This is a genomic window from Neorhizobium phenanthreniclasticum (genome assembly GCF_040066075.1).
GTDB lineage: Bacteria > Pseudomonadota > Alphaproteobacteria > Rhizobiales > Rhizobiaceae > Neorhizobium > Neorhizobium petrolearium.
The window spans coordinates 56,220-111,579 of sequence record NZ_JBEAAL010000014.1; the positions used below are offsets into that span (position 1 = coordinate 56,220).

General features: G+C 61.7%; 57 protein-coding genes and 1 pseudogene (2 of these 58 only partly in view). 22 read left to right on the forward strand and 36 right to left on the reverse strand.

Translation table 11 applies throughout. From position 1 onward, the window contains the following. Positions 1-168, forward strand: partial view of a Bug family tripartite tricarboxylate transporter substrate binding protein gene (locus ABK249_RS18050; protein ID WP_227705680.1) — the end only. It extends 813 nt beyond the left edge of the window; the window shows 168 of its 981 coding nt (coding positions 814-981); the start codon falls outside the window, past its left edge; the stop codon is at positions 166-168. Between the two features lie 83 nt (positions 169-251). Then, positions 252-1,235 (forward strand): Bug family tripartite tricarboxylate transporter substrate binding protein, encoded by a 984-nt coding sequence (locus ABK249_RS18055; RefSeq protein WP_227705679.1) that lies wholly within the window; start codon positions 252-254, stop codon positions 1,233-1,235. A 162-nt stretch (positions 1,236-1,397) separates the two neighbouring features. Here the strand turns inward: ABK249_RS18055 and ABK249_RS18060 are convergent, their stop codons facing one another. The 4 genes from ABK249_RS18060 to ABK249_RS18075 are packed head-to-tail and all read right to left on the reverse strand — an operon-like array spanning position 1,398 to position 4,979. After that, positions 1,398-2,996 carry a thiamine pyrophosphate-dependent enzyme gene (locus tag ABK249_RS18060; RefSeq protein WP_348863559.1) on the reverse strand — a complete coding sequence of 533 codons (1,599 nt, stop codon included), beginning with the start codon at positions 2,994-2,996 and terminating at the stop codon, positions 1,398-1,400. A gap of 29 nt (positions 2,997-3,025) precedes the next feature. Continuing rightward, the gene (locus tag ABK249_RS18065; RefSeq protein WP_210054843.1) at positions 3,026-4,255 is read right to left on the reverse strand and encodes an amidohydrolase family protein; all 1,230 of its coding nucleotides are present in this window, start codon (positions 4,253-4,255) and stop codon (positions 3,026-3,028) included. A 39-nt stretch (positions 4,256-4,294) separates the two neighbouring features. After that, positions 4,295-4,630, reverse strand: coding sequence for a hypothetical protein (locus tag ABK249_RS18070; RefSeq protein ID WP_037145209.1), 336 nt, complete (start codon positions 4,628-4,630; stop codon positions 4,295-4,297). Then, positions 4,617-4,979, reverse strand: coding sequence for a Rieske (2Fe-2S) protein (locus ABK249_RS18075; RefSeq protein ID WP_037145206.1), 363 nt, complete (start codon positions 4,977-4,979; stop codon positions 4,617-4,619). Before ABK249_RS18075 ends, ABK249_RS18070 begins: the two co-directional genes overlap by 14 nt. A 95-nt stretch (positions 4,980-5,074) precedes the next feature. On the opposite strand from ABK249_RS18075, the gene ABK249_RS18080 reads away from it, so the two are divergent. Both ABK249_RS18080 and ABK249_RS18085 read left to right on the forward strand, forming a co-directional pair. Then, positions 5,075-5,866, forward strand: coding sequence for an IclR family transcriptional regulator (locus ABK249_RS18080; protein ID WP_227705677.1), 792 nt, complete (start codon positions 5,075-5,077; stop codon positions 5,864-5,866). Between the two features lie 89 nt (positions 5,867-5,955). Beyond that, a complete protein-coding gene (locus ABK249_RS18085; protein WP_227705676.1) occupies positions 5,956-6,447 on the forward strand; it encodes a MarR family winged helix-turn-helix transcriptional regulator in 492 nt (163 codons plus the stop codon). A gap of 224 nt (positions 6,448-6,671) precedes the next feature. Here ABK249_RS18085 and ABK249_RS18090 read toward each other — a convergent pair whose 3' ends face one another. Continuing rightward, positions 6,672-7,187, reverse strand: a complete 516-nt coding sequence (locus ABK249_RS18090; RefSeq protein WP_348863560.1) for an RES family NAD+ phosphorylase — start codon at positions 7,185-7,187, stop codon at positions 6,672-6,674. Further along, the gene (locus ABK249_RS18095) at positions 7,180-7,551 is read right to left on the reverse strand and encodes an antitoxin Xre/MbcA/ParS toxin-binding domain-containing protein (protein ID WP_037145195.1); all 372 of its coding nucleotides are present in this window, start codon (positions 7,549-7,551) and stop codon (positions 7,180-7,182) included. The genes ABK249_RS18090 and ABK249_RS18095 overlap by 8 nt, the downstream gene beginning before the upstream one ends. 183 nt (positions 7,552-7,734) lie before the next feature. On the opposite strand from ABK249_RS18095, the gene ABK249_RS18100 reads away from it, so the two are divergent. Together ABK249_RS18100 and ABK249_RS18105 are read left to right on the forward strand one after the other, a co-directional pair. After that, positions 7,735-9,264, forward strand: a complete 1,530-nt coding sequence (locus ABK249_RS18100; RefSeq protein WP_348863561.1) for a S10 family peptidase — start codon at positions 7,735-7,737, stop codon at positions 9,262-9,264. 95 nt (positions 9,265-9,359) lie between these two features. Continuing rightward, positions 9,360-9,743, forward strand: coding sequence for a VOC family protein (locus ABK249_RS18105; protein ID WP_227705674.1), 384 nt, complete (start codon positions 9,360-9,362; stop codon positions 9,741-9,743). A gap of 145 nt (positions 9,744-9,888) precedes the next feature. Here the strand turns inward: ABK249_RS18105 and ABK249_RS18110 are convergent, their stop codons facing one another. The 13 genes from ABK249_RS18110 to ABK249_RS18170 form a co-directional block, all read right to left on the reverse strand. Next, positions 9,889-10,803, reverse strand: a complete 915-nt coding sequence (locus ABK249_RS18110) for a DUF6282 family protein (protein ID WP_037145189.1) — start codon at positions 10,801-10,803, stop codon at positions 9,889-9,891. Between the two features lie 25 nt (positions 10,804-10,828). After that, the gene (locus ABK249_RS18115) at positions 10,829-11,743 is read right to left on the reverse strand and encodes a cupin domain-containing protein (RefSeq protein WP_037145959.1); all 915 of its coding nucleotides are present in this window, start codon (positions 11,741-11,743) and stop codon (positions 10,829-10,831) included. Between the two features lie 20 nt (positions 11,744-11,763). Beyond that, positions 11,764-12,531, reverse strand: a complete 768-nt coding sequence (locus ABK249_RS18120) for an HpcH/HpaI aldolase family protein (RefSeq protein WP_348863562.1) — start codon at positions 12,529-12,531, stop codon at positions 11,764-11,766. A gap of 115 nt (positions 12,532-12,646) precedes the next feature. After that, on the reverse strand, positions 12,647-13,111 hold the full coding sequence (locus ABK249_RS18125) for a PaaI family thioesterase (RefSeq protein WP_348863563.1): 465 nt from the start codon (positions 13,109-13,111) through the stop codon (positions 12,647-12,649). Then, positions 13,111-13,992 carry a beta-keto acid cleavage family enzyme gene (locus tag ABK249_RS18130; RefSeq protein ID WP_037145184.1) on the reverse strand — a complete coding sequence of 294 codons (882 nt, stop codon included), beginning with the start codon at positions 13,990-13,992 and terminating at the stop codon, positions 13,111-13,113. Before ABK249_RS18130 ends, ABK249_RS18125 begins: the two co-directional genes overlap by 1 nt. An 87-nt stretch (positions 13,993-14,079) precedes the next feature. Then, positions 14,080-14,964 carry a helix-turn-helix domain-containing protein gene (locus ABK249_RS18135; RefSeq protein ID WP_052182559.1) on the reverse strand — a complete coding sequence of 295 codons (885 nt, stop codon included), beginning with the start codon at positions 14,962-14,964 and terminating at the stop codon, positions 14,080-14,082. A 124-nt stretch (positions 14,965-15,088) separates the two neighbouring features. Next, positions 15,089-16,312 carry an MFS transporter gene (locus ABK249_RS18140; protein WP_152600997.1) on the reverse strand — a complete coding sequence of 408 codons (1,224 nt, stop codon included), beginning with the start codon at positions 16,310-16,312 and terminating at the stop codon, positions 15,089-15,091. Between the two features lie 210 nt (positions 16,313-16,522). After that, positions 16,523-18,034 (reverse strand): tripartite tricarboxylate transporter permease, encoded by a 1,512-nt coding sequence (locus ABK249_RS18145; RefSeq protein ID WP_037145179.1) that lies wholly within the window; start codon positions 18,032-18,034, stop codon positions 16,523-16,525. A gap of 7 nt (positions 18,035-18,041) precedes the next feature. Beyond that, entirely contained in the window at positions 18,042-18,527 is a 486-nt protein-coding gene (locus ABK249_RS18150; protein ID WP_037145176.1) for a tripartite tricarboxylate transporter TctB family protein, read from the reverse strand. A 43-nt stretch (positions 18,528-18,570) separates the two neighbouring features. Next, complete coding sequence (locus tag ABK249_RS18155; protein WP_348863564.1) at positions 18,571-19,065, reverse strand: nuclear transport factor 2 family protein; 495 nt, start codon at positions 19,063-19,065, stop codon at positions 18,571-18,573. 15 nt (positions 19,066-19,080) lie between these two features. Then, positions 19,081-19,893 (reverse strand): amidohydrolase family protein, encoded by an 813-nt coding sequence (locus ABK249_RS18160; protein WP_348863565.1) that lies wholly within the window; start codon positions 19,891-19,893, stop codon positions 19,081-19,083. Further along, positions 19,886-20,812, reverse strand: coding sequence for a DUF6282 family protein (locus tag ABK249_RS18165; protein WP_052182558.1), 927 nt, complete (start codon positions 20,810-20,812; stop codon positions 19,886-19,888). Before ABK249_RS18165 ends, ABK249_RS18160 begins: the two co-directional genes overlap by 8 nt. Before the next feature lie 68 nt (positions 20,813-20,880). Then, positions 20,881-21,861: a Bug family tripartite tricarboxylate transporter substrate binding protein gene (locus tag ABK249_RS18170; RefSeq protein WP_348863566.1), complete on the reverse strand. Its 981-nt coding sequence runs from the start codon at positions 21,859-21,861 to the stop codon at positions 20,881-20,883. Between the two features lie 202 nt (positions 21,862-22,063). Between ABK249_RS18170 and ABK249_RS18175 the strand changes: the two genes are divergently transcribed. Then, positions 22,064-22,963, forward strand: a complete 900-nt coding sequence (locus tag ABK249_RS18175) for a DUF6282 family protein (protein WP_348863567.1) — start codon at positions 22,064-22,066, stop codon at positions 22,961-22,963. 81 nt (positions 22,964-23,044) lie between these two features. On the opposite strand, the gene ABK249_RS18180 is transcribed toward ABK249_RS18175, so the two are convergent. Then, positions 23,045-24,268: an MFS transporter gene (locus ABK249_RS18180; protein WP_348863568.1), complete on the reverse strand. Its 1,224-nt coding sequence runs from the start codon at positions 24,266-24,268 to the stop codon at positions 23,045-23,047. A 537-nt stretch (positions 24,269-24,805) separates the two neighbouring features. Between ABK249_RS18180 and ABK249_RS18185 the strand changes: the two genes are divergently transcribed. Continuing rightward, positions 24,806-25,747: a LysR family transcriptional regulator gene (locus ABK249_RS18185; RefSeq protein ID WP_037145142.1), complete on the forward strand. Its 942-nt coding sequence runs from the start codon at positions 24,806-24,808 to the stop codon at positions 25,745-25,747. A 6-nt stretch (positions 25,748-25,753) separates the two neighbouring features. Here ABK249_RS18185 and ABK249_RS18190 read toward each other — a convergent pair whose 3' ends face one another. The 6 genes from ABK249_RS18190 to ABK249_RS18215 form a co-directional block, all read right to left on the reverse strand. Beyond that, the gene (locus tag ABK249_RS18190; protein ID WP_348863569.1) at positions 25,754-25,999 is read right to left on the reverse strand and encodes a M24 family metallopeptidase; all 246 of its coding nucleotides are present in this window, start codon (positions 25,997-25,999) and stop codon (positions 25,754-25,756) included. After that, a complete protein-coding gene (locus tag ABK249_RS18195) occupies positions 25,888-26,571 on the reverse strand; it encodes an aminopeptidase P family N-terminal domain-containing protein (RefSeq protein ID WP_348863570.1) in 684 nt (227 codons plus the stop codon). The genes ABK249_RS18190 and ABK249_RS18195 overlap by 112 nt, the downstream gene beginning before the upstream one ends. A 70-nt stretch (positions 26,572-26,641) precedes the next feature. Further along, entirely contained in the window at positions 26,642-28,249 is a 1,608-nt protein-coding gene (locus ABK249_RS18200) for an ABC transporter substrate-binding protein (protein ID WP_348863571.1), read from the reverse strand. 69 nt (positions 28,250-28,318) lie between these two features. Beyond that, positions 28,319-29,992, reverse strand: a complete 1,674-nt coding sequence (locus tag ABK249_RS18205) for a hydantoinase B/oxoprolinase family protein (protein WP_348863572.1) — start codon at positions 29,990-29,992, stop codon at positions 28,319-28,321. Positions 29,993-30,059: 67 nt separating this feature from the next. Beyond that, on the reverse strand, positions 30,060-31,718 hold the full coding sequence (locus ABK249_RS18210) for a hydantoinase B/oxoprolinase family protein (RefSeq protein WP_348863573.1): 1,659 nt from the start codon (positions 31,716-31,718) through the stop codon (positions 30,060-30,062). Then, positions 31,715-33,781, reverse strand: a complete 2,067-nt coding sequence (locus tag ABK249_RS18215; protein ID WP_348863599.1) for a hydantoinase/oxoprolinase family protein — start codon at positions 33,779-33,781, stop codon at positions 31,715-31,717. Before ABK249_RS18215 ends, ABK249_RS18210 begins: the two co-directional genes overlap by 4 nt. A 363-nt stretch (positions 33,782-34,144) precedes the next feature. Between ABK249_RS18215 and ABK249_RS18220 the strand changes: the two genes are divergently transcribed. The 7 genes and pseudogenes from ABK249_RS18220 to ABK249_RS18250 all read left to right on the forward strand — a co-directional run. Beyond that, the gene (locus ABK249_RS18220; RefSeq protein WP_348863574.1) at positions 34,145-34,747 is read left to right on the forward strand and encodes a 2-hydroxychromene-2-carboxylate isomerase; all 603 of its coding nucleotides are present in this window, start codon (positions 34,145-34,147) and stop codon (positions 34,745-34,747) included. Positions 34,748-34,750: 3 nt separating this feature from the next. After that, on the forward strand, positions 34,751-35,719 hold the full coding sequence (locus ABK249_RS18225) for an ABC transporter permease (protein WP_348863575.1): 969 nt from the start codon (positions 34,751-34,753) through the stop codon (positions 35,717-35,719). Between the two features lie 17 nt (positions 35,720-35,736). Next, on the forward strand, positions 35,737-36,642 hold the full coding sequence (locus ABK249_RS18230; protein ID WP_348863576.1) for an ABC transporter permease: 906 nt from the start codon (positions 35,737-35,739) through the stop codon (positions 36,640-36,642). Then, positions 36,639-37,628, forward strand: coding sequence for an ABC transporter ATP-binding protein (locus ABK249_RS18235; protein ID WP_037145127.1), 990 nt, complete (start codon positions 36,639-36,641; stop codon positions 37,626-37,628). Before ABK249_RS18230 ends, ABK249_RS18235 begins: the two co-directional genes overlap by 4 nt. A 22-nt stretch (positions 37,629-37,650) precedes the next feature. Further along, the gene (locus ABK249_RS18240) at positions 37,651-38,583 is read left to right on the forward strand and encodes an ABC transporter ATP-binding protein (protein ID WP_348863577.1); all 933 of its coding nucleotides are present in this window, start codon (positions 37,651-37,653) and stop codon (positions 38,581-38,583) included. Between the two features lie 70 nt (positions 38,584-38,653). Next, positions 38,654-39,862, forward strand: a complete 1,209-nt coding sequence (locus ABK249_RS18245) for a MalY/PatB family protein (protein ID WP_348863578.1) — start codon at positions 38,654-38,656, stop codon at positions 39,860-39,862. Between the two features lie 62 nt (positions 39,863-39,924). Next, a pseudogene (locus ABK249_RS18250) lies at positions 39,925-40,050 on the forward strand (TniB family NTP-binding protein); the annotation flags it as partial. A gap of 149 nt (positions 40,051-40,199) precedes the next feature. Here the strand turns inward: ABK249_RS18250 and ABK249_RS18255 are convergent. The 4 genes from ABK249_RS18255 to ABK249_RS18270 all read right to left on the reverse strand — a co-directional run bounded on the left by ABK249_RS18255 (position 40,200) and on the right by ABK249_RS18270 (position 43,864). Continuing rightward, the gene (locus ABK249_RS18255; RefSeq protein WP_037145119.1) at positions 40,200-40,571 is read right to left on the reverse strand and encodes a hypothetical protein; all 372 of its coding nucleotides are present in this window, start codon (positions 40,569-40,571) and stop codon (positions 40,200-40,202) included. Beyond that, positions 40,568-41,428, reverse strand: a complete 861-nt coding sequence (locus ABK249_RS18260; protein WP_348863579.1) for a DODA-type extradiol aromatic ring-opening family dioxygenase — start codon at positions 41,426-41,428, stop codon at positions 40,568-40,570. The genes ABK249_RS18255 and ABK249_RS18260 overlap by 4 nt, the downstream gene beginning before the upstream one ends. A 200-nt stretch (positions 41,429-41,628) precedes the next feature. Then, positions 41,629-43,014, reverse strand: a complete 1,386-nt coding sequence (locus ABK249_RS18265) for an amidohydrolase family protein (RefSeq protein ID WP_348863580.1) — start codon at positions 43,012-43,014, stop codon at positions 41,629-41,631. Positions 43,015-43,054: 40 nt separating this feature from the next. Beyond that, positions 43,055-43,864, reverse strand: a complete 810-nt coding sequence (locus ABK249_RS18270; RefSeq protein WP_037145112.1) for an IclR family transcriptional regulator domain-containing protein — start codon at positions 43,862-43,864, stop codon at positions 43,055-43,057. Positions 43,865-44,142: 278 nt separating this feature from the next. Here ABK249_RS18270 and ABK249_RS18275 point away from each other — a divergent pair, with 278 nt between their 5' ends. From ABK249_RS18275 to ABK249_RS18305, 7 genes are read left to right on the forward strand one after another with little or no spacing between them, the layout of a single operon-like run. Further along, complete coding sequence (locus ABK249_RS18275; protein WP_037145109.1) at positions 44,143-44,958, forward strand: citryl-CoA lyase; 816 nt, start codon at positions 44,143-44,145, stop codon at positions 44,956-44,958. An 11-nt stretch (positions 44,959-44,969) separates the two neighbouring features. Further along, positions 44,970-46,115 carry a CaiB/BaiF CoA transferase family protein gene (locus tag ABK249_RS18280; RefSeq protein ID WP_037145105.1) on the forward strand — a complete coding sequence of 382 codons (1,146 nt, stop codon included), beginning with the start codon at positions 44,970-44,972 and terminating at the stop codon, positions 46,113-46,115. 25 nt (positions 46,116-46,140) lie between these two features. Continuing rightward, positions 46,141-46,545 carry a YciI family protein gene (locus ABK249_RS18285; RefSeq protein ID WP_052182557.1) on the forward strand — a complete coding sequence of 135 codons (405 nt, stop codon included), beginning with the start codon at positions 46,141-46,143 and terminating at the stop codon, positions 46,543-46,545. 22 nt (positions 46,546-46,567) lie between these two features. Then, the gene (locus tag ABK249_RS18290) at positions 46,568-47,641 is read left to right on the forward strand and encodes a C4-dicarboxylate TRAP transporter substrate-binding protein (RefSeq protein WP_037145102.1); all 1,074 of its coding nucleotides are present in this window, start codon (positions 46,568-46,570) and stop codon (positions 47,639-47,641) included. An 11-nt stretch (positions 47,642-47,652) separates the two neighbouring features. Then, positions 47,653-48,222 (forward strand): TRAP transporter small permease subunit, encoded by a 570-nt coding sequence (locus tag ABK249_RS18295; protein ID WP_037145099.1) that lies wholly within the window; start codon positions 47,653-47,655, stop codon positions 48,220-48,222. Continuing rightward, the gene (locus ABK249_RS18300) at positions 48,219-49,532 is read left to right on the forward strand and encodes a TRAP transporter large permease (RefSeq protein WP_348863581.1); all 1,314 of its coding nucleotides are present in this window, start codon (positions 48,219-48,221) and stop codon (positions 49,530-49,532) included. Before ABK249_RS18295 ends, ABK249_RS18300 begins: the two co-directional genes overlap by 4 nt. A gap of 7 nt (positions 49,533-49,539) precedes the next feature. After that, entirely contained in the window at positions 49,540-50,094 is a 555-nt protein-coding gene (locus ABK249_RS18305; RefSeq protein WP_348863582.1) for an NADPH-dependent FMN reductase, read from the forward strand. A 232-nt stretch (positions 50,095-50,326) separates the two neighbouring features. On the opposite strand, the gene ABK249_RS18310 is transcribed toward ABK249_RS18305, so the two are convergent. The 6 genes from ABK249_RS18310 to ABK249_RS18335 all read right to left on the reverse strand — a co-directional run. Beyond that, the gene (locus ABK249_RS18310) at positions 50,327-51,082 is read right to left on the reverse strand and encodes a sulfite exporter TauE/SafE family protein (RefSeq protein WP_348863583.1); all 756 of its coding nucleotides are present in this window, start codon (positions 51,080-51,082) and stop codon (positions 50,327-50,329) included. Beyond that, entirely contained in the window at positions 51,079-52,233 is a 1,155-nt protein-coding gene (locus tag ABK249_RS18315; RefSeq protein ID WP_348863584.1) for a mandelate racemase/muconate lactonizing enzyme family protein, read from the reverse strand. The genes ABK249_RS18310 and ABK249_RS18315 overlap by 4 nt, the downstream gene beginning before the upstream one ends. Positions 52,234-52,251: 18 nt before the next feature. Further along, positions 52,252-52,989, reverse strand: a complete 738-nt coding sequence (locus ABK249_RS18320) for an SDR family NAD(P)-dependent oxidoreductase (protein ID WP_348863585.1) — start codon at positions 52,987-52,989, stop codon at positions 52,252-52,254. 79 nt (positions 52,990-53,068) lie between these two features. Beyond that, complete coding sequence (locus ABK249_RS18325) at positions 53,069-54,115, reverse strand: tagatose 1,6-diphosphate aldolase (protein ID WP_348863586.1); 1,047 nt, start codon at positions 54,113-54,115, stop codon at positions 53,069-53,071. Further along, positions 54,099-55,037, reverse strand: coding sequence for a sugar kinase (locus tag ABK249_RS18330; RefSeq protein WP_052182556.1), 939 nt, complete (start codon positions 55,035-55,037; stop codon positions 54,099-54,101). The genes ABK249_RS18325 and ABK249_RS18330 overlap by 17 nt, the downstream gene beginning before the upstream one ends. Further along, positions 55,034-55,360 carry the 3' end of an ABC transporter ATP-binding protein gene (locus ABK249_RS18335; protein ID WP_348863587.1) on the reverse strand. Its footprint extends 750 nt past the window's final position, so only the last 327 of its 1,077 coding nucleotides appear in the window; the start codon falls outside the window, past its right edge; the stop codon is at positions 55,034-55,036. The genes ABK249_RS18330 and ABK249_RS18335 overlap by 4 nt, the downstream gene beginning before the upstream one ends.

Below are 55,360 nucleotides of genomic sequence, written 5' to 3' on the forward strand. Positions count from 1 at the left end.
AACGCGCTGTTCAACGAAATCCTGGAACAGCCGGACACAGTAGCCTTCCTCGGCAAGTTCGGCGGCGACGTCTATATCGGCACGCCGGACGAGGGGCAGGCATTGCTCGCCAAGACCGTCGACGAGTGGAAAACTTATGTGGCTTTAGCCAAGATTCCACAAAATTAATCAACCGATTGGAAAGGCCCTCTCCGCATAGTGCCGGAGGGTCTTTCTCAGGTACCCTTACTAACCGCCATAGGAGATAAAAAATGAGAAAATGGCTTAAGAAGATCGCGCAAGCCACCGCCGCCATGGCGATGTTGTCGGTGGCGCAGATTACCCATGTCACTCCAGCCCAGGCTGCTTATCCGGACCAGACGATCACCTTCGTCTGCGCCTTCCCGGCCGGCAGCGGCGCCGATGTTCTCGTCCGGTATTTCGCGGACAAGGTTTCGAAGGTTGCGGGCGCCACGATCATTGTCGAAAACAAGCCGGGCGCAATGAGCAACATTGCCGCCGAATATACTGCCCGCTCCAAGCCGGACGGCTACACGATCTTCGTTCACTCCGGCAATTCGATCGCCGGTAACATGTGGATCATGAAGAAGCCGCCGATCGATGTCGCCAAGGACCTGATGACGATTGCCACCGTCAACAAGCAGGCCTTCATGATCGCCGTCGCCAAGGACGCGCCGTATAAGGACCTGAAGGAACTGACCGCCGCCATGAAGGAAAAGGGTGACGGCGGCTCCTACGCCGTCAACGCCACCTCGGGCAAGGTCATGGCCGAAGTCTACAAGCAGAAGGCCGGTCTCGACACGGTTGCCGTCCAGTACAAGACCGCCGCCGACTCTCTCAACGACATCACCAGCGGCGCGATGGACTTCGGTTCCTACGACCCGGTCTTTGCCCTTGCACAGCAGCGTGAAGGCCGATTCCGTCTTCTCGGCGTCGCCGCGCCGGAACGCATGAAGGGCGCCCCGGACATCCCGACGCTGAAAGAGCAGGGCTTCGATGTCGACCAGCTCGGCTGGTGGGGTGCCATGGTTGCCAAGGATACGCCGGAGGACATCACCACCAAGATCAACGGCTGGTTCAACACCGTTCTGCAGCAACCGGAAACCCAGAAGTTCCTGGGCGACCAGGGCGGCGACCCCTACATCTCCACGCCGGCCGAAGCCCAGGCCCTGATGGTGAAGACCGTCGCCGAGTGGAAGGACTACGTCGCGATCGCCCAGATTCCGCAGCAGTGAGGAGTGGTCCGGCGAAGCTGGAGAAATCGATCCAGTGAATCGATTTCAACGACGAACGCCCCGAACCTAAAAAGCGAGGGGCTGGTGCGCAGCTGAGGCCAGACAGAAGGAGCCGGCGGAAACGCCGGCTTTTTCATTGCGAGGCCTTGGATATCCTTGCTGCTATCCGTGGATGAATTTCCACGGGCTTACTTCATTTTCGATCGAAAGGGGCACTTCGATCAGCCATGGCCCGCCGCGGGTCATCGCCGTCTCGATCGCCTTGCGCAATTCGGCCGGGGCGCTCACGCGGGCGAAGTCCACGTGGAAAGCGGCGGCCAGCTTGCCGAAATCGGGATTCCTGAGCTCGGCGCCAATCAGCCGGCCGTTGAAATTCTGCTGCTGGTCGCGCTTGACGTTGCCGAAGGCCGAATTGTTGAAGACGACGGTGATGACGTCTATGCCGTATTGCGCGGCTGTCGCCAGCTCTTGCGCCGCGAACATGAAGCCGCCGTCGCCGGCGATCGACACGACCGGCACGTCCGGCCGTGTGACCTTGACGCCGAGCGCCGTCGGAAAGCCGAAACCGAGCGTGCCTTCGAAGCCCGTCGAGATGAAGGTGCGCGGCTCGTAGACCGGATAGCAGTACCAGGAGGCGAAGCCCGCCTGGCAAACCTCTTCCACCAGGATGCCGTCATCCGGCAGCGCCTGCCGGATCGCCTGAAGGTAGCCGTGATGCGGGCTGATCTCCTTGATGGCTTCAGCCGTTTCCACTCGGGCGCTGCGAATCGCGGCCTGCCAGTCCGGTGAGGCAATACGAGGCCCGATTTCTTCAAGCAGTGCACTAAGCGACGTCTTCGCCCGGCCCAGCACGCCGAGCGTGCCAGATATGCGGGTCAGTTCCTCCGCATCGATCTCCAACCGCACAACCGGGACTTCGGGCCGCGCCTGCCAGCGCCAGCTCGGCACCTCCAATCGTGTGCCGATGCCAATGATGCAATCGACGCTCGGCCAGAGCCTTCGCGCCTCGGCGATGGTGAGGCCGAGTTCATGGCGGTTGGAAACGACACCTCGGCCGGAACGGAAGCCAACCACCGGCGCATGCAGGAGTTCGGCAAGCCGGAGCACCTCGTCGCGCGACTCGAAACCGGCCGGCCCGACGAAAATCATCGGCCGCTGAGCCTTTTCGATAGCTCTTGCCGCCGCGCCGATCGCCACATCCGCGACCGGATCAGGATGCCGCTCCAGTGGCCGGACGATCTCGAACTCACCTTCTGCAGTAAACTGCTCCCAAGGCATTTCCACGGTCGCCGGGCCTGGTTTCAACGAGTGCATCTCGCGGAAGGCATGGGCGACGGCGGCGGAAACGTCCCCTGCCCTCTCGGCGCGCTCCGCGGACTTGGCGATGCCGGCAAGAGTGGCCCGCTGATCGCGCATTTCGTGCAGATGGCCACGGCCCTTGCCGAGAAAGGCGGTCGGCACCTGGCCGGTCAGGCAAAGCACCGGCTCGTTGCATCCCCAGGCTGTCAGCAAGGCGGCAGCTGTGTTCAGCACGCCGGGGCCGGGCACGACGGAATAGACCCCGGCTTGGCCGGAGGCGCGTGCATAGCCGAAAGCCATATAGGCGCAGGTCTGCTCGTGACGCGGCGTGATCACCCGCATCCCGTCGCGTTGAAGCGCATCAAACAGCCCATAGAGTTGGGCGCCCGGAATGCCGAAGACGGTGTTGACGCCATGTGCGCGCAGCGAAGCGGCGATCACATCGCCTCCGGTCATTGCCATCGATCAGGTCCCCTTCCCAAGTCCCGTGATTACAATGTCTTACGCGGTGTCGGGTCGAGATTGAACAGCCTTGCCGCATTGAGGCCGAGGATATTGCGCTTGGCCTGTTCGGAGAGGAACGGCAGGTCGTAGATTTCCTGCGGCAGGTCGAAGTCGAAGTGCGGCCAGTCGGAAGCGAAGAGCAACTGCGTTTCCGCGTTGATCATGTCGAGCGTCAGTTCCAGCGCCTTCATGTTGGTCGTTTCCATCGGCTGGGTCGTATACCAGCAGCTCTCGCGCATGTATTCGCTCGGCAATTTTTTCAGTTGCGGCGCTTCGGAAGGCCGCATCAGATACTGGTCATCGAGACGCTGCATCAGGAAGGGCACCCAGGCAAGCCCGCTCTCCACCCAGATGCTTTTGAGCTTCGGAAAGCGCTCCGGAATGCCGTTGAGTATCCAGTTTGTCAGATGCACCATGTTGCACCAGACGAAGCCGAGCGCGTGCATGCCAAGGAAACGGTTGATGGTCGAAAGCGACTGATCCTGCCAGTGATAGGCGGCGTGGAAGGCGATCGGCAGATCGCGTTCCTGCAGCATCGAATAGACGCGCATATAGTCGTTATGGTGGACCGGCTTGTGGCGCGTCGACGGCACGCAGAAGCCGATGACGCCGGGCTGGCCCGAAAACTCCTCGATGGTGCGCTCCGCCTCCTTGGGCACGTTGAAGGGCAGATAGGCGAGCGTCTTGATGCGGTCGTCCTTGGTCAGCACCTTGTCGATCAGCCAGCGGTTATAGGCGCGGCCGAGATAGACCTCCATTTCCGGCTGCGGATGCAATCCGAGGGTCAGCATCGGCGTCGGGAAGAGCACCATGTAGTCGACGCCGAGCGCGCTCATCGCTCGCCGGGTTAGCGTTACGTCCCGATGGATGCCGTCATCGACCTTTTCGCGAATACCCGCCTGGTGCGGAATGCGACCGCCGACATCCTGGTATTTCAGGCCCATGTCGCCGTTGAGGCCATAGGATGCGGTGCCCATCTTCTCGTCGTGGAAGAGCATCGCCTGATGGCGGATGACCGGATCCTCGATATATTGCACCAGTTCGTGCCAGGAGATGGTCTCGGTGTGATGCGCATCCACGTCGCAGATCAGCCAGTCCTGGAAGCCGCGCCGCTTGGCGGCCTTCTCGGCATGCGCGAGGATGTCGCGCGTATCGGTGAAGACGTCGATCTCCTGCACCGGCAGTTCGTGGACGCGATCCTTGTTCAAAACATCCATGTTCGCCTCCTCGAGCGAAAGTGAGTGTGGATTTTGCTCCTAAAGCTCATCAGGCCGGCGCCGGTACCAGAGCGCCAGTTCCATCGGGCCGAGATGCAGGGCCCTCAGGATTTCCGACACGGCAGACAGCGCTTCGGTTGCGGTTACCGTCTCGTCGCGGGCGCCGGTGAGCGGCCTGAAAGTCCGCTCCTCGCCGTCGCTTTTCGCCACATAGAGCCGGATCGCCGCCGTCATCATCCGCGCGACCGCCTCGTCGGAAATCCGCGACGCCTCGCCGTTTTCCAAGAGTTCGGTCGCTGCCTTCTCGATCTCGGCCGTCGCGTCCTCGATCCAGCCATAGGGGTCGTTGCGCAGTTTCTGATCAGAGAACGACATAGACCTGGCCCTCCCGGATCGCGAGTTCAGCACGGTGCAGGCGGTAGCGGCCCACAGGATTCCTGCCGGTCTCGAGGTTGAACTCCCAGCCGTGCCAGGGGCAGGCAACGTGCATGTTTCCCTCATTGTACTGAAGCGTGCGCACCTCGCAGTTCTCATCGACCGGCTCGACCACCTCCGGATAGATGCGGCCCTGACAGATCGGCCCCTGCCGGTGTGGGCACATATTGTGCCAGGCGTGCAACGCGCCCTTCACCCGGAAGATGCCGATTTCCTTGTCGCCGCAAGCGACGACCTTGCGGCCGCCATCGACGATCTCATGTTCCGAACAAACCAGATATTCCGCCAAGGTTCTCCTCCCTTCCTTCGCGTGCACTTCAATATTATTGAAACAGTTCGCTTATATTGTATAAAGATGACCGCGAACGTCAAGCGGAGCGGGATATGGATATATCGGCAGATAAAGAAACGGCCCCGAGGGGTGCGGGCATCCAGTCGCTGGAAAAGGGCTTGCGTGTGCTGACGACAATCCAGCATGCGGGCCGTGCAATGCGGCTGAACGACATTGCCGCTGCGGCAGGGATGACGCCCAGTATGGCGCATGGTTATCTCGTCAGCCTCGTGCGCACCGGCTTTGTGGTCCAGGATCGAATTTCCGGCCTCTACGACCTCGGCGATGCGGCGCTGCAACTCGGGCTTGCCGCGCTTTCCCGCACCGACTTCCTGAGCCTCGCTCGCTCGACGATTTCGGAACTCGCGGCCGTACTTGGCGAGACGGTGACGCTTGCGGTGTGGAACGGTGACGCGCCGGTCGTGGTCGACAAGATCGAAGGCCGCTCGGACAGTGTCTACGAAATCAAGGTCGGTTCGCTCGTCCGCCTCTGGCCGACGGCGACGGGCCGCGCCTTCATGGCGCACCTTCCGCGGGACGAATGGGAGCCCCATCTGCACGCCATGATGCGGCAGGGCGGCGAGAGCGAGACCTCGATCGAGCGATTTATCGCCGATCTTCCGGGGGTACGCGAGAAAGGCTATGCCGCAACCTTGCCGGCCACGGTGCCGGATTTTTCCGCCATCGCTGTCCCCGTCTTCGATCATCGAGGACACTTGAAGGCGGTCCTCACCGTTCTCGGCCGGCAGGATGGCTTCGACATCACACCCACCGGCGCGCCGCTAACCGCTACGCTTCGCGCTGCGAAATCGCTTTCGCAGCGACTTGGCGCCTCAGTAAGTTGAGGGTTTCTACTCGGACCTGCTTGTGCCGCCGCACTTTCTCGGTTACCCGCTTATATAACCATTTGGAAATAAGGGATCACCGCACCAAGATGGCTGAAGACGTGAAGCCCAAAGACACACCTGCCGGCGAATGGGCGATGGACCATCCCCGCGCCATCTATTTCCTGAACCAGGCAAACCATGCAGTCCGCAGCCGGCTTGAAGCAGCACTTGCCCCCATGCAGATGACCGGCATTCAGTACACCGTGTTGAGCGTGATCGGTGCCCGCGACGGCTTGTCCTCCGCAGAACTTTCCCGCCGCTTCTTCGTCACACCGCAGACCATGAACGAATTGATCGGCAGCCTGCAGCGCCGTAACCTCATCACCCGCAAGGAAGATCCGGCCAATCGCCGCATCCTGCGCATGAGTCTGACGGCCGAAGGCAAGCGTATGATCAAAGCCTGCGATGCGGCGGCCGACACCATCGAACGCGATGTCTTCTCCTTCCTGCCGCAGGAAAGCTATCAGCAGTTCCGCGGTCTTTGCCGCCTTATTGCCCGCAACTTGCGTGAGCGCGACGAAACTTCGAAGGCAGAGTAATAAAGGCCATGTTACGCCTTGCGATTGCAGCGCCCTGCAGCTTCGCAAGTTTGAGTGCCGATATCTTACCAAACGTTAATTTGACGTAAGGTTATGCTCCGCTCTTAGCTTCCCGCCAGCCGCCATGACGGCGGTCAGAGGCTCGCATTCCTGGCTCGAGATTCGGGCCGCGAGCCTCGTCCATGCCTTGAAAGGCTAGCCCCAGGGAAACGTCGCGGTTTCCGTCATAGCCAGGATGCGGCATTCCTCGGCAGCCGCCCGTCCGGATCGATGACGATCAGGCTCGGTTCCCCCTGCCCATTCCAGCGCCAGAGCGCCACGCATGTGCCACCGGGTGACATGAAGGACGGGTAGACGATGCCGTCAAAGCCTTGGTCGACGAGCCTCTCTCTCAAGGCATGGGTCGCCGGCAACCGCCCGGCATCAAGGTCCGCCCGCCATTCACAGTGATGGATGGCTTCATTGACGCCGTGGTCCGCAAGCGCGGCCGGATCGATGAGGTTCGCCAGCCGTGCGCCTGTGAGCCGAAGCTGCGCGATCAGGGCCGGATGCTGCACGAAGCCCTGATTGTATTCGGCCCAGGCGGTGGAAAGCTCGCGGGCGGCATAGATGGTCGGCGACCCGACCGGGTTCCAGCGCCCGCCGAAGCGTGCTGCACCATCGCCGGAAAGCGGCGCATGCGCCCAGCGCGGCACATAAGCCCGCCAGAGGAACAGTGCCTCCTCGTCCGGTTCAGGCATAGACGCCGGAACGCACCGCCTCCAGATAGGCAAGCACCTTGTCAGCCTTGCCCTCGCCGACGAGGTCATAAGCCGTCTTGCCGGCCCAGCCGGGGATCGGCTGATGCTTGAACCAGATTGCGGCGCGGTTCTCGTCGCCGGCCATCTCGCTCGCCATGGCGAGAATGCGGACGACGGGAGAGAGTGCGAGGTCGACCTTGCGTGCGCCGCTTTTGGCGGTCAGCGTGTTGCGGGCGACGCCGATCAGCTTTGCCAACTCGACCTGCGTCACGCCGAGCAATTCGGAAACACGCCGCGCAGAGAGGAAAGAGGAGTGCGCCTCACTGAAGGAGGCAGCGCTCATTTCGAATGCATGTGCAGTCATTGGACCAATCCTGATACAGGCTTAACCATTTCATGCTCAATATGAGTTCAAATCGTGTCAGTTTCAAGTCTGCCCGGTCCCGCGGCGCCTCGATCAATCGGAGTTGAGTTTTGCGGATCGGTTTGCCGCTCTACATAGAGCTTCGGCTGGATCAGGCCGGCCGGGGCCAAGGAGGATTTCAGTTTGCAGTTCCATCGTATCGTTACATCTTTCGCCGTGCTGCTCGCACTTTCCGCACCGGTCTTTGCGCAACAGGACCACGGCGGAGACGAGCGCCCTGAACGCGCCCGCCAGGCGGAACAACCGACATCCGGCGGCATTTTCAGCCTGATCCCGGCCGATTCCACGACCGAGCATGTCTTCAAGGCGCCTTCCGGCGAACTGCCCTATACAGCGACTGTCGGCACACTCGACCTTTTCGGACAGGACGGGAACCGCACAGCCAAGATCTTCTATACCGCCTATGTTGCCAAGAACCGTACCGCCGGCCGGCCGCTCACCTTCGCCTTCAACGGTGGGCCGGGGGCTGCTTCGGCCTATTTGCATCTGGGGCTGATCGGCCCGAGAATTCTCGAATTCGGCGCGAGCAGCGACAACGGCACGACGCCGGAGCTCAGGGACAATCCCGAAAGCTGGCTTGCATTCACCGATCTGGTGCTGATCGATCCGGTCGGCACAGGCTGGAGCCGGGCGGCGAGTGATGATGCAGCCCGGAGTTTCTACGGTGTGCGGCAGGATGCCGAAAGCCTCGCGAAGGCGATCGCTCTCTACGCTCAGAAGACCAACCGGCTCGATGCGCCGAAATACCTGCTCGGCGAGAGTTATGGCGGGTTTCGTGCCGCCAAAGTGGCCGCGTCACTCAGAAATACCCAAGGCATCCTGACTTCCGGCATCATCATGCTCTCGCCATTGATCGAGGGGCGTTTTCTTGCCAATTCGGATGATCCGCTCAGCGCCGCCTTGCAGCTTCCTTCCCTCGCGGCTGGCAAGTTGGAGCAACGCAATCAGTTTACCCCGGAAAAGCTTGCCGAGGCCGAACGTTTCGCCATGGGCGATTATCTCGTCGCGCTGGCAGGCCCCTCCCCCGGCGGTCCGGCCGCCGATGCGCTTTACGGCCGTGTGGCCGAGCTTACCGGCATTCCGCAGGATGTGGTGGCTCGCACGCGCGGCTTCGTGGGTGATGTCTACGCCAAGCAGATGGGTGGACCTGGCAGGATAATCAGTCCCTATGATGCGTCCTATGCGGTGCCGGATGCCTATCCGGAAGACGTCAATAACCGCAACGACGATCCCATCCTCGACGGCTATACGCGCGCCTACGGCGCTGCCTTTGCGGCCTATGCCCGTAACGAACTCAGGTTTTCAACCGAGATGACCTACAATCTCCTCAATGAGGATGTGAACCGCCGCTGGGAATGGAATGGCAGCCGCGGCGGTGATAGCCGATCCCTTGCTGGCGCTTCCACCGACATCCGCGACCTGCTCTCCGTCATCCCGACCTTCCGGCTGATGATCGCGCATGGCTACAGCGACGCGCTGACACCCTATGGCGCGAGCCGCTACGTCATCGACCATCTGCCGCCCGAGCTCGCCGCCGGTCGCGCCGAGCTGAAGACCTATCGCGGCGGACACATGTTCTACACAAAGCCGGAGTCCCGGAAGAGCTTTGCTGCGGATGTGAGGACGTTCTACGAGGCGAACGCGACCGATTGAACGCTTATCGGAGGCCGATTGTCCTGACAATCGAAGCACACCCGGTTATGATTATAAACATCGACGCTCCACGAACTGTGACTGGGGAGGAGGAAATGCCGGAGACAACCGTGAATGTCCGCTACATCGTGGATAATGTTGAAGCGGCAATCGAATGGTACACGAAAAACCTGGGCTTCACCTTGCTTTCCAAGCACGCCCCCGCCTTCGCCGACGTCAAGCTGGGTTCGCTGCGGTTGTTGCTCAGTGGACCGAAAAGCTCGGCGGGGCGCGCAATGTCCGACGGCGAGCTCCCCCGGCCGGGCGGCTGGAACCGTATCCACCTGATCGTCAGTGACTTGCAGGCGGAAGTTACCCGGCTGCAGGCTGCAGGCGTCAAGCTGCGAAACGAGATCGTGACGGGACCCGGCGGATCGCAAGTCCTGTTGGTCGATCCGTCCGGCAATCTGGTCGAGCTCTTCCAGCCCGCCCCGCGTTAGATCGAGACGATGCTCCCGCCGCAGGCGCCAACACCTCAATACGACCTCGCCTTCGTGTTGGCGTCGACCTTGTTAGTGGCAATACAACGACGATTGTGCGGCCCGCGGAACAGATATGAGGTCCGGTCGAACCAACCGCATGGGGTCATAGCAGGCTTGCCGCGTTGGCACCCACGAGTTTTCGGATGTCGGACTTCGGCATCTGGAGATCAAGCAGATCGTTGACGATGGCGCGGTATCCCTCGACGGGGCGCGGCATCTTCACAAGGCCGAGGTCGGAGCCGAATATGGTCATCTCGACGCCGGCCAAGCCCACCAGGCGCCGGAGCTCCGCAGCATCCCATTTGGACGGTCCGCGCTCGTTGGGGATGAACATGCAGATCGAATGTTCCATGTAGACGCCCAGCCGGCTGAGTTCGCGGATATCATCGTCCGAGCAGCCAATGACATAAGTGGGATGATTGATCATCATCTTCTTTACGCCGCGACGCTTTGCTTCCGGATAGAGCACTTTCAGCTCGTCCACCGAAAGGTGGCCGCTGGAGAGAATGATATCGCCCGCCGCGATGACCTCCAGCACCTCGTTCGTCTCTTTCGTCAGCTTGCCTTTCTCGTCCAGCACCGTGAGCGGAATGGGCGGCAGCATGGGATTGACGCTCTTGGGATAGTTCTTGGTTTCGTTTGCGCTCTTGTCGATGTGATTCGCCGCGGCAAATGTTGGCATCCAGACGATCTTGCCGCCGAGCTTGACGGCATGGTCCACCGCATGCGGATTGATGCCACCGCTGGCATTGTTGAGCGCGACGCCGGAATAGAGGCGCACGCCGGTATCCGGATAGAGCGTCTCGAGCAGCCTGGCATGCGCCATGCCCGGATAGAAATGGTCCTTATAGACGAGTGCCGAAAAGCCCGCTTCGGACGCTTCCATCATCGCTTCATAATGATCGAGCAGGCGGGGGAATACGGCCGGCCCGCTGTGGCAATGCAGGTCCACGGCGCCGACCAGAAGGTCGGCGATTTCAGCGTTTCGGTCGAGGGTGGCGGAAGAAGCTTCGGTCATGCTCAATACTCCCATAAGGGCTGGTTCAGCGCGCGAGAGTGTCCGGCGCGGGATATTCATCGGCATTCAGCACCCAGCCGGACTTGGCGGAAAAATCGGCGCGCGGCGGGCTGAAGATATCGACCAGGACATTCTTCACCGGGTCGATCGACCGCGATGTGTGAATTGCCGGTGGAGGGATGACGGCAACGGAAGGTGCGGCGCAAAGCTCGGCATCGTCCGGCCGCCAGGCATTGAGATCGCTGATCCATGGCCAGCGCAGGTAGTGGATGTAAGAGCCTGCGACGCAGAGCGAATATTGCTCGAAGTCGTCGTGGAAGTGCGGAGACATCTTGGTGATATCGCGAGGGCCGCTGCCGGGCAAGAAGTTCACCATGATCGTCGAGCAACGGAAGATGATGCCGAACCGGCCCGGCTCCGGCGGAACATCCAGACTGTAATGCCGCAGCTTGTGCCCGCCCACCGGATCGGGCCAGGCTTGGAAAGGCGGCACATTCGGATCGGAATGGATATAGGACTCCGCATTCGAGCACTTGGCGACGAGATCGTCCGCGCGCGTCGTGAGCAGCCGGATCACCTCGCCATCACCCTTGAGATGCACCTCGCTATCGCCCGCCGGCACGACGACGATGCAATAGCCGTCAACGGTGATGCCCTCGCCGTTCCAGCGGACTTCGACCGGCGTGTTCCGATTGGGAAGCAAAACCACATATTCGTCGAGCTGGTTGGTGCGAGAAAGCACCAGCCCGGCCTTGCCCCGCGTATGCGCCACAATCAGGTTCTGGCCGCGGGCATAATAGGTCTGGCTGCCATCCACCACTTCCTGCGGCGGCGCATCGTAAAAGCGGGCATATTCCGCGCCCTTATAGGCAGTGGGAGCGGGATTGGTGCGAGCCGCTGGAGTGTTGAGAGCCGATCTTGGGTCACTTGCTGCGTACATGGTCATGTCCTGTGATTGTTTCAGTTTGCGGCGGCGCTGAATTCGGCGCGGATGCGGTTGGCGCTGGCGCGAAGCAGGCCCTGGTCGGAGGAAACGATGAAGGCGCTCGCCCCTTCCGCGTGGAAGGGCCCGATCTCCTCCACCGAGCCGACCATGACGCAGATGGGTTTCCTGACATTGCGGGCTGCCGTCATGACGCGGGCGACCGCGTCCTTCACTACCGGCTCGCTTGCCGATTTGGCGCCGAGCGAAACTGTCAGGTCTCCGCGGCCGATGAAAATGCCATCGAGCCCATTGACCGCTACAATGTCTTCTATGACGTCGATCGCTTCGCGATCCTCGATCATCGCCACCACCGCGACATCCCGGTCCTGCGCCTCAATATGCGCCCACATGCCGGTCGCACCATATCCGCCGGCACGCGGCGAATTGGAGAAGCCGCGAGCGTCGCCACGATACCGGCTTGCGGCCACCACCGTGCGGGCAATCTCTGCGGAAGCGACATGCGGCACCAGCACGCCGGCCGCGCCGCAATCCAGCACCGATTGGATGGCGCTTGGAGCCGAGGAAGCAACGCGCACCAGGCCGGCGATATCGCTCGCCCTGCATCCGAGCAGGATTTGATCCGTCGTGACCCGATCGATCGGTGCATGCTCCTCGTCGATGACGACGAAATCGAAACCCGCACCGCCGAGGATTTCCGAGGCATGGCTCGTAGGTGTCTTGACGAAGGCGCCGAGCAGTTGCTGACGTGCTTTGAAGCGGGTTGCAAACTCCGTCCGCGGCATTCCTGATCCTCCCCGAATGTTCTGTTGTGCTGATTACTCTGCGGCGTCTGGCGGCCCAGGGGGAGTGTTCGCGTCTAGCCTTTTCAACGACTGAAATACAAACAGAGAAGCCTATCTAGGCCTGCGGCTTCATGAGCTTGAACACCGCCTGCAGCGAAGCAACCGCCTCCCCGTCCACCTCTGCCAGACCGTGGAGAAACACGAGGGTCCGCGTCTGCCGGGTGATCAGGCAACGACCAATCACGAAATCGGATGGCCGCACCGCTGCCAGGAACTGAACGTTGAGCTGCACGGTCACCGATCGAACCGGTGGCGCATCCGGCCCCTGCGCGCGCGACAGCGTTTCAAAAAGCGTGCTTCCAATCGCCTGATCACCGAAGGTCGCAAGGCACCCTCCATGCATCACACCCGCATTGTTGAGCATGTTGGGCGTGCAGAGCAGTCCGAGAAGGAACTGGCCGTCCTCGTATTTTTGCCAGAACGGCCCGATCATCTCGGAGAACGGGTTGGAGCGGCGCTTCGTCCACCCTGCCGCGGCAGGGTCGAAGACGGCCTCGGAAACCTGATTGAGATCGTTCATCAGGCAGCCGCCCTCGCCGCTTCCAGGGAGAGGATTTCGCGGGTTTCGGCCGGCGTCGCCGGCTCCGCTCCAAGCGCCCGGATGATTTCCACTGCACGTTTGACTAACGGCACATTGCCTTCGGACAGGACGCCATGTTCGAGAAACAGATTGTCCTCCAGCCCGACGCGGCAGTGTCCGCCGAGAATAACCGATTGTGCGACCATGGGCATCTGAGCGCGGGAAATGCCGAAGGCCGACCATTGCGTGCCCGGCGGAATGAGTGAGCGCATCAGAAGCATTGCCTCGGTCGTCGCCGGAGCGCCGCCCGGAATGCCGAGGCAAAACTGGAAGAACGACGGCTGTGGCAGGTGTCCCGCCTCCAGAAGCCGCACCGCCACACCCACATGGCCGATGTCGAACACCTCGAGCTCCGGCTTCACGCCGGCGGCCCGGATCGCCTTCGCCATCGCGATCAGATGCGGCGGCGTGTTGACGATCGCTCGGTCTCCAAAATTCATAGTGGCAACGTCCAGCGTGCAAATATCCGGCCGCAGGCGGGAAACATGGTCGGTCCGAACCCCCGGCGATCGAACCGGCGGCACGACCGTCTCATCCAGCGTCGGCGCGTAACCCGCGCCCGGTCCGGCGGTCAAGTTGACGATAAAATCGACGCCTGAGCGGCGGATGCGCTGCATCACATCCTCGTAAAGCTCGAACTGCATCGAAGGCGCGCCGGTCTGCGGGTCGCGGACATGAATATGTACCGAGGCAGCACCGGCCTTCGCCGCGGCGATTGCCTCGTTGGCGATCTGCTCCGGCGTGATCGGCACGTATTGGCTGTTTTTGGACAGTGCGCTGCCGCCCGTGACGGCACATGTTAATATCACCTTACGTTTCATGTGATTTTCCTCAAGTTGGAGGCACGTGGCCATGGCCGAGCCTGCCCTTGATCGAGCATCGTTCGGCAGATATCGGTTGATGTTGGCTCAGTAGCTGGTGCCGTGCAGGCTGCGCATATCCACCTGGATTGCGGATGCGGCCTCGACCATCGGCTGTATGACGCTTTCCAAAATGCGATCCGACGGAACCGCCGTGCGATAGAAACCGACCCCCATACAGGCCGAGCAGCGCTGCCCGTCCAGGATCGGAACGGCGACGAAATCGAAGACCCGGCGCGGCCCACCGACCCGGGCATAACCGCGCTTGCGGGTGGCCCTCAGATCGCGCAGCACGCGCGCCGCATCGAAAGGCCTGCCCTGCTCGCGGCGCTGCTGGGTGAGCGCGTTGAGAAGCAGTGCCCGCTCATCGTCGTCGCAGAAGGCCAGGTAGCACTGTCCCATCGCCGTCAGCTCCAGATCGAGGAACCGGTGCAGCACGGGAAACGGATAGGCCCAAGGGCTGATAGGCGCGGTGGTGAAGCTCACCAGGATATGAGCGTCGCGCAACGTCCCAAGGCTGACGGGCCACTTGATATTGTTGGTCAGCGCCACCGCCCGCGACCGCGCCGCCTCGATCAGCAATGGAGCGCCACTGAAACCGGAGGCGAGCGAGACGACCTTGGAGGTGACGCTATAGCCGCCGACGAAATTGTCGCGCACCACGTAACCTTCGCTGATCAGCGTCTCCAGCATCCGCACGATTGTCGATTTGGATAGACCCGTCACCTGATGCAGCGAACCGATGGTCGCTATACGCTGCGCATTCAGCGCCTGCAACAGCAACAAAACCCGGCGCGCGGACTCGACGGGGGCATAAGATGCCTTGTGTTCGTCGACGCTACCACGCAATGAATTCGCCCTACAGTGAAGATCGTTGTATTTCGGTAGCTGGGAATATTTGGCCGGCCTCTCCTTCAACTCGCTGTCAAACATTCAGAACTCCTCCCAGAATTCTTTTGCACCAGTCCTCCAACCAATGCTCACATGAAAGGTAGCCCCACCCCATCGGCGAAGCCAGAGGCTTCTTCTCACATTTCAAGGAATGAAATGAGGAAGATCAAGATCGGCGCTGGCGAAAGGCGAGCGCGATGAGGCCGGAATAGCAGGCGGCAAGCGCGGCGACGCCGACGACAGGGATGACCATGCCGACGAATGTGGCCGCCGCTCCGATGAAAAAACTCCCGACAGCCGGGCCGCCGCGGATGATCATGCTGTAGATGCCCATCACCCGCCCGAGCTTACCCGGTTCGCTTTCAAGCTGCAGCAGGGCCTGCCCGCCGATCCCCGCATACATGTTGGCGAAGGACATGCAGAAGATCGCGACGAGGGCGAAATGGAAGCTCGGCGTCAGCGCCAACACGGCGAGCGCGGCCGTGGCGCAAAGTGCGGCAAGCGCGATGCTAAGCGCCCCTTGCGCGCTCGGCGGCCGCGCAAGCGTGATCGTGCCCGATACGATCGAACCGAAGGCCGAGGCCGCCATCAGCCCGACAAAACCGTCAATACCTCTGGCAAACAAGGCGTCGGAGACGGCCGGCAGCATCTGCAGGATCCCGTTGACGCTGATGCCGGTCATCCCCATCAGCCCCAGCGTGGCAAGCAGGCTTCTGTTGCCGAGCACATACCGGAACCCATCGGTCGTACCGGCTTTTTGGACGGGATCGGCCGGCCTATCGGCCACCTTCTGCACCTGGATCACCGCAAGCGCATAGGAAAAGAAGGCGATCGCCACGGCGCTTGCGGCAAAAGTAACGCCGACATTGATCTCGCTGATCAGCACGCCCGCTATGATTGGGCCGACGAAGCGAGCCAGATTGAAACTCAGCGCATTCAGCGCGACCGCCGCATGCAGATAATCGGGCGGCACGATTTCCCGGATCAGCGACAGCCGCGCCGGCTGCTCCAGACTGCTGGATACCCCCAGCACCAAGGTTAGCGCGAACAGCACCTCGACGGTGGTCAGCCCGAACCAAGAGAGAAAGGCAAGCGCCACGGATTGCATGATGGCGACCGACTGAGCAGAACGCAGAACCTTGATCTTGTCATGCGCATCCGCAAGCGAGCCGGCGAAGCTGCTGAGAAAGATCGACGGCAGCATGTCGGCCGCGGCGATCAGCCCGAGCCAGAAAGGCGACTTGCTGAGCTCCCAGGCAAGCCAGGCGACGCCGATCTTCTGCATCCACATGCCGAGAACGGAGACGATGCTGCCGATCGCGAAACGGCGGTAATGGAGGTCCTTCAGGGCAAGCAGCGGATTGTAACGCCCAACCTTGGCGGTGCTCATGGGCGCAGCCGGCGGAAGCGGAAACTCGGCGGATGATGCAAGTTTCACCTGTAGAACATCGGGAGTGAGTGGCAGGCGACAGCGGCCGCCTCATTGTTTCATCGGTCCCGATGAGTTAGAGCGCCGGATGGTGGGAGGTCCACCTTCGCCACCCGGCGATTTCAAACCATGAAATACAGTCGGTGCCATCGGGCACCGATCGAGCGACGATCAGTCCTCTTCCGCGAACACCACCTTGCGGCGATTGCGGATCGCCGGGAACAGCACGGCGAAGAGCGTCACTGCCGAGACAATGAGCAGGCCCGCAGTGATCGGCCGATGGAAGAAGGCAAGTGGATTGCCATCCGCCAGCAGCATGGCGCGGCGCAGGTATTCCTCCAGCATTGGCCCCAGAACGAAGCCGAGAAGCAATGGCGCAGGTTCGCAATCGAGCTTTGTGAGCCCGTAGCCGACCACGCCGAACACCGCCATCACCACGAGGTCGAACGGATTGTTGCCGACGCTGTAGACGCCGATCGCCGAGAACCCGATGATGGCCGGGAACAGGAGATGATTGCGAACGGAGAGCAGCTTCACCCACAGCCCGACAAGCGGCAGGTTGAGGATAACGAGCATCAGATTGCCGATCCACATCGAGACGATAACGCCCCAGAACAGTACAGGCTTCTCGTTGACGAGGCTGGGGCCGGGCGCCACGCCCTGCAGCATAAGCGCCCCGATCATCAGTGCCATGATGGCATTGGAGGGAATGCCGAGCGTCAGCATGGGAATGAAGGAACTCTGGGCGCCGGCGTTGTTGGCCGATTCCGGACCTGCAACGCCACCAATCGCACCATGGCCGAAGCGTTCCGGATGGCGCGAGAGTTTCTTTTCCAAGGCATAGGAGGTGAAGGAGGACAGCATGGCGCCGCCCCCCGGCAGGATGCCGAGGATCGAGCCGAGCCCCGTGCCGCGCAGGATCGGCCCCGCCGATTCCTTGATCTCCCCCCAGGTGAGCATAAGGCCGGTAACGCGCGTGGTCAGCACTTCCCGCTCCTGCTCCTTTTCGTCCTCAAGGCCGCGCAGGATTTCGGCGAGCGCATAAACGCCCGAACCGAAGGCGATGATCGGAATGCCGTCAGCGAGATCGAGCGTACCGAGCGTCAGACGCATGCTGCCCGTATAGACATCCGTCCCCACACAGCCGAGCAGCAGCCCAAGCACGATCATCACCAGCCCCTTCAACACCGAGCCATGTGCCAGCGCGATCGAGGCCACGACGCCGAGCACCATCAGCGCGAAATAGTCCGATGGTCCGAAACTGAGGGCGAGCGAGGTGAGCGGCACGGCGAAAATCGCGATAACCAACGTGGCGACACAGCCGGCGAAGAAAGAGCCGAGCGCGGCAATGGCGAGTGCTGCACCCGCCCTGCCCTGGCGCGCCATCTGGTAACCGTCGATGGCGGTGACCGCGGATGTCGCCTCGCCCGGCAGGTTGATGAGAATCGCCGTGGTCGAGCCACCATATTGGGCGCCGTAGTAGATGCCGGCCAGCATGATCATCGAGGCCTCCGGCGCAAAACCGAAGGTAACCGGCAGGAGGATGGCGATCGTGCCTAGCGGCCCGATGCCCGGTAGCACGCCGACGGCGGTACCTAGCAGACAGCCGATGAAGCAGAACATCAGGTTTGAAGGTTCGAGAACCGCCCCGAAACCGAGCGCGAGATTGGCAAAGATATCCATGGCTTTTCTAACCCGTAATCAGGTCGCCCCAAAGGGGGATTGGCAGGTTCAGGAGGAAATGGAACACCGCGACGCAGAATACGGTGAAACCCACGGCCAACAGGAGCGATTGGCGAAGCGTGGCGAAACGGCTGGCAAAGCTGGAGAAGAAGATCGTTAGAGCGACCGCCGCGACGAGACCCAGCGATTGGATCGTCACCGCGAAGATGAGCGGGGCACCGAGAACCAATACCGAGGATTTGATGGAGGCGAAGCGCAGAGGCTGAGCGCCTGCCGAGATCGGCGTGAAGGCAACTGCCAAAGCCAGGAATCCCAGAACGATCGACAGCATGACCGGAAAGAAACCGGCGCCCATTTCCGCCGCCGTACCGATACTGAGCGTACGATAGGCGTAGATGCCGACGACCACGCTGAAACACACGAAAATAGCGGTAAAGGTGACATTCCGGCGACTGAGCGCGCGCTCCTGCGGCTTTCTCGTCTCGATACTCATGCTGTTCTCCTCCTCAACGGCATTTCGATCGTCTATGCGGATACTAGCTTTGATCCTCTCGAACCGGCTCTGACAACAGGCTTTGCCGCACATGCGCCGGCATGGTCGTCGTCGGCTCGTTGCCCTTGAACAGATGAGTGAAGGTCTTCGACCGGATCTTCCAGCCTTCCGCACCGCGCACCAGCACTTCGAGAACCTCCGAAATGCTGTTCGGGGCATTGACCGGCAGCACCGGCACGCCGTCTACCGCATAGATCGTCATGATATATTTGATCGTCGCCCGGTCCGCACTTTCGATCGAAACCATCGGATTGTTGATAAGATGACGCGCGACGCGATCCCCGCGACCACGGCGCCAGTCGTAAAAGGCCTTGATCTGTTCGCGGCCAACAAAGGCGGAAGGGCCGGAACCGAACACGCCATCCTCGGCAAACATCATATGGGCACGTGCACCCCAATTGGTGTCGACCTCGTTCCAGTATTCGGTGACGAGGGACAGGACTTCTGCCTTGGCGGCCACTTCTGCAAGTGCATTCATTTCCGGTTCCAGCCGTTACATGCAATAGAGTTCAAGTGCGTTGCGCCCGCCGATACGCCGCCGCATGGCAGGATCCGGCACCCATTCGGAAAGCGCCGCCATGGTCTCGCCATAGGTGACGCGGTTCTCATAGGCCGCGAATGGCCAGTCGCTCGCCCAGACAAGCCGTTCTCCGCCCGTCCGCTTGATCAACTCCCCGGCGCAGTCCGCCGCCGCCGAAGGCGGTTTGAACCGGTAGCCGGCCGAGAGCTTGACCCAGGTCCTGCCCCGGTCGATCGCCTCAAGCACCAGCCGGAAGCCGGGATCGTCCACGCCTTTTCCCGCTTCCGGCATGCCCATATGGTCGATAACCATCCGCGCGCCGGCCGCCTCGATCTCCCGCATCATCGCCGGCAGGCGGTCCGCCCGCTCGATCAGGTGGACATGCCAGCCGAGATCGGCCACCCGCCGCAACAGCCGGCGATAGTCCGGCGATGCAATGTCCGGCGCCTCGCTGAGCGTCCGCCACATCAGCCTGATACCCACGAAGCCATCATCCCGCATCCGCTCCAGCTCATAGACGCTGATCGACGGAGAGACGATGGCCGTCGCCCTCAGGCGGCGATATCTGCGCAGCGCATCGCGAACATAATCGTTGTATTCGCCATGCAGACTGGCAGCTGCAACGACCCCGAGCGCTATGCCATGCTCGTCCAGCAGCCCGATCAGTTTCTCGACGCCTGCATCTTCCGGGGGCTTGTGCCAGGCATTTGGCGCCAGCGGCAGGTCCGTCGTGTAGATGTGAAAATGCGCGTCTACCAGCGGCGGTTCATTATCGGTATCAGGCATGCAAATGCGTCCCATGCATTATTCGTTCTTCCAGACCAAGCAGCCGGCGCGGATTGTCACCGATCGCCCGCCGGATTTCTCCTTCGTCGAGACCAAGCTCCAGCCACCCCCGCAAAGCGGCGATGTAATGGCTTCGCAATGAGCCGGAAGCTTCAGCGGAATGCAGGCCGAGAATCAGCCGTTCGGGATGCGTCCGGGCAAGGCTGGCAGCCAGCATGCGGTCGCGCCCCTGGCTACTCGCCGAGATCATGATGTAAGCGCCCTGCCGCAGCATCCTATCCACATCTCCCGGTCGAGCTCCATTATTGCGCACCGGGTCTGACACCAGTAGCCGAGTCACGCCGCATACCTTCGCCGCCTCGAACAGCGCGAGCAATTCGCTTGTATGCAAGAATCCCGCCCCGAGGACGCCATCCCTTGTCGCGATAACCTCCAAGAGCTCCTTGAGCTCAGGCAGCACCCTGCCACGTGCACTCACCACACTGAGCGCGGGCTCGGCGCCATCGAACCCTACCGGCAGGCGGGAAGGCCAACGCTGGCTCCTCAGGAAATTCTCCGCCGAGAGCGTCGGCATGTGAACCACCTTGCCGGCCAGCATCAGCGTGTGTTCGACGGCATAGACATTTAGGCCGCCGACTGTCGTGTTCAGCGCAACGCTGCCGAACAAGGCGATAGGCGTGTCCTTGAAATCGGCATCCGCCAGATAGGCCGCAACCGGCGCAGTGCAGTAATCATGGGCCTGCAGCACCACGGCCCTTATTCCCAACTCCAGCGCCTGGGCACCGATTTCGATCGAATCCAGACCGGTATCCGGGTGCAGCAGGCCCTCGAGATCACAGGCCATGTCAACCGATCCGGAAAGCCAGCCGGTCAGATGGCCGGGGGGCTCATGCGATCGGGCTAGGACGCCACTCGACATCGGATACGCTCCCGGATTTTGGAATTTGGCTAGGGCCGTCATTCTCGCTCCCCGAAGAGGGAGCGGAGTTACTTGCTGCGGATATCGTACTTGGCGATGATATTCCGCCACAGCGCCTCTTCGTCGACGACGATCTTGTGGAACTCTTCCGGCGTCGTAGGCGCCGCGACCTGACCAGCGACGGCGAATTTCTGGATTGCATCGTCCGACTTCAGATATTCGGTCAGCACTTCATTGATCTTCTTGACGACAGCCGGCGGAGTGCCTTTCGGCGCCATGATGCCACCCCACGGCACGGCCACCAGATCGAGCCCCGCTTCCTTGAGCGTCGGCGTGTTCGGCAGGATTTTCGCCCGCTTGGCGGAGATGACGGCGATCGGCTTGAGGCTGCCGGCCTCGATATGTTTGATATAGGCGTCGCCGAGATAATCGACGGAAAGATCCAAGCTCGCCGACAGCATGTCGGTCACGATAGGCGGGCTGCCCTTGTAGCTGACGAGCTTGATGTCGATGCCAACCATGTCCATGATCGCTGCCTCGATCATATGGCCGTAGGAGCCGATGCCATTGTTACCGGCGCTCACCTGCGAGGGATGCTCCTTGGCATAGGCGATCAGTTCGCTGAGATTGTTGGCCGGAAAGTCTTTACGGGCCACCAGCACCATGTCACCCACGGAAAACTGGATGACGTGCTCGAAATCGGTGAGGGGCTTATAGTTCAGGCCCGGCATCGTGTTGGTGAAATTCGCCGCAGGTCCCGGATAAGCGGTCACCAGCGTATAACCGTCCGGCTTCTGGCGGGCCACGTAACCCGTACCGATCGCACCACCGGCACCCGGCTTGTTTTCGACTATGACGGTTTGCCCGATGCCCTTTTCGAGCGCCGCAGCAATCAGACGTGCCAGGTAGTCGCTGCCGGCCGCGAAAGCGTGAACCAAGGTAATCGGCTTGTCCTTAGGCCATTCACCCGCGAGGCTCGTACTACTCGTGGCGCCGACGCTGGTAAAGGCCAGCAAGGCAATACCGATGGATGTCAGTATCTTGTGCATTGTTTGTTTCTCCTCCCTCAACCGCGGCGGCGCTGACGCTTCTTGTCTCGGTCGACTAGGGATCATAATCGAAACCTTGGGCTCGGCCATGGCGACAGGTCAGCTGTTTCAACCCTTGAAATAGGTTTTCGCAATCCATGGACGCCGAACCGCATCCCCCACAGCGTGGAAAAAGCCAATCGTCTCGCAAGGGTTTCGGCCGATGTTGCTCCACCATACCAATAACGATCAAGCCGTCGATGCTTTGCTGCGCGGCGCGGTGGATCTGCATTGCCATAGCGGCCCCTCTGTCATGGGCCGCAAGATCAACCATGCCGAAGAGATCGCCGAGGCGGAAGCAGCTGGCATGCGCGCCATCCTGATCAAGGACCATTTCTATTCGGCGACACCAGTGCTGGAACTCATCAAGCGCCACCGGCCGGCCGGCAGTGGACTTGAAATCCTTTCCGGCGTGCCGTTGAACAACGCGCTCGGCGGCCTCAATCCGAAAGCCGTCAAAGCAGGGCTTGACATGGGCGCGCGGCTGGTCTGGATGCCGACGCTCTCGTCCACGAACCATTTGCGCATCGCGCATTATTACAATCTGGCCGGCAAGCTCGGCATGCTGTCGCCGGAGGGCCTCAGCGTTCTGACCGTCAACGGCATTCTCCGCGACGAGGTCAAGGAAATCATCGACCTGATCGCCGAACACGACGCGGTACTCTGCGGCGGCCACCTGCATGTCAGCGAAATGTACCCGCTGTTCACGGAAGCAAAGCAGCGCGGCGTAAATCGCATGCTCGTTTCGCACCCGACCTTCTGGATCGATGCCAACCTGTCAGACCTGCGCGAACTCGCATCGATGGACGTCCATCTGGAACACTGCGCCTGCATGCTGATCGATTGTCCGTCGCGCCAGTTCCCCGCCGAGGAACTGCGTGACTATGTGGAAGCCGGCGGCCTGGACCACACCATCCTCGGCTCAGATCTCGGACAGCCGACCAATCCGCGCCCGGTAGAAGGTTTCCGCTCGGTCATCAAGCTTTGCCTGGACAGCGGTTTCACGTTCGAGGAGACACGCCAAATGACCTCATCCAACGCAGCCAGACTGATCGGGCTATAGCCCGTTGGCGACTGGACAAGAAGCTTCGTCCGGTTTCGAGCCGGTCGACTATCGCCTCGATCAGCTACCATGGTGGCTTGATTATCCGCGCACCGTACGATTGCGCTTCGTTGTTGCCTGGTAGAGAAAAGGGAGCGCTGTTAGACCAGTAGCGATTACCACAATCCAATTGATCATACTCCAGCCGGCAAGGTGGATCAGCGCCCCGGCGGAGAGCGACGAGATCGCCACGAAGGCGAAGATCGAGAAATCGGCGATCCCCTGTAACAGAACCGCCCTGGGGCCGACGGCACTGCGAGCGATCATCACCGACGAGCCGGTGAAACTGAAATTCCAGCCAACTCCGAGCAAGATCAGGGTCGCCCAGAAATGCGCAAGCTCCTGACCGGACAGTGCGATGACCGCACCGACTGCAACGAGAGCGATGCCGAACAGCATGACGTTCTGATGGCCGAAGCGCTCGATCAGCCGGCCGGTGACGAAGCTCGGCGCGAACATGCCGAGGATGTGCCACTGGATGCCATGCGCCGCATCGTCGACGCTGAAGCCGCAGGCGATGATCGCCAGCGGCGAAGCGGTCATGGTAAAACTCATCGATGCATAGGAAACCGCACCGCAGATCACCGCCAGAACATAATCTTTCAGCGAGACCTTCGCATCCGATGGGGGTGCGGATGTTACAGCCCCCTTCCTCAGCGGAGTGGACATGGCCGGAAAGCGCAGCAGCAGAAGCGCCGGCAGAGTCGAGAGCGCCAGCAGCGCCTGACACAAGAAACTCAGAGCGAAAGGCGCACCGATCACCACGTTGCTGGTCCAGACGACGATCTGCGGGCCGACAACGGCCGAAACGAGACCGCCGGCCAGCACGAAGGAGATGGCCCGCGGCCGCATCGTCTCGGGCACCAGCAGCGTCGCGGCGAAACGATAGCTCTGCACGCAGGCGATGTTCAGCCCGAAAAGGAAGGCGCCCAGACAGAACAACAGGAACGAGTTCTGCAGCACTCCGAGCGTGCAGGTCAGCCCGCCGATCATCGAGACCAGTGCACCGATACAATAGACAGGCTTGCGGCCTAGCAGGCGGATCAGCATGGCGACCGGGATCGTGGCTGTGCAGGTGCCGATCATGAACATGCTGATCGGCAGGGTGACGAGCAGCTCGTTGGCGGTCAGCGTCTGCCCCACCATGCCGCCGACCGAGACCATGATGGGCGGGATCGCGCCGGCAAGCCCTTGAGCAATCGTAAGTAGAAAGACCGACACGGGAAATTTCGGCCGGGCATCGAGTTCAGCGACTGCAACGCTCATTCTGTCTTCTCACTCATGCTGGGAACCCGCAGGACCAATCGCCCGCTTCCGACATGCCGAAACGTCTCCGGCGTGGGGCAGTATCCTTGCTGGAGACCATCTGCGATACGGGGCGAACCGAATGGGTTTATTGCATATTTGCACGAATGCTCCCGGCGCCTGCATCAATCTGCAATCCTTTTTTGTGCGATTGGCCGCCCAATTTATCTAAGGTAGATTCCAGCGGACTTAATCGTTTCGCTGAATGCCGATTGACTAAAAAAAATTCAAAAATCCCCATGAGCTAAAATTTGCGCAATTCGATCGGAATGGTGTATCCGGCGCCCTGAAACCTGCGGTTCGGGAGCGGGATCGTACCAACTTGTAGAATGATTTTACGCAAGCGCGGGAATGCCGCAAAAATGAGTGGCTTTCCACCGCCCATACGAAGGTCCGCAGGGAAATTTTTCCATTGTCAGCCTTCGTTCTCGCATGACACACTACCGTCACATGAAGTTGCAGGTCCCCGCAGACCTCCCAGTGCGAGAGAACGACGCAATGAACATGCACGCCATTGGCCGGGGTCAGGCCATTCTCGATATCGAGCGCATTCATCTCGTCGCAGCATTCGCTGTCGTCGCCGAGAAGTTGAATTTCGCTCAGGCGGCAAGCCTCGTCGGAGTGTCAGCCTCAACCCTCAGTCGAAAAGTGGCGAAATTGGAATCGCTGCTCGGCATGAGGCTCCTCGAACGGACGACCCGGACAGTGGCCCTCACCGAGGTCGGGCAACTCTATTTCGAGCGATGTCGCGAGATCCTCATGCGCCTTGAAGAGGCGGACGCGATGGTATCCTCCTTCAATACCGAACCACGCGGCCTCCTCCGCGTGAGTTTTCCGGTCGCTTTCGGGCGGCTGCAGCTCTCCGACATCATCGCCGAATTCATCGAGAAATACCCGAACGTGCAGATCGAGGCGAACTATACCGACCGCTTCGTCAATCTCATCGAAGAGGGTTACAATGCCGTGGTGCGCATTGGAACGCTGTCGGATTCGAGCCTGATCGTGCGCAAGATCTCCCGCAATCGCCGCGCTCTGGTCACCGCCCCTTCCTACATCGCCCAGCACGGTATGCCGCAGCACCCTGCCGAACTTGCCGACCATCACTGCCTCTGCTTCAGCCGCTATGCACGCGCCGGCAATACCTGGACTTTCAGCAGGGGCGAGGAAACGGAAGAAGTGCGGGTGGCGGGCGAATTCCGCTCCGACAGCTCGGAAGCCATCTATGAGACCGCTCTACGCGGCACAGGCATTGCGATCGTCGCGCGCTACATCTGCGGAAACAATCTCGCGAACGGCTCGCTCGTACAGCTCCTGCCCGACTGGACGATCACGCCAGAATCGTCCGTCTACATCGCCTATGCCAGCAACAAGCATCTCGTACCGAAGACCCGCGTATTCTCGGATTTCCTGGTCGAAAAGCTGCGTGACGTCCAGTGGTGAGGCAGATCAGCTCCCGAGAATTACCAGTTCGCGCGGCATTGTATTGATGACCTCGGCGCCCGTCTCGGTCACCATCACCTGATCCTCGATCATCATTGCCCCGAGGCCGTGGCCGTAGAACGGCGTCTCGAAGGCGAGCATCATGCCGGGCATGATAGGCTCCCTATTGCCGGCGGAAATGAAGGGCCATTCTTCGCTGCCGCAGCTTGCGCCGATCGAATGGCCGAAATGGCCGCGGCAATAGTCCGGCATCCCGCGCCGGCGAGTGACCGCGAGCACCGCCGCAGCCGCCGCAGCACATCCGATCCGTCGATGAAACGGACATTCGGCAGGGCCTCCTGCAGTGCAGCGAAATCGGCGGCGGGGACGAATTCCAGGTCACATCCGATCGTCGCCGACAACAGGCCACGCGTATCCAGAAGTTCACCCAGCAATCGGAAGGCTTCGGCGCGATCGAAACTTTCGGGCCGTGCGCCGCCAAGCCCCTGAGCGGCATATTGCCGGGCAAGTTCGGGGAACGGATCTTCTCCGAGGGCCGGCGGCAGGACGAGATAGTCGATCCAGATGCGCTGCCGCAGCACATCGACATTGCGAGTGGAAAGATCGAGGAACTGGACGGCGTGGTCAGCAGCCACCGCCCCGGTCCGCAGCCGCTTGTCCGCCGGGACGAGGGCGATGCAAGCCCCTGCCCTGCGCCACATGGCCGCCACGCCCGCATCGAGCTCGGTCGCATATCGAAAGGCTTCCGGCTGAAAAATCGCCAGCCCGTCCATGCCGGCGGCCTGCATCAGCGCCTCGGCGCGGTTTCGGTCGAGATCAGACATGCCAAGGCCTCCGTACGTATTCATGGATCGGCCGGCCGGCGGCCGATCCATTTCTGTCGGCGTCAGTAGATCAGACGATCTTCATCCGCGCCATGCTGCCTTCGAAGCCTTCGGCATTGGTCGTGTGATCGACGAGCCGCTTGTTGGCGATCGTCTGCCACGGCGACATCACCAGCGGGAGACTCGGGACTTCCTTCATGACGATGCGCTGGATCTGCTTCCACATCTCGATGCGAGCCTTCTGATCGGTGGAAACCGCGGCGTCCTCCAGAAGCTTGTCCACCTCGGCATTCTGGTAGCCGGTACCGTTCGAGAAGGCGACGCCCTGGATGATGTTCTTCGACCAATAAAGGCGCTGTACGCCGACCTGCGGGTCGAAGAGGTTGCTGATCGAGGCGAGATGAAGCTGGAACTGCCGGTCGCGATAGACGCGGGAGATCAGCGTACCCATGTCCTGGCCGCGCAACTCGATGGCGATACCGGCGCGGCTCATCGCGGCGCGCAGGAATTCGCCGAGAATGCGCTGGTCGTCGCCGACATATTCCATCGACAGCGTTAGGCGTGGAGCAGTGCCCTTCTTCGGGAAACCGGCCTCGTCGAGCAGCTTTTCGGCCGCCTTGATATCGTAGGCATAGGGGCTCGGCTCGGCGAGATGGAAGTCCTTGTGGTAGGGCACGACGGGCGAAGCCGACGGCGTCGCATACTTGTAGAACACGACGCGGCTGATCGCGTCGCGATCGATGCAATGGGCGAGCGCCTGCCGCACCTTGATGTTGGAAAGGGTCGGGTCGCGAAGGTTGGTCTCGACGATGATGATGTTCGGCGGATCGTATTCGTAACCCTTTGGGTCGAAGGCGATATGCTTCATCTTCTGGAGCGTGTCGACGTCACGGAACGGCACCGGCGTACGGTATCCGATATCTACGTCGCCGGTCTCGAAGGCGATGACGCGCGCTGACGGATCGAGAATGGTCTTGGCGACCAGCTTCTTCACCTTCGGCAGGTCCTTGTTCCAGTAATTCGGATTGGCTTCCCAGAGGACGTGGCTGCCGCGCACCCATTCCTTGAAGATGAACGGTCCGGTACCGATCGGCGCGGTATTGTTCGGATGGGTCAGCACGTCCTGGCCTTCCTTGTAGAGATGGCTCGGAACGATCGGCGTCTCCATGGAGGACATCGCCTTCAGGAGGAACGGCGTCGGCTTGGCGAGATTCAGGATGACGGTGTAATCATCTGGAGCGTCGATCTTGGTGATCTGCGCGAACGTGGAGCGGTTGCGCGAGTGGAACTGCTTTGACGTATTGATGGAAAAGACCACGTCCTTGGCAGAAAAATCTTGGCCGTCATGCCATTTGACGCCTTGGCGGAGCTTGAACGTATAGGTCAGCCCGTCATCCGAAACCTTCCACTCGGTCGCGAGAAGCGGCGACGGATTGAGCTTGTAGTCGAATTCCAAGAGCCCCTCGGTCGTACGGGCGGACCAGATGAGACTGGACGTATTGACGAACGACAGAAGCGCTGGCGCCTCCGTTGCGCCAACCATCGTCACCACGTCCTTCTGCACCTGCGCCATGGCGACGTCAGGCCCGAGCAGTGGCCCCAGCATGCCGGCCGCAGGCAGTGCGCCCATGCCGGCGAGTACGGCCCGGCGAGAAATGCCGCGATCGTTCATTGCCATATCGTTGTTCCTTTCTGTGCCCCGGCGGCACCCTCTGTTGGGTTTTTGCGGGTTCTTTGCCCGCTGTTGTCATGCGTAGTAGCGGTAGATCTCCCGCGCCGCCGCCGGTGAGATGAGTTCGTTTTCGAGGTCCTGGCGTATCAGCGCCGGATCGCGTTTTGTGGGATCGCCCACCCCGCCACCGCCGGGGGAACTGACGAGCACGCGCAGCCCTGGCTCCACCGCGTGGATCCCCTTGCCGCCGAGGATGACACCGTTCGACAGCATCACCCGGCCCGCCGCGCCGGGGCTCCCGCCGAAAGCTCCAAGCGCCGGATACTGGATGCGTTCGAAAGAGCAGCCGAAGGACAGGGTTTCGGGTATGATGTTTTCGATCTCGATTGCCTGGCCAAGACCGCCGCGAAACTGGCCGGCACCGCCGCTGTCCCGCCAAAATTCCTTGCGCCAGACGACCGCCGTCGACATGGACTCCCAGATCTCCACCGGCCCGCCGCGAACGCCGGAGGGAAAGCCGGTGGCCGACATCCCGTCGCGATACGGAAGCGCGCCCATGCCGCCGGTCGTCACGACGCCGGCCATGAAAGTGTCGCCAAAGACCGGCGGGCTCTTCCAGGGACCGATCACCCGGAGGTTCCAGAGCACCCCGGCACCTTCAGCCGGGATCAAGTCCGGCATAGCCTGGCGCAGCGCCCCAAACACGAGGTCCGGAAGCATCAGGCCCATCAGGTGACGTGAGACGACGGCTGCGGGTTTGAGCGCATTGAGGATGCAGCCCTCCGGCGCCGAAACCGTCCGTGGCGCAAGCGAGCCTGCATTGTTCGGAATGTCGCGGACGATCGAGACGCCCAGCGCGTAGGACGTATAGGCCATCGTGTAGCAGATCGGCACGTTGAAGTTATACTTCGTCATCGGCGCCGAGCCGGTATAATCGACATGGATGCCGTCGTCGGAAATCGTCAATGCCGCTTTGAGCGTGATCGCTTCGCCGCCCTGCCCGTCGAGCGTCAGCGACGAATGCCACGTACCCTTCGGCAACTTGCGTATCTTGGCGAGCACACCTTCGCGCGATGTATCGATGACGTGGTCGGCGAGTTCGTCGAGCTCCGTCAGCTCGAACTCCTCCATCATCTCCAGCAGCCGCTCGCAGCCGACGGCATTGCAGTTGATCAGCGAATAGACGTCGCCGACTGTCTCCACCGGCTGGCGGGTATTAGCCCGGATCACCGCCATCAGCGGCTCATTCATGCGCCCGCCATCGACGATCTTCAGGATCGGCAGATAGATGCCTTCCATGAAGACGTCAGTCGACGACGCCCAGTCGTTGAGACCGCCGATATCGAGGATATGGCTGTTGCAGGCAAGGAAGCCGATCAGCCTGTCCCCCTTGAAGCAGGGCGTGGTTATCGAGATATCGTTCAGATGGCCGGTCCCCATCCACGGATCGTTGTGAATGAAGACGTCACCCGGGCTCATCGTGTGCAGTGGGTAGGCATCGATCACGTGTCCGACGGCCAGCGCCATGGAATTGATGTGACCCGGCGTACCGGTAACGGCCTGGGCGAGCATGCGGCCCTTGGCGTCGAAGACGCCGGCGGCAAGGTCACCGGATTCGCGAACGATCGTCGAGAACGCCGTACGCTGACAGACCTGCGCCTGCTCCTCCACCACCGCCAGCAGCCGGTTCCACATGATCTGCTTGTCGATCAAGCTGATCGACGGTTTGACTGACACCTTGTTCAACATGATGATTTTGCTCCGCTTCGGTCGATTGAGGCCATGGCCGTAAGGCAGCCACCGCCTTGCCTCTGTCTCAGGCGACATATCCGTAGAGGTCGCGGGCGATTTCGCTGGAGATCAGCCCGTATTCGACGTCGCGGGAGACCATTACCCGGTCGCGTTTCTTCGGATTGCCGACGCCGCCGCCGCCAGGTGAACTGACGGCGATCCGCACGCCGGCCGGAATCTCGGAGCAACCTTTGCCGGGCAGGAACTCGCCGGTCTCAAGCCGCAGCCGACCCGGCGCGCCGTTGCCGCCGCCTGCAGCCCCCTTCGCCGGATGGTCCACCCGCTCGTAGCCGGTGAAATACTGGAAGCTCTCGGGAATAATGTTCTCCATCTCGATCGCCTGGCCAAGACCACCACGGAACTTGCCGGCGCCGCCGCTGTCCTGGCGGAATTCCTTCTTCCAGACGACGAGCGTCGTCATGGATTCGAAGATCTCGATCGGCCCACCGCGGACGCCCGAGGGAAAGCCGGTCGCCGACATGCCGTCACGATAGGGAAGCGCGCCCATGCCGCCGGTCGTCATCACCTGGGTAAGATAGCGGTTGGCGATGTTGGGAGGGCTGTCCCACGGACCCATGACGTTGATGCCCCAGAGTCCGCAGGTGCTCTCGGCCGGAATCTGGTCGGGGATTGCCTGGCGCAGGCAATTATAGACGAGGTCGGGCAGCATCAGCCCCATCTGCGCACGGCCGAAGACGGCTGCGGGTTTGAGCGCATTGAGGATGCAGCCCTCCGGCGCCGAAACCGTCCGTGGCGCAAGCGAGCCGGCATTGTTCGGGATATCCCGGACGATCGCCACGCCGAGCGCGTAGGACGTGTAGGCGAGCGTATAGCAGATCGGCACGTTGAAGTTATACTTCGTCATCGGCGCCGAGCCGGTATAATCGACATGGATGCCGTCATCCGAGATCGTCAGCGCGGCCTTCAGCACGACCGGATCGTCGCGGCCGTCGAGTGTCAGCGATGAATGCCAGGTGCCCTTCGGCAGCTTGCGGAACTTGGCGAGCACACCTTCGCGCGATGTATCGATGACGTGGTCGGCGAGTTCGTCGAGTTCGCGAAGATTGAACTCGTCCATCATTTCGAGCAGACGCTCGCAGCCGACGGCATTGCAGTTGATCAGCGAATAGACGTCGCCGACGGTCTCCACCGGCTGGCGGGTATTGGCGCGGATCATGGCCATCAGGCTTTCGTCCACTTGCCCGCCATCGACGATCTTCAGGATCGGCAGGTAGAGACCTTCCATGAACACATCGCGCGAGCTCGTCCTGTCGATCACCCCGCCGATGTCCATCACATGGCTATTGCAGGCGAGGAAGCCGATCAGCCGATCCCCCTTGAAGCAGGGCGTGGTTATCGAGATATCGTTCAGATGGCCGGTCCCCATCCACGGATCGTTGTGAATGAAGACGTCACCGGGCCTCATTGCATGAAGGCCCCAGGTGCGGATGACATGGCCGACGGCCAAAGCCATGGAGTTGATGTGACCCGGCGTACCGGTAACGGCCTGGGCGAGCATGCGGCCCTTGGCATCGAAGACACCGGCGGCAAGGTCACCGGATTCGCGAACGATCGTCGAGAACGCCGTACGCTGACAGACCTGCGCCTGCTCCTCCACCACCGCCAGCAGGCGGTTCCACATGATCTGCTTGTCGATCAGGCTGATACGGGTCTGGATGTTCATGCAGCGATCCCCTTCCGATCCATGACGATCGAGCCCGCCGCGTCAATGAATGCGTCGAAACTGCCGGTCACATAGGTCGTTGTTTCCTTCTCGACGATGATCGCAGGGCCGGGGATGACGACGCCGGGAAGCAGCGCCTCCCTGCGGTAGCGTTTGACGTCGACCTTGGCTTCCGCCTTGCCGTCGAAGATCTGGATCACGTCGGCGGATGTCTCGCCCTCGGTAAGCGTGATCTGCGCGATCGTCTCCGGCAGGACGGCGGGTGTCGAGCAGTTCACCGACCAGGCCATGATCTCGATCGCCGCCTGCGGAATGGAGCGGTTGAACATCAGCTGGTAGGTCTTTTCGTACTGGGCGCGCAGACCAGGGACGTCGTCAGCGGTGATATCGCGCACCGGCAGCTCGACGGGAATTTCATGCCCCTGGCCGACATATCGCATGAAGGCGACGCGCTTCTCCTCGATCAGCTTGCCTTGGGCGGCCGGAGCGACCCACGCCATGATCTCGGCGGATGTCGTGGCGAGCAGCTCGCTTGCGCCTTCGTGATCGAATGCATCGAGCCGCATGTATTTCGTCTTTACGATCTCGTAGGAGACCGGCGCGGCCAGGAAACCGACCGCCGAACCGACACCGGCATTGGCGGGAATGATGACCCGGGGTGCGCCGATCTTCTCCGCCACGCGGGCGACATGCAGGGGGGCCGCGCCGCCGAAGGCGATCATCGTATGCCTGTTGGCGACAACGCCGCGCTCGACGGTGTGGGCGCGGGCTGCGCTCGCCATGTTCTCGCAGACCATCTCATAAACGGCGTAAGCCGCCATTTCCGGACTGAGGCCGAGTGGCTTGCCGATCTGGGTATCAAGCGCTTCAAGGGAGAGATCGGGACGGAGCTTGATCGAGCCACCTGCAAAAGCCGCAGGATCGATGAGGCCGAGTGCTACGTCGGAGTCGGTCACCGCCGGCGTCGTACCGCCGCCGCCATAGCAGGCCGGGCCTGGCACCGAGGAGGCGCTTTCCGGACCGACGGTCACGCGCTGCAGGGTATCGATGCGTGCTAGCGAACCACCACCCGCCCCGATCTCGACCATCTCGATGACCGGGATGCGCAGCGGAAGGCCCGATCCCTTGAGGAAGCGGGCCGCGCGGTCGACTTCGAAGAAGCGCGAGCTTTCCGACTCGTAGTTTTCGATCAGGCTGACCTTGGCGGTCGTGCCGCCCATGTCAAAGGCGATAACCTGCTTTTCACCGAGCCGGGCCGCGATCTGCGAGGCAAAGATTGCTCCGCCGGCCGGTCCGGATTCCACCAGCCGCACGGGAAAGGCGCGCGCCGTATCGACCGAGGTCAATCCGCCGCCCGACGTCATTAGGCTCAGCACGCCCTTGAAGCCCATGGCTTCCAGCCGGCTTTCCATGCGGGCCAGATAACCGTCCATGAGCGGTTTCACATAGGCGTTGGCAACGGTGGTGGAGGTGCGCTCGAACTCGCGGATCTCGGGGCAGACCTCGCAGGACAGCGAGATGTAGAGCCCGGGCACGGCAGCGTGAAGCAGCTCCCGCGCCCGAACCTCGTGAGCCGGGTTCATATAGCTGTGCATGAACGCGATCGCGACGCTCTGGATATCCTTCGCCTTCAACTCGGCAGCAATATCCAGAAGCTGTACTTCGTCGAGCGGACGTAGCTCCATCCCGCGTGCATCCACGCGACCTCGAACGGTCAAGCGCAACGGACGGGCGACCAGCGGCGCCGGCCTCACGAGCGCAAGCTCGTACTGATCGTAACGGCTCTCGGTACCGATCTCGAGGATATCGCGGAAACCGTCGGTGCCGATCAGCGCGGTCCTGGCGCCACGCCGTTCGATGATGGCGTTGGTGGCGAGCGTCGTGCCGTGCACGAAGGCTTCTACATTGCCAATCTCGTTGCCGGACATCTGCAGGATTTCAGTGATGCCGCGCAGGACACCCTCTTCCGGCGCGGATGGCGTGGTGAGGACCTTCGTAGTCCAGCGCTTATTGGCGCCCTCCAGCACCACATCCGTGAAAGTGCCTCCAACATCGGCTGACATTCTGAGATTGACCAGCTTGCTCACGCGATATTCCCCTTCTTCTGTCGTATGATCGTAAAGACGTCGGATGATGTTACCGCGGGCTTGACCCGGGACTGTCAGCGGACTATGAGGCCGCTTTCGCAATGCAATATTTCCGCAGCGTTGCACGGTAAGCCGCGACTGAGTAGCGGCAATAATGAAATAGTCTATTGCAGCAGCGAAGGCTCGAAAGTGCCTGCGACGCTTGGCCGTTTTGAAGATCTACTGTTAACATCCGCTCATGCTGCAGGGCGGGATCGGCATCTTCCTCTTCATCCTGCATCGCACAAAAATACCCCTTCGAGGGGATAACGGGAACAGATGCAGCGATCGAGGAACGGGATGTCGGGCAACATCGAATACTATTTTTCCATCACCTCCCCCTGGGCCTATCTGGGCGCCGAAAGGCTTGTCTCGATCTGCCAGAAAGCGGGTGTCGGAATCAGGCCCTTTCTCATCGCCAACATCTCCGAGAACGGCTGGATCACCCTCAGGGAAAAGCCGCCGGTCAGGCAGAAATACGTTTTCGAGGATCTCTCCCGTTGGGCGAAAAGGCTCGGCGTCCCTCTGAAGCTCAAGGACCGGGCAGGCCTGAAGGATGCAGCGCCGGCCTATCGCATCGTCATCGCCGCCGAACTAGCCGGCAAGCCGACGCTTGCGCTCGCCATTGCTCTCCAGAAGGCCTTCTGGGGCTATGGTGAGGACATCGGCGATCCGGCCGTCCGCGCCGCGGTTGCCAGCAAGGCTGGTTATGACGGAGCGGCGCTGGTCGCGGCCGAAGAGGCGCCGGACGTGCCGGCCGCCTTCCAGAAGAACATCGCCCTCGCCACAATGCGCGGCGTCTTCGGCTCTCCCACTTATCTTTATGGCAAGCAGACGTTCTGGGGCCAGGACCGGCTGGATTTTCTGGAGGAGGCACTCGCCAGAAGCCCGGTGGAGGCCTGAGCCATGTTTTTGCCCGCCGTCAGACGCACCCTCCTCCAGGCGATACCGACCATGATCGGCATCGTTCTCCTGAGCTTCTTTTTCCTGCACATGATGCCTGGCGACGCCGTCGACGCGCTGGCCGGCATATCCGGTTCGGCCAGCAAGGAGACGATGGAGGCGATGCGTGAAGCCTATGGCCTCAACGCGCCGCTTCCCGTCCAACTCCTCCGCTATTTCGGCAATGTTCTGACGCTCAACTTCGGGCAATCGATCAACTACAGCTCGCCCGTCTTCAACCTGATCGTCGAACGCCTGCCGAGTACGCTCATCCTGATGCTGACGGCCTTCGTAATCGCACTGACGACGGGCATCCTCGTCGGCTGGGTCATGGCCGTCTTCGCCGGCCGCTGGCCCGACAGGATGCTGACCTCGATTTCGCTGCTCTTCTATTCGGCACCGAATTTCTGGGTCGGTCTGATGATCATCGTGCTATTTTCGGCCAAGCTGCAGCTTCTGCCGGCCGGCGGGTCAGAAACCATCGGCGTGACGCTCGAAGGATGGCATTGGCTCGTCGACCGACTGCAACACCTCGTCCTGCCGGCCTGTTCACTCGCAGCCTTTTTTGTCGCCATCTATGCCCGCCTCACCCGTGCCTCCATGCTGGAAGTGCTGCGGCAGGACTATATGCGAACCGCTGCCGCCAAGGGTCTGCATCCGCTGCTGCTGCAGTTCCGCCACGGGCTACGCAATGCGCTGATCCCGGTTACCACCGTCGCGGGCCTGCATCTCGGCAACATGCTGAGCGGTGCCGTCGTCGTCGAGACCGTTTTTAACTGGCCAGGTGTCGGCCGCCTCACCATGAGTTCGCTCGCCGCCCGGGACGTCAACGTCCTGCTCGGCATCCTGCTCATGTCCTCCGTGATCGTCATCGTCACCAACCTGATCATCGACTGGCTGGTGATGTGGCTCGATCCCCGGATCTCCGCGTGAAGAAGGAAAGCTCCGCCATGTCGCAAGTCCTTTCCAACCCCATCCTCAAAAGCGCCAAATCGGAGAACATCCGGCCCCGCACCCTGCGGCTTCCACGTTTGCCGAAGAGCCTGCGCGACCCGTTCTTCGTCTTTTCCGTGCTCGCGCTCCTTACCGTCTTTGCAATGGCGCTGCTGGCCGACACGCTCTACCCGGAGGACCCGCTGGATATGGTGGCCGACCCCTTCCTCTGGCCGGGCGACGACCTGATGTTTCCGCTCGGCACCGACAGCCTGGGACGCGACCTCACCGCCGGCATCATTCACGGTTCGCGGGCATCTCTGCTGGTCGGTTTTTCCTCCGCGGTTCTGGGCCTGCTGATCGGCACGACGGTGGGCTCGATCGCCGGATATTTCGGCGGCTGGATCGAAGACGTTCTGGTGCGCATCACCGAGATATTCCAGACCATTCCCACCATGCTCCTGATCATCGTCATCCTCGCGATCGGCGATGCCTCGCTGAACCTGATCGCCCTGTCGATCGGGCTCGCCTCCTGGCCGATGATCGCACGGCTGGCACGTGCCGAGTTCAAGTCGCTGCGCGAAGCGGATTTCGTCATGGCAGCCCGCGGGCTCGGCTACGGCACGCCGCGCATCATCGTCTCGGAAATCCTGCCGAATGCGCTGCCGACTCTCATCGTCGCGGCATCGGTGCTCGTCGCCAACGGCATCCTCCTGGAATCGGCAGTGTCATTCCTCAATCTCGGCGATCCAAACATGGTAAGCTGGGGAAGCCTGATCGGCGCCGGCCGCACCCAGATCCGCACGGAATGGTACCTCTCCGCCCTGCCCGGAATCGCGATCGTCCTGACCGTTCTTTCCCTGAACATCGTCGGCGACCGGCTGACCGATATCCTCAACCCGAAATCGAGGGAGCGGACATGAGCCATCTCCAGGAAAAACATCCGGTCCTCGAGTTGATCGATCTGGATGTCGGGTTTCCCTCCGCGCAAATCGTCAAGCGCGTCAACCTGCGGATCGAGGAAGGCGAGAAAGTGGCGCTGGTCGGAGAATCCGGCTGCGGCAAGTCGCTGACCGCCTTCTCCATCCTCCGGCTGCTGCCGCCCGGTGCTTCGATCAATGGCGGCCAGGTCATCTTCGACGGTCAGGACCTTGCCGCGATCTCGCCCTACCAGCTGCGCCGCATTCGCGGCAAGGGCATCGCCCTCATCCTGCAGGAGCCGATGACGTCGCTCAACCCGGTCTTGCCGATCGGGCAGCAGATCGCCGAAAATATCCTCCAGCACGAGGATGTCACCCGAAAGCAGGCCGAGGAGCGGACGATCGAGCTGCTCGACATGGTGGGTATCGTCAACGCGCGCGGCCGCTACGGCATGTTCCCGCATAATTTCTCGGGCGGCATGCGCCAACGCGTGATGATCGCCATGGCGATCGCCTGCGATCCGCAGCTCTTGATCGCCGACGAACCGACCACTGCGCTCGACGTGACCATCCAGGCGCAGGTCATGGATCTTCTGGAAGACCTTTGTTCGAAGCTCAACATGGCGATGCTGCTCATCACGCATGATCTTGGCGCCGTCGCTCAATGGGCGGACCGGATCGCCGTCATGTATGCCGGGCGGATCGTCGAGGAAGCGCCGGTCGGCACCTTCTTCTCCGGCCCCCGGCATCCCTATTCCCGCGGCCTCCTCAACTCCTCTATCGGCAACGGCTGGCACTATTCGAACCGCCGCCTGACGGAGATCGTCGGATCGGTACAGTCGGCAGCTGGAGAAACCGGTTGCTCCTTCGCGCCACGCTGCCCGATTGCCATGCACGAATGCCGCGCCGCGCCGCCCGAACTCGGCGGTACGAACGACGAATGGTCCGTCGCTTGTTATCGCGATCCGCTCGCGGTTGCTGCCAAATGAAATCGCGAAAGGGAAATGGCTGATGGCGCTCCTGTCGGTGAACAATCTGAAGACCGCCTATACCTCGCGCGGCAAGACCTTTTATGCGGTGGACGGCGTCTCCTTCGAGGTCGGCGAGAATGAGACGGTCGGCCTTGTCGGTGAATCCGGTTGCGGCAAGTCCACTTTGGGCAAGAGCGTGGTACGGCTCATCAAGCCGGCTGAGGGTGAGATCCGCCTCGAAGGCTGGGACATCGCCGGCATGGACGATCGGCAATTGCGACCGATCCGCAAATCCGTGCAGATGGTCTTCCAGGATCCCTACGCATCCCTCAATCCGCGCCAGACGGTATTCCAGATCCTCGATACACCCCTTAAGGTGCACGGCATCAAGAATCCCGCCGAGCGCAGGAAACAGATCAACGAGATCATAGATCGGATCGGCTTCTCGGCCGCGGCGCTGCAGCGCTATCCGCACGAGTTCTCCGGGGGCCAGAGGCAACGCATCGGCATCGCCCGGGCTCTGATCCTGAAGCCCAAACTAGTCGTCTGCGACGAACCGGTCTCGGCCCTGGACCTTTCCATTCAGGCACAGATCATCAATCTGCTCGTCGACCTGAAGCGCAGTTTCGGCCTGTGCTTTCTGTTCATCTCGCACGATCTTTCCGTTGTCCGCTATTTTTCCGATCGCGTTCTCGTCATGTATCTCGGCCGGATCGTCGAAAGTGCCGATCATTCAAGTCTCTGGCGGGAAGCAAGGCATCCCTATACCCGGGCTCTTCTGGCTGCGGTGCCAGAGGCGGATCCCGGCCGTAAGATCGAAAGCCGGCTTTCCGGCGAAGTCGCGGGCAGCATTCCCGAAACTGGGTGCCGCTTCCGTGCGCGCTGCCCCATCGCTGCGGATCGTTGCTCGGTAGAGGACCCGCAGTTGAGAACCCTGCCGGATGGTAACGCGGTGGCTTGCCACCTCGCATGACGATGGGCACGCGGAGCCGTCTCCGTATTGCCGCAACAGAAGAATAAGGACCGAATACAGGAGAATACGCATGGATTCGGAAACAGTGATCTTCGCCGCCGAAACCGGCTCATTCGAGATGCGCAAGCCGGAGCTTCTGGAGCGGCGCAACGCCAAATGGCGGCAGTATCCGTCCGACGTGATCCCGGCCTTCGTTGCTGACATGGACTTCCGCATCGCCCCGGCTATCCAGCGCGCCATCCAGCATAGCGTCGAGGCCTTCGACTACGGGTATCCGATGCGCGACGGAGGCAAGGCCGACCGCGCGGTCGCCTCGGCTTTTGTCAACCGCATGAAGAACGTCTGCGGCTGGGACGTCGCGGAGGCCCAGGTGCTTGTCCTCGCCGACCTCGTCCAGGCGATCTACGCTTCGGTCATGGCCTTCTCCGACCCGGGCGACGGCGTGATCGTCCAGATGCCGAGCTATCCGCCCTTCCGCGACGCGATCGCCACCACCGGCCGCACCTGCGTGCCGCTCACCATGCAGGCGACCGACCGGAGTTATGTCTTCGACCTCGAAGCCCTGGAAGCCACGGTCGATGCCAATACGAAGATCTTCATGCTCTGCAATCCGCAGAACCCGACCGGCCGTGCCTTCACCAGAGACGAACTGCTGGAGGTTCTCGCCTTCGTCGAGAAACACGACCTGATCGTCATTTCGGACGAGATTCATTCCGACCTCGTCTATCATGGCACCCGCCACATCCCCTTCGCCTCGCTGTCTCCCTCGGCTGCGGCTCGCACCGTGACACTGAACTCGGCGACCAAGAGCTTCAACATCCCCGGCCTGCGCTGCGCCGTCGCATATTTCGGCACCGAGGAACTGATGCAGCGCTTCCACAAGCGCATTCCGGTCCGCCTGATCGGTTCAGTCAACAGCATCGGCATCGATGCGACGGTGGCCGCCTGGACGGAGGCGCAACCCTGGCTGGACGAGGTGCTGAACCACCTGAAGGAGATGCGCGACCATGTGGTCGCGACGCTGCGGCGGGAAATCCCCGGCATCCGATTCCAGGTGCCGGATGCGACCTATCTGATCTGGCTCGACTGCTCCGATCTCGGCATCGAGGGTTCCGCCTTCGACTTCTTCCTTGAGCGGGCGCGCATTGGCTTCAGTCCCGGCGAAGCCTTCCATCCGGAATGCGAGAAGTTCGTCCGCATGAACTTCGCCACTTCTAAGCCCATCCTCGACGAGATGCTCGACCGGATGATCACCGCCGTCCGGTCGAACCGAAGATGATCCAGAACTTCTTTTACACTCGCCGAGCCATCGGCCATTGACTGTAAATGTGCGGCATGGGGCAGGTACTGCTCATCGACGAGGTGCACAATATACTCGCTGGATCCTACCGCGAACAGCGCATTGTGCTGAACACGCTGCGGTTCCTCAGCAATCGTCTGCAGATCTTACTAGTCTACGTTGGCATTGCGAGGACTTTGCACCAGCCGGGAAGCGATGGTTTGTAGCCGACAGGATTACCGATCATGGCTCCAGCTAATAACCATCCCCTTCAATTGGAGTTAAGCTGACATCACCGTCCTGACCTTACGCGCAGCGCCTACCGAGTACCTGAAACTCAAACCTCCACCGTCGGATATTCCCTGCCCTTCCAGTGCTGCAGCTTGGCGGCGAATTCGCGTTGGAAGGAAAGAGGGCCCGATTTCTGGATATAGGGTTCGTCGAAGATGCCGATATACATGGTCAGGTTCAGGAAGAAGTGCGCGCCCATTTCAAACAGCGCGACATAGTCGTGGTTGATAAGCGCCTCGCGCTCGTGGTCGGTCAGCGCGACGACGGTGGATTCCTCGACGTCGTTGCCGATCAGTCGCGGTCCGATCGACTGTTCCCAGGTCGCCACCAGATTGCGCGGATCCTCGGCGTAGCGCTTCATCAGTTCCGGGTCGCGGTCGACGGTGTAGAGGAACTTGTTGACGTAGTACTTGCTCATGCCGCTTGCTCCTTCGGATACCAGGTGAAATAGGCTTCCATCGTGTGGAAAAGGTCGAGATTATCGACGTAGTCGGCGCCTTCGGGACCGGCGACGCCCAGCATCAGGATAAAGTTCAGGAAGCCCTGGGTGGCGTTGCCGCTTTCGACCATGCTTTTGTGGGTGACGTTGGCGAGTATAGCGTCGACATCGCCCGTGCGCAGCCATTCGATCGCCTGACGATCGAAGACCGGATCGGGGCCGGTTTCCATGAACTGACGCGGTCCGCCGAGTTCGAGCGAGAGATGTCCGGTACCGATCGCCGCGACACGCTTGGCGGACGGGTAGTCCTCGATCGCCTTGCGGATCGCGCGGCCAAGTTCGTAGAACCGTCTCGGCGAATGCAGCGGCGGCGCGAAAATGTTGGTGTAGATCGGCACCACCGGCAGGTCGTTCTGCGGGCGCACCGTGATGATCGGGCATATGATGGAATGATCGATCTTCAGCTCATTGGAGAACGCGAAGTCGAAACTCTGGTCCATCAGCGACTGGTGCATGAAGCGCGACATGTCCTCGTCGCCCTCCAGCACGTATTTCGGAATGCCGAACTCGCGTTCCTCATTGTAGAAGGTCGCATCATAGCGCGGCGCCTTGCCGATCAGGAACTGCGGGCAGTTGTCGAGGAAGATTTGATGGAAGTGGTCGGAGCCCACCATAACGAGGATTTCGGGCTTCGCGGCCGCTAGGGTTTCACGATAGGCTTCCACCTTGTGCTTCCACTCCGGCGCCTGCGGCATCTGTTGCTCGGGCGGCATTGTGGTTGCCTTGAGGTAGAAGGGGTGATGCGTCGAAGCCAGTGTCGCAACTAATTTTGCCAATGTTCTTCTCCCACGATTACGAGGCGCTTGCGGCGCCGACAGTCGGGAGGAGGCGGACCGGAAGCCCGCTTCCTCGCAATCTCAGTCCGCGAACAGGTCGCGGCTAATGCCAGCCGTTTCGAAGATCGCGTCGCGGCTTTTTGCCAGTTCCGCGCTCAGCCGGGCGGTGTCGAAGCTGAGCAACTGGCCCTTCCACTTCTTCACCTTGCCGGCGACGAAGAGGCATCGACGTTCGAGCGCTCCATGAGCGTGACGACGGCGCCGGGCGCGTTGTTGAGCGGCGTGACGTTCAGCGCGTCGGCGTCGAGAAGGATGAGATCCGCCTCCTTGCCGGGCGTCAGCGAGCCGATCTTGTGATCAAGCTTCAGGCCCGTCGCGCCGCCCATGGTCGCAGCGCGGATTGCATCGCGCGCGGTAACGAGGCGCGGATACTTCTCGCCGGCGAGCGCCTTGGTATTTGCCTCCATGCGCTGCAGGGTGACGAAGGACCGCATCTGGGTGAAGAAATCGGCAGTCATCGTACATTCGACGTCAGTCGAGAGCGAAAAGCTGATGCCGAGATCGATCACCTTCTGCAGCGGCGGCGTGCCGTGACGCATCTGCATTTCGATCGGCACCGACAGCGAGATATGGGCGCCGGCATCGGCTGCATATTTCCAGCCGGCATCCGACATGCCGGTCATGTGGATGAAGATGTTGTCGGGGCCGAACATGCCCGTGGCGCCGAGTTCGTCGAATGTCGGCTGCATGCCGAAGGTGCCAACGACGTGGAGCGCGATCGGCATGTCGAGTTCGCGCCCGATCCGCCAGGCTTCCTCGTAACCTGGAATGTAGATCTCGCCGCCCATGACCATGGTCATCAGCTGGTCACCGGATGCGAAATACTGGTCCCTGATGCGCTTCGCGTCGACCGGATATTTGGCGGCATCGCCCCGGCCCTCGAAATAGCCGAAGACCGAGCGTCGGCCCGCGTCGCGAATACCTTCGATGGCGGCGTCGGAATGTTCGGGCGAATGATGGATCTGGCTGACATCCATCACCGTAGTCACACCTGCGTCGAGCTGGGCGAGCGAGCCGAACAACTCGTTGATGTAGACGTCTTCGGGCCTGTAGGCGTTTGAAAACTTCTGAAGAACGGTCTCGTAGTAGTTCTGCGCGCTCTCCGGCCGGCCGTCATTGATCAGGATGCCGTTGGCGAGCTGGCTGCGCAGCGCAGTCTCGAACTGGTGGTGATGGGTGTCGACGAAGCCCGGCATGACGATCTTGCCGGTGGCATCCAGCACTGCGGCGCCGCTTGCCTCGATCGAAGGGCCGACGGCGGTGATCTTTGCTCCCTCGAGCAGTACGTCGCCGACCGCAAAATTACCCACCTTGTCATCCACGGAGAAGACGATGCCACCCTTGATCAACGTCTTCCGGCCAGCATCGCCAATGCCTTTGGGCAGGCTCGCGGCAGCCGCCGCCTGGGCCGCGGCATTGGCCGACAGCACAGTGCCGGCGGCATTGGCCTGCGCCTCGGCCCTCGCCGCATCGAAACTCGTCGGGCACAGAAATTCGAGCTTCCCTGGATCGCAAAGTCTGCACATGGCTTATCCTCCCATCGCCCTGCGGCTCGGTCTTCGTTCGTCAGGTCCCCATGATCGATTGCAGCACCGGATAGCGCGTGATCGCGTGGGCGATGTGAGACGCCGCCTGCCGCAATGCCGGCAGGCGCTCCGTGACCAGCGATTCCGGAGTCAGTATCCCGGTGTAGCCGGACGTATTAAGTGCGGCGATCGTGCGTCCCTCCATGTCGCGGATCGGCACGGCCAGCGCCGTGATGCCGTAATCGAGCTGATCGACAGTCGTCGCATAGCCGGATTCGCGCACGGCGAGGATCTCCTCCCGCAGGATCGCCGGATCGGTGATCGTCTTCGAGGTGAGCGCCTTCGGGTGTACGTTTGAAAGGTATTTCTCCAGAGCATCGTCGCTCAGTCCGGCAAGCAGAACGCGGCCAAGAGAGGTCGCGCAGGCCGGATAGCGCGCGCCCATAACGGCGGCGGCGCGGCGGGCGCGCTGGACCGAAACGTGGGCGATATAGATGACGTCCTCGCTGTCGAGCGTGCCTACCGAGGATGCGTCGCCGAACTTCTCGACGAGTTCCCGCAGATCGGGCTGCAGCACTTCCTCGATGCGCGCCGAGAAGTAGAACGACGACCCGAGCGTCATGATCTTGGGGCGCAGGTGGAAGCGCTTGTCCTTCTGCTGCACGTAGCCGAGCGCCTGGAGCGTGATGAGGCTCCGCCGGGCGGCAGCCGGTGACAGGCCGACCCGCCGCGCCACTTCACTGAGCGTCATTTCCGGATGGGTGACATCAAAGGACTCGAGGATAGCGAGCCCTTTCGCCAGCCCCTCGACGAATTCGGCCGGCCTTTGATTGTCTTCGATAGTCGCCATTGCTGCCTGCTGCACTTGCATCATCCCTGATCGAGAAAAACGGCAATCGATAGCGCATTTGGCGTGGCTTCGACAAACGCGGCGCGGGCGCCGTTCGCAACTCAAACGGTGATATAATCTCCTTGCGTCTGATCTGTCCGCATTTTCCCCTCCGTGCTGCCGTCTCCCCGCTTCCGGCTCTCCGGCGGCGGTTACGGATTGTCACTTGACGGCAAATTAAATGCTGATAACGTTTTCGGCAAGAGCAAATATTTTCGCATACCGAAAAGAGGAGCGCAATGCGAATCGGCAAGCAGGACAACGCCCGCACGGCCATCGCGACTTCGGATGCCGACAGCATAACGGTCAGGGGCTATGACCTCTGCGACGAGCTGATCGGCAAGATCGAGTTCACGGACTACTTCTGGCTACTGGTTCTTGGAGAAAAGCCGAGCAAGACGCAAAGGGCGATGTTGGATGCCTGCCTCGTCGCAATCGCCGAGCACGGTCTCGTTCCGAGCGTGCAGGCCGCGCGCATGACGCTCGCCGCCGGTCCGGAAGCCTGGCAGGGGGCGATGGCCGCGGGCCTGCTCGGCATGGGTAGTGTCGTGGCCGGCAGTTCGGAGTCCGCGGGCCGCTATCTCGCGGAGGTGATGGCGCTTGCCGAGGCGGACGGCACCGATATCGAGACCGCCGCGATCAAGAGTCTCAAGAAACTGAAGGCGGCGCGGAAGAAAGTGGCTGGCCTCGGCCATCCGCAGCATAGCGCTGGCGACCCCCGTGCCAACCGGCTGCTGGCGATCGCCGATGAACTCGGGATCAGCGGCCGCTACATAGAGACGCTGCGCATGCTGGCGAAGCACGCGACTGCCATCATTGAGCGGCCGCTGCCGATCAATGTCTCCGGTGCCATCCCCGCCACCATCCTCGATGCCGGCTGGCCGCCGGAAGCGCTTAAAGCGGTGCCGCTGCTCGCGCGCACGGCGGGCCTTGCCGCCCATCTCTACGAGGAATCGCTGCGCTCGATCGGCTTCATCATGTCCCACAAGGCAGATCTCGCCATCAGCTATGACGGAGCTCTGGCCTCGAAAACAAGCAGGAACGGCGAGGCTTGAGGAAATAGAGCATGGTCAAGATTCTCAAGGACATCCGCGTCGTCGAACTCGGCACCTACATCACGGGGCCGGCCGCGAGCATGCATCTCGCCGATCTCGGCGCGGACGTCATCAAGGTCGAGCGTCCGGAAACGGGCGATCCCTTCCGCGCCTTCAAGGGCGGGCTCTACTCGCCGCACTACCAGACCTACAACCGCAACAAGCGTTCAATCGCGCTCGACACGACACGGCCGGAAGACCTCGCGGTTTTCCGGGACCTGATCTCTACGGCGGATGTGTTCATTCAGAACTTCCGGCCTGGCGTCGCGGAAAAGCTCGGTTGCGGCGAGGCCGATCTCCGCAAGGTACAGCCGTCGATCATCTATTGCGCCATTTCCGGCTTCGGTCAGAGCGGCCCGTCGCGCGACCGCCCCGCTTTCGACACCGTAGCGCAGGCGGCAAGCGGTTTTTTGCGGCTGGTGACGCCGCCGACCAATCCGCGCGTGATCGGCCCGGCGATCGCGGACGCCATCACCGGCCAGTATGCCGCCATGGGCATTCTCGCGGCGCTGCTGGAATGCTCGAAGTCCGGGAAAGGGCGCCGGCTCGACATTTCCATGCTCGAGGCCATGACGCATTTCAACCTGGACAGCTTCACCCACTACTATTCGGCTGGCGAGATCATGGGCCCACTGTCGAGGCCGGTCGTTTCACAGAGCTACACGTTCGAATGTAGCGACGGAAAGTGGATCGCGATCCATATGTCGTCGCCGACGAAGTTCTGGGAAGGGCTGCTGGCGGCGACGGGACAGCAGGACCTTGCCACCGACCCGCGCTTTGCCGAGCGCCTGCAGCGCATCACGCACCAGGACGATTTGATCGCGATCTTCACCCCGGTCTTCAGGCTGGAGACGCGCCAGACATGGTGCGACCGGCTGCTGGCGGCGGAGGTGCCGCATTCGCCCGCCTACGATGCCAACGAGGCGCTCGAAGATCCGCAGGCGAAGTACCTGCAGATCGCGGTGCCGACCGAGCATCCCGAGATGGGCAAGTCGACGACGGTGCGCGCTCCCTACAATTTCGACGGCGCGCCGGAACTTGCCGTGACCCCGCCGCCGACGCTCGACCAGCACGGCGCGGAGATCCGTGCGGAACTGGAAAGACGGAAGGCGGGCTGAGGTCCGCGACGGGAGAAGAGAACCGATGAGTGCCGAGGACAATCCGACCGCTGTGCCAGTCGGGGCCGTGCTGGAAGCCAGCAAGGCCATGCTGCTGAAGCAGCTCTACGCCATTTTCACGCAGCCGGTGAATGGGCTCGGGCCTGTCTTCGCCAACATGGAAGAACACCTGAATTTCCAGATCGGGCTCGAGAAGGAAGGCGTGATGTTCGCCGCCGGGCCGATGTGGACCGATGACGGGGAAAGCTGGGAAGGCGACGGGCTCGTGATCGTGCGGGCCACTTCCCGGGAGGCAGCGATCGCCATCGCGGAGCGCGATCCGATGCACAAGGCGGGGGCGCGCGCATTCCGGGTCCGGCCGTGGTTGATCAACGAAGGAACGGTAACTGTGAAGCTCGACTATTCGAGCCAGACATTTTCGATGGCCTGAACGCAAACTGGGGAGGAGACCAATGCGTATTCTGTTCGGACTCGTGACTGCGGGCATGATTGCCTTGCCCGGCGCCCTCGCGGCGCAGGAAACCATCAATCTGACCATCGCATCCAGCCACCCGACGGTGATCCCGTGGGTCGGCATGATGAAGACCCATTTCATGGCGAAGGCGGACGAATTGCTCGCCAAGACCGGCAATTACAAGATCGAGTGGAACGAAGCCTTCGGCGGCCAGCTCTACAAGGCCAATGCCACGCTGACGTCAGTCGAAGAGGGGATCACCGATATCGGCTGGGTCTTCTCCTTCCTCGAGCCGTCCAAGTTGCCGCTCAGCCAGGCATCCAGCTACGCACCCTTCGCCACCGTCAATCCGCCGCTTCAGCTCGAAGTGATGGAAGACCTGATGGAGAACAACGAAGCGCTCCGTCATGAATGGGAGCAGTACAATCTCAAGGTGCTCGGTCTCACCAGCACCGACATGTACGACATCTACACCAAGACACCGCTCAAAAGCATCGACGACATCAACGGCATCAAGCTCTCTGCGCCGGGCGTGCTTGGCACCTGGCTGCGTGGAACGGGTGCGAATGCGGTCGACGGTTCGCTCACCAGTTTCTACACCGATATCCAGACCGGTATTTCCGACGGTGTGCTATCGCTTGCCCTTGGCGCCCTGCCGGCCAAGCTCTACGAGGTGGCGCCCTATATCAACCGCTTCGACGTGGGCGTCGCATTCTCCGGTGCGGTCGCAATCAACAAGGATAGCTGGGACGGACTGCCGGAAGAGGTCCAGACCGCGATGATCGAGGCGGGCAAATATTACACCGTCGCCCATGGCAAGGATCTGCTCGAACGGCACGAGGCGGCGCTGAACAAGATGGTGGAACTCGGTGCCAGCCAGGACTCGCCCGTCGAAATCATCAAGATGTCCGACGAGCAGCGCCAGGCCTGGGTCGACAAGCTGCCGGACATCGCCGGCGACTGGGCGGCGGATCTCGAGGGCAAGGGCCTGCCGGCCAGGGCCTTCCTGAAGGCCTATATGGACGGCTTGCGCACCAAGGGCGAAAAGCCCATGCGCAACTGGGACGAATAGTCCGGCGTCTCATGGCTTTGGAAAGCGACAAGACATCGGCTTCCGGAACCCGAAATCCCCCTTCCTCCGGGATTGGCCGGGTCTGGCTGGTCTTCGTCGACGCGCTCGCCGCGCTCGGCACCGCGCTGATCGGCGTGCTGATGATCATCATCTGCGCCGACATCATTGCCCGCAACATGCTGGGGTCGTCCCTGCCGCTGGTGTCCGAACTCGGCGCCCTGCTGCTCGTGATGATCGTCTGCCTGCAACTGGCGACGACGGTGCGGGCGGACCGGCTGGCCCGGACGGAGATCTTCTTCATCCCGTTCCGCGAAGGCCGTCCTAGGGCCGGTGCGCTGCTTTCGGCACTCTTCAATCTCGGCGGCGCCGCCGTGATCGGCGGCATCGCCTCGGTCAGCCTCTCGATCTTCGAGAAGGATTATGCGAGCGGCGAGTTCATCGGCGTCACCGGTATCGCGACCCTGCCGACCTGGCCGTTCCGCGCCCTCATCCTTGTCGGTATGACGGTCGCCGCCATCCAGTTCGTCGTCGCGATGGTCAGCGATCTTCGCGACGTTATCGCCAACAGGAGATCGACATGAGCCCCGTGGAAATCGGTTCCGCCGCGGTGGTGGCGCTGCTCGTCCTCATCTATCTCGGGATGCCCATCGGCATCGGCATGTTGGCCGTTTCCTTTGCCGGCGTTGCCGCGATACGAGGCGAAACGGTGTCCTTGCGGATGATGGGCGCCGTCGCTAACGACTCACTTCAGGAATATCTGTTCGCGGTCGTGCCCCTTTTCGTGTTGATGGGCCTTCTGGTTACGGTCTCGCGTGTCGGCAAGGACACCTTCGACGTGTTCCAGAAGCTGCTCGGGCGTGTCACCGCCGGCCTCGGGGTCGCGACGGTGTTCGCGAACGCAGTCTTTGCCGCGATCACCGGAATCTCGATCGCCTCTGCGACGGTCTTCAGCCGTGTCGCCGTCCCGGAAATGACGCGGCACGGCTATACCCGAAAGTTCGCGACGGGGGTCGTCGCCGGTTCATCGGTGCTTGGTATGTTGATCCCGCCCTCGCTGCTGATGATCGTCTATGCCGTGCTCGCAGAGGAATCCGTGGGCCGCATGTTCCTCGCCGGTATCGGACCCGGTATCCTGATCGCCGCCGCATTTTGTGTGACGATCGTGTTGCTCGCACGGTTTCGCAAGGATTTCGTCTTCGAGGACGGAGAAGACAGCGCCGAATTCGGCGACATGAGCCTCGCTGAGATCGCCCGCAAGTCCGCGCCGATCGTCTCGCTGATGCTAGTGGTGCTGGGCGGGCTCTATGGCGGCTTTCTCAACCCGACCGAGGCCGGTGCCGCCGGCGCCTTCGGTGCATTGGTGATCGCGTTGGTGCGCCGGTCCCTCGACCGGCGCCTCTTTTGGAACCTGCTGGTCGAGGCCGGCCAGATCACCGTCTCGGTGCTGTTCCTGATCCTCGCCGCGACCTTCTTCAGCCGTATGTTGGCGCTTTCCGGCGTGCCGCGCGCTTTGGCCCAAGTGTTCCTGACAGGGCCGATCGGTCCCTACGGCTTTCTTCTCGTCTATCTTCTGCTGATCACGGCGCTTGGCTGCCTGATCGATTCCATTTCGATCATGCTGATCCTGCTGCCGATTGCGTTGCCGATCGCCAATGCGGCCGGTTTCGACCTCATCTGGTTTGGCGTGCTGACGGTCGTGACTGTCGAGGTGGGTCTCCTCACGCCGCCCTTCGGGCTATCTGTCTATGTCATAAAGTCGGCCATGGATGAGCCCGATCTGAGAGTGGGCGAGATATTCCGCGGCGCGTTGCCATTCGTCCTGGCCATGTTCGTGTCAATCGCCCTGATCGTGGCCTTCCCGCTGATCGCGACATGGCTCGCCCGTCTATGAAAGTAGAATGCCGATGATCGAACTTCTCTTCATTCCAGGAAGCCTGAGGCAGGCTTCATCGTCGCGCGCCACAGTAAGGGCGTTGATCAAGCGCGTGGAAGACAGCGCGACCTGCGTGACCGCCGATCCGGGACTGCTGCCGCACTACAACGCGGACATCCTCGACGATCCGGCGGTCAAGGCTTTCATCGATCAGGTAGCGCATGCCAATGGGCTGGTCTTCGTGACACCCGAATACAATTACAGCGTTCCGGGCGTTCTAAAGAATGCAATCGACTGGGCCTCGCGCCCGGCGATGAAATCCGTCTTCAAGGACAAGCACTGCTTCGTCATGAGCGTCTCCGGCGGCGCACTCGGCGGTGTGCGCGCCCAAGGGCACCTGAAATATTCGCTCAACGGGATGCTCGCGAAGGTCTTCGGCTGCCCGGAAATCGTCGTTCCCATGGCAAACGACAAGGTCGAAAATGGCTTCCTGACTGATGAACGCATCCTCACTTTCGCCGAAGAACAACTGCGGGCGTTCATGACCGCGCTGAGCGAGTCTGTCCCGGACATTCGATAAGACTTCTGCCGCGTCGCCTTCTCATATTGCAATGAGGTTGGCTGTACCCACCACAGGCTTCAGCCAGGGTCAGGACTCATTGACCCAGAAGATGATTCTCGCTGCGATGCAGATTGCGGAGAAGAAGGTGTAGCGCATCGGTCGTACCTGGTTGCGATACGACGCCAGCGCTTGAGCCGATACGAACCAGACAATACAAGTCGCCTGTGGGTGCCGCTTCATTCTGGATCTGTTAAGCCGTCAGTACCGGTACGACGAGTGACAGCCCAGACATCAACAGCAGCACGAAGGCCAACCGACGCAGGGCGGCGGGCGCCAGGCGCGGTGACCAGCGGCGCGCGGCATAGGTGGCGATCAGCACGCCCGGCAGGCCGGCCATCGCCCAGACCACCGCATGTGATGGCAGTTCTCCGGATGCCATCACCAGCACGAGGCGGAACATGGCGTTGATTGAAAAGACCGCCACCAGTGTCTCGCGGATCATGCTGTGCGGCAGTGGTTGCCGGTAGAGATGATAGACCAGCGGCGGCCCGGCTGTCGAAAACAGGCCTCCCATAATGCCGCCGAGCGCGCCGAAAAACACGAAACTCGGATTGGACGACAGGCGTTCGCGCGGGCTTGGCCGGAAAATCAGTTGCAGGCTGGAAACGATGATGACGAGGCCGAGGATTAGCCGCAGAGCAGCCAGCGACGACGAGGCGAGCAGATCCAGAAGCATGTAACCGACAAGGATCGGCGGAATGGCGCCGACAAGCGAAAGAAGAAACGGTCCCCGGGCAATCTCCCGCCATCCCTTCAGCAAAACCATCAGCGCATTGGCAAGCGTTAACAGACTGACGATGATGGCCGCTTCGGGCAAGGGGATGAGCCCGGTCAGGGCCACCGCCCCCATCAGCAGCAGGCCAAAGGCAAAGCCGGTCAGCGTCTGCATATAGGCGGCGACGAAAGACAAAAGCACGAAAAGGGCGATGCCGCCGGACGGCATCATGACCGCTCTTCTGCAACAAGGCGCATCGTCTGGAAGGATGCCAACTGTTGCAGATCGGGTTCGACACCAAGCCCCTTGCCTTCCGGCAAATCGACCCAGCCTTGCCGTACGATCGGCCAGCGCGGCACGATCGCGTCGCGCAGTAGATTGGGATTGATGTCGACCTCTAGCATTCCGTCGCCGCCGGCAGCCGCCAGAATATGGGCCGAGGCGACAAGACCGATGCCGGCCCCAAGAAAGTGCGGGCAATAACGCCGCCCGGCTGCGCGGGCGGCCTGTGCAACGGCAAAGCAGCCGCTCGGACCGCCCCATTTCGCCGCATCGGGCTGGATCACCGAAAGGCTGCCGGATGCGATGGCGGACTGGAATGCCGGTTCGCCGATCAGGTTTTCGCCACCGGCCAAGGGGGTCGATGTCAGCCCGGCAAGGTCTGCCCAGAGCACATCATCGGAATCCACCCGCACCGGCTCTTCCATCCAGCCAAGGCCGAGATTGTCGGTTGCCCGGAGAAAGGCTCGGCCCTGCTCGGCCGAGAAGCCCTGGTTGGCGTCCGCATGCAGCGTCTCGCCGGGACGAAGATCAGCATGCAGGCGGCGCAGGAGGTCGAGGTCACGGTCGAAATCGAACCCGACCTTCACCTTGAAATCGCGATAACCGACAGAGCGGGCCTCCGCCACCATGCGCTCCGCGTCGAGTATGTGAATGCCGCTGGCATAGGCGCGGACCTGATGGGCGGCCATATCACTCATCGCCTTTGCCAGAGATGAACCGGCGCGGCGCGCCGTCAGGTCCCAGTAAGCCATGTCGAAACCGGCAATCACCTGCGCATAGGGACCGACCTCACCGGTCTGCAATACAAGGATTTCGGTGGCGGCGGTCAGTTCCCTCCACAGGTCCTTTGGGGACGGCAGAGATCGCCAGAGAATACGCGGAGCAATATCGCTGACAAGCAGGCGCGCCCGGTGTTCGGCACCGCAGGCGGGCCAGTTGCACCAGATCTCCCCCCAGCCGACGGTGCCGCGATCGTCCTCCAGGCGCACGAACACTGCCGGCCGGTCGAGCATAGTGCCGAATGAGGTTGAAACCGGTTTTTCCAGCGGCAAACGGAAAACCAGGGCGTCGGCCGAAACGATCTTTATTTCATCCTGCACGCGGACATTCTCCCTTCGTCATCCCGCCAGAAAACCGCCGTCGATCGCATAGACGGTGCCTGTCGCGTATTCGGAGGCAGGCATGCAGAGGAAGACGACCACTCCGGCCACGTCCTGCGGCTTCCCCCAGCGTTTCAGAGCCGTTCGGCCGGCGATCCGCTCGTGATGCGCCACGTCCTTGCGGCCCTCGGCATTGATGGCCGTCTCGATATAACCGGGTGCTACGGCGTTGACGCGAATGCCTGCCTCGGCCCAGGCGAGCGCCAGCGCCTTGGTCAGCATCACGACGCCGCCCTTGCTGGCGCAATAGGCGGGAATGCGCGGCAGTGCAGCGAAGGCATTCATCGAGGCGATATTGACGATCGATCCTTTCGAGGCCTCGAGACGCGGCTTGAACGCCATGCAGATGCGGAACGTGCCGGTTAGGTTGACGTTGAGAACCTTCTGGAACATCTCGATCTTGAACTCTTCGTCGCGCGCAAGGATGCTGGCGCAATTGACCACGGCATCAACCCGCTCGAAACCACCGGCAAATGCACTGACCGCCTCGTCCGAAGTAACGTCGAGAATCGCGACCGCAATCCCGTCGATGCCGTTGAGCCGGCATCGATCGACGGCAGGCTGGTCATGGCCGGTCACCGTCACCACCGCACCGCGGGCATGAAACAGTTCGGCGATGGCCGAGCCGATGTCGCCCGCCCCACCGATGACGACAGCGTGAAAGCCAGGTGGAAAACTGAACGGGTCCTGCATCATCCTCGCCTCGAACTTCTTATCGGTTTATCGAGTTCCGCCTGGGCGCGCGATCGGCTCACGGCACCCAACTGGTCTAATCTCAGGCTGCGGTGTAGCTCTGGGCGAAATCGCCTTCGCTCTTGATGACGTGAAAGGCCGGCGCCGGTGCCTTCCACCTGGGTGCCTTTGCTGCGGTCAGGCGGCTGAGGCTGTCCAGAACGGCAACGCCTTCCTGCGCCAGCGACTTGCCGACAGCCTCGGTGTCGGGGAAATGCGAGCGGATCGAGTTCAGCCAGATCGTCCGGCCGGCGAGGAAACCGCCGGCGCCAGCCGCATAAGCATAATCAAGCACCAGCTCGAATTTCTCAGGTGCTGCACCGCCCGAGAGAAGCACCCAGGGAATGCCGGCATCGGCGCAGATCTTGCCGACAGCATCGAATTCCTTCTGCACCGCCTTGGAGGCCTCGCTGCCGTCGCGGGCAGGCAGGCTGTTGGCGGCAAGCGGGCTTTCCAGCTTCAGGAGATCGACGCCATATTCCGGCTTGGCGAATTCCCGCACGCTGTCGATCACCAGTTCCGGCAGTTTGGTCGGGGATTCGACATAGTCCCCCGTATGGCCGGCCTGACCGAGGAAAGGGAAGACCAGAAGTTCGAGCACATAGGCAATGTCGAACCGCTTGCAGTCCTCGCCGATCTGGCGAACGAAATTCTTCTGGTGTTCGAGCACGTCAGGCGACGCATCCGGGCGGTACCAGGCGAGAACCTTGACGGCGTCTCCGCCGAGGCGGCGAATCTTCTCGACACTCCAGTCGGCGATCACCTTCGACTTGCGGCCGCCCTCGGTCTCTTCGGTGCGGTGATCCTCGAGCGTGACGATCAGCCCGCAATCGGCCGGCAGAATATCGATCGCTGCGGGGATCGCATAGTTGGGATCAAACAGCATCGAACTGCAATGCGGCGACAGGTTCTCGACCAACAGGCGCTTGGCGGTGATGACGTCGGAAAACGGCACCTGAGCCTTGTCTATGCCGCGCGCCGCCGCAATTGCTTCGAAAAGCGGCGGACGCTGGTCGAGCGCGACCATGCAGAAATGGCCTTGCTTGTTGGCCAAGCGGGCAAGGCCGCGGGTTTTACCGAGAGTAAGCATTATTGTTCCTTTCAAGAGACCTGATTTCGTCGAATGTCGGAATGGCGGCGCGACCACCCGCGCGGGTGCATTTCAAGGCGGCGACGGCACTGGCGAAGCCCATGCTGTCGCGGGTTTGAAGGCCGGCGCCGATCGCGAAGGCATAGGCGCCGTGGAAGACATCGCCCGCAGCCGTCGTGTCGATGGCCGAAACGCTTGGCGACGGGATTTCATGCATCCGGCCGCCTTCGAGCCAGGTTACGCCCTTGTCGCCGCGGGTAACCGCCACCATGGGCGATCCGAACGAGGTGGCGTGCGAAAGGGCTGCGCCGATCTCGCGCCCGGCGAAGCCAGCGAGACCGGGTTCAGAGAAGATCGCATGATCGGTGAGCGGCAGAAGCCGTTCGAAGATCTCCGCATCGGCGACGTCGCCATCGAGCACGGTCGGAATGCCCTGTTCTCTCGCCCTGCGAAACAAGGCCTCCGCCCCGTCCGGCCAGCGCGGATCGGCGAGCACACAATCGGCCTGCAAACTGCCAAGCGGCAGCCAGCCCGGATCGATGGGGTAGGAGCCTCGAAAATTGACGATCTGTCGTTCGCCGGCCTGGTCGACGATCACCCCGGAGACGGATGAGGCACCATCTTCGAAAAGCCGGAAGCAGGCGATATCGACGCCTTCGGCGATGAAGGAATCCGCCATTGCACGGCCGGCATCATCCTTGCCTGCTCTGCCCCAGAAGGATGCGGTCCCGCCCAGCCGCGAAACCGTCACCGCAGCGTTGGCGGCCATGCCACCCGGTTCCGTCAGATGTTCGTCAGCGCGGATCTTTTCGCTGCCGCCGGAAAACGGTGCCTGCACCCGCCAGATGCGGTCGAGCGCCGACAGGCCGAGGCAGACGACGCGCGGATGCCTCGCATCGGGAATGACGCGTTCCTCACTCATCGGATCGCCCTGCCGGACGCCTTATCGAAAACATGCGCCTTGCCCGGCTGCGCGGCGAGTTTCAGTTGCTCGCCGACCTTCGGCCGCAGTTCGGGATTGACTCTCGCGACCGTGTTCATGCCCGCGAGATTGAAATGCACCAGCGTGTCGGAACCGAGCGGCTCGACGAGGTCGACGGTCACGGCAAACGCCTTCGGATCGTGGGGCGCATGGAGAAAATGCTCCGGCCGGATGCCGATGACGGCCTCCTGCGCGGAGTCGAGGCCAGCCTTGGCCGCGTCCGGCACCGGTGCAGCCAGCCCGTCAGCGCCGATAAGAGCAAA

What these genes read in the sequence shown, in the direction of transcription:
- ABK249_RS18160 (WP_348863565.1), bottom strand. Translation starts at nt 19,893, where the DNA reads ATGCCTGATACCGATAATGAACCGCCGCTGGTAGACGCGCATTTTCAC.
- ABK249_RS18145 (WP_037145179.1), bottom strand. Translation starts at nt 18,034, where the DNA reads ATGGATATCTTTGCCAATCTCGCGCTCGGTTTCGGGGCGGTTCTCGAA.
- ABK249_RS18170 (WP_348863566.1), bottom strand. Translation starts at nt 21,861, where the DNA reads ATGCACAAGATACTGACATCCATCGGTATTGCCTTGCTGGCCTTTACC.
- ABK249_RS18230 (WP_348863576.1), top strand. Translation starts at nt 35,737, where the DNA reads ATGTCGCAAGTCCTTTCCAACCCCATCCTCAAAAGCGCCAAATCGGAG.
- ABK249_RS18105 (WP_227705674.1), top strand. Translation starts at nt 9,360, where the DNA reads ATGCCGGAGACAACCGTGAATGTCCGCTACATCGTGGATAATGTTGAA.
- ABK249_RS18295 (WP_037145099.1), top strand. Translation starts at nt 47,653, where the DNA reads ATGGCTTTGGAAAGCGACAAGACATCGGCTTCCGGAACCCGAAATCCC.
- ABK249_RS18120 (WP_348863562.1), bottom strand. Translation starts at nt 12,531, where the DNA reads ATGCCGCGGACGGAGTTTGCAACCCGCTTCAAAGCACGTCAGCAACTG.
- ABK249_RS18180 (WP_348863568.1), bottom strand. Translation starts at nt 24,268, where the DNA reads ATGAGCGTTGCAGTCGCTGAACTCGATGCCCGGCCGAAATTTCCCGTG.
- ABK249_RS18190 (WP_348863569.1), bottom strand. Translation starts at nt 25,999, where the DNA reads ATGCCGGACTATTGCCGCGGCCATTTCGGCCATTCGATCGGCGCAAGC.
- ABK249_RS18175 (WP_348863567.1), top strand. Translation starts at nt 22,064, where the DNA reads ATGTTGCTCCACCATACCAATAACGATCAAGCCGTCGATGCTTTGCTG.
- ABK249_RS18215 (WP_348863599.1), bottom strand. Translation starts at nt 33,781, where the DNA reads ATGTCAGCCGATGTTGGAGGCACTTTCACGGATGTGGTGCTGGAGGGC.
- ABK249_RS18185 (WP_037145142.1), top strand. Translation starts at nt 24,806, where the DNA reads ATGAACATGCACGCCATTGGCCGGGGTCAGGCCATTCTCGATATCGAG.
- ABK249_RS18090 (WP_348863560.1), bottom strand. Translation starts at nt 7,187, where the DNA reads ATGCCTGAACCGGACGAGGAGGCACTGTTCCTCTGGCGGGCTTATGTG.
- ABK249_RS18265 (WP_348863580.1), bottom strand. Translation starts at nt 43,014, where the DNA reads ATGTGCAGACTTTGCGATCCAGGGAAGCTCGAATTTCTGTGCCCGACG.
- ABK249_RS18255 (WP_037145119.1), bottom strand. Translation starts at nt 40,571, where the DNA reads ATGAGCAAGTACTACGTCAACAAGTTCCTCTACACCGTCGACCGCGAC.
- ABK249_RS18220 (WP_348863574.1), top strand. Translation starts at nt 34,145, where the DNA reads ATGTCGGGCAACATCGAATACTATTTTTCCATCACCTCCCCCTGGGCC.
- ABK249_RS18070 (WP_037145209.1), bottom strand. Translation starts at nt 4,630, where the DNA reads ATGTCGTTCTCTGATCAGAAACTGCGCAACGACCCCTATGGCTGGATC.
- ABK249_RS18280 (WP_037145105.1), top strand. Translation starts at nt 44,970, where the DNA reads ATGGTCAAGATTCTCAAGGACATCCGCGTCGTCGAACTCGGCACCTAC.
- ABK249_RS18305 (WP_348863582.1), top strand. Translation starts at nt 49,540, where the DNA reads ATGCCGATGATCGAACTTCTCTTCATTCCAGGAAGCCTGAGGCAGGCT.
- ABK249_RS18195 (WP_348863570.1), bottom strand. Translation starts at nt 26,571, where the DNA reads ATGTCTGATCTCGACCGAAACCGCGCCGAGGCGCTGATGCAGGCCGCC.
- ABK249_RS18060 (WP_348863559.1), bottom strand. Translation starts at nt 2,996, where the DNA reads ATGGCAATGACCGGAGGCGATGTGATCGCCGCTTCGCTGCGCGCACAT.
- ABK249_RS18330 (WP_052182556.1), bottom strand. Translation starts at nt 55,037, where the DNA reads ATGAGTGAGGAACGCGTCATTCCCGATGCGAGGCATCCGCGCGTCGTC.
- ABK249_RS18310 (WP_348863583.1), bottom strand. Translation starts at nt 51,082, where the DNA reads ATGATGCCGTCCGGCGGCATCGCCCTTTTCGTGCTTTTGTCTTTCGTC.
- ABK249_RS18320 (WP_348863585.1), bottom strand. Translation starts at nt 52,989, where the DNA reads ATGATGCAGGACCCGTTCAGTTTTCCACCTGGCTTTCACGCTGTCGTC.
- ABK249_RS18115 (WP_037145959.1), bottom strand. Translation starts at nt 11,743, where the DNA reads ATGTACGCAGCAAGTGACCCAAGATCGGCTCTCAACACTCCAGCGGCT.
- ABK249_RS18085 (WP_227705676.1), top strand. Translation starts at nt 5,956, where the DNA reads ATGGCTGAAGACGTGAAGCCCAAAGACACACCTGCCGGCGAATGGGCG.
- ABK249_RS18240 (WP_348863577.1), top strand. Translation starts at nt 37,651, where the DNA reads ATGGCGCTCCTGTCGGTGAACAATCTGAAGACCGCCTATACCTCGCGC.
- ABK249_RS18155 (WP_348863564.1), bottom strand. Translation starts at nt 19,065, where the DNA reads ATGAATGCACTTGCAGAAGTGGCCGCCAAGGCAGAAGTCCTGTCCCTC.
- ABK249_RS18080 (WP_227705677.1), top strand. Translation starts at nt 5,075, where the DNA reads ATGGATATATCGGCAGATAAAGAAACGGCCCCGAGGGGTGCGGGCATC.
- ABK249_RS18225 (WP_348863575.1), top strand. Translation starts at nt 34,751, where the DNA reads ATGTTTTTGCCCGCCGTCAGACGCACCCTCCTCCAGGCGATACCGACC.
- ABK249_RS18125 (WP_348863563.1), bottom strand. Translation starts at nt 13,111, where the DNA reads ATGAACGATCTCAATCAGGTTTCCGAGGCCGTCTTCGACCCTGCCGCG.
- ABK249_RS18200 (WP_348863571.1), bottom strand. Translation starts at nt 28,249, where the DNA reads ATGGCAATGAACGATCGCGGCATTTCTCGCCGGGCCGTACTCGCCGGC.
- ABK249_RS18110 (WP_037145189.1), bottom strand. Translation starts at nt 10,803, where the DNA reads ATGACCGAAGCTTCTTCCGCCACCCTCGACCGAAACGCTGAAATCGCC.
- ABK249_RS18130 (WP_037145184.1), bottom strand. Translation starts at nt 13,992, where the DNA reads ATGAAACGTAAGGTGATATTAACATGTGCCGTCACGGGCGGCAGCGCA.
- ABK249_RS18165 (WP_052182558.1), bottom strand. Translation starts at nt 20,812, where the DNA reads ATGTCGAGTGGCGTCCTAGCCCGATCGCATGAGCCCCCCGGCCATCTG.
- ABK249_RS18270 (WP_037145112.1), bottom strand. Translation starts at nt 43,864, where the DNA reads ATGGCGACTATCGAAGACAATCAAAGGCCGGCCGAATTCGTCGAGGGG.
- ABK249_RS18055 (WP_227705679.1), top strand. Translation starts at nt 252, where the DNA reads ATGAGAAAATGGCTTAAGAAGATCGCGCAAGCCACCGCCGCCATGGCG.
- ABK249_RS18275 (WP_037145109.1), top strand. Translation starts at nt 44,143, where the DNA reads ATGCGAATCGGCAAGCAGGACAACGCCCGCACGGCCATCGCGACTTCG.
- ABK249_RS18285 (WP_052182557.1), top strand. Translation starts at nt 46,141, where the DNA reads ATGAGTGCCGAGGACAATCCGACCGCTGTGCCAGTCGGGGCCGTGCTG.
- ABK249_RS18325 (WP_348863586.1), bottom strand. Translation starts at nt 54,115, where the DNA reads ATGCTTACTCTCGGTAAAACCCGCGGCCTTGCCCGCTTGGCCAACAAG.
- ABK249_RS18245 (WP_348863578.1), top strand. Translation starts at nt 38,654, where the DNA reads ATGGATTCGGAAACAGTGATCTTCGCCGCCGAAACCGGCTCATTCGAG.
- ABK249_RS18150 (WP_037145176.1), bottom strand. Translation starts at nt 18,527, where the DNA reads ATGAGTATCGAGACGAGAAAGCCGCAGGAGCGCGCGCTCAGTCGCCGG.
- ABK249_RS18290 (WP_037145102.1), top strand. Translation starts at nt 46,568, where the DNA reads ATGCGTATTCTGTTCGGACTCGTGACTGCGGGCATGATTGCCTTGCCC.
- ABK249_RS18205 (WP_348863572.1), bottom strand. Translation starts at nt 29,992, where the DNA reads ATGTTGAACAAGGTGTCAGTCAAACCGTCGATCAGCTTGATCGACAAG.
- ABK249_RS18140 (WP_152600997.1), bottom strand. Translation starts at nt 16,312, where the DNA reads ATGAGCACCGCCAAGGTTGGGCGTTACAATCCGCTGCTTGCCCTGAAG.
- ABK249_RS18210 (WP_348863573.1), bottom strand. Translation starts at nt 31,718, where the DNA reads ATGAACATCCAGACCCGTATCAGCCTGATCGACAAGCAGATCATGTGG.
- ABK249_RS18065 (WP_210054843.1), bottom strand. Translation starts at nt 4,255, where the DNA reads ATGGATGTTTTGAACAAGGATCGCGTCCACGAACTGCCGGTGCAGGAG.
- ABK249_RS18235 (WP_037145127.1), top strand. Translation starts at nt 36,639, where the DNA reads ATGAGCCATCTCCAGGAAAAACATCCGGTCCTCGAGTTGATCGATCTG.
- ABK249_RS18095 (WP_037145195.1), bottom strand. Translation starts at nt 7,551, where the DNA reads ATGACTGCACATGCATTCGAAATGAGCGCTGCCTCCTTCAGTGAGGCG.
- ABK249_RS18135 (WP_052182559.1), bottom strand. Translation starts at nt 14,964, where the DNA reads ATGTTTGACAGCGAGTTGAAGGAGAGGCCGGCCAAATATTCCCAGCTA.
- ABK249_RS18300 (WP_348863581.1), top strand. Translation starts at nt 48,219, where the DNA reads ATGAGCCCCGTGGAAATCGGTTCCGCCGCGGTGGTGGCGCTGCTCGTC.